The sequence below is a fragment of the Paenibacillus sp. PastM-3 genome (genome assembly GCF_029893965.1).
In the GTDB taxonomy this organism is placed as follows: Bacteria; Bacillota; Bacilli; order Paenibacillales; family Paenibacillaceae; genus Paenibacillus_AQ.
The window spans coordinates 57672-115342 of sequence record NZ_JARXXP010000016.1 but is presented as its reverse complement, the minus strand read 5'-3'; the positions used below and the strand labels follow the sequence as shown (position 1 = coordinate 115342).

Genomic DNA, 57671 nt, shown 5'->3' with positions numbered 1-57671 from the left:
AGCTCGATCCTGCACTGTATGATACATCTGCAAGTACCGCGAGGAATTTGAACCTGAAATTCAATAATACGATAAATGAAGCCTATCGGGTGAAGTTCTTCACCAGCATTACAGATACAAGTAAATCCAGTTTTACTAACACAGCTACCCTAAATGGCAACGGGGCCTCCCAAAGCGGAACGTCTTCAGCCGTTGGAGTCAGTTACGGGAAATCGCTGGAGAAGACTGCTGGCAGCTATAATGCAACAACGGAAACGATTAGCTGGCAAATTAAGTTTAATTATGATGAAAAAACAATTACCGCGGATAAAGCTGTGCTAACCGACTATTTTAACATAAGCCAGGACTATGTTCCCGCATCGCTGAAAATTTTCAAAGTGAATCTGGATCAAAATGGAAGTGGCACAGATGATGGCCAGTTGACTGCGGGCACAGATTATACTGTGACTACACTGCCGGATACGGCGACTACAGCTGGCTTTAAAATCCAGTTCAACAATGACATCCAGTCAGCATACCGGATTGTCTACGATACCAAGGTAGCGGAGCGGGTATATTCCGGTGAAAGTATTGTAAATAAAGTTACATACAACGGCCAGACTGTTCAAGCTTCTGCTTCTACTACCCAACGGATTTTGAACAAACAGTCACCTTCAGGTGTGAATTATTTAAACAAAACAGTGAACTGGACGATTAAGGTTAATGAAGACAACAGAACGATGACAAATCTGTTGCTGACAGACAAATTTGATAATGCAGGCTTGAAGCTGATCGGAAAACCGGTTATTTCTCCTGCCCTGGTTGAAAACGTTGATTATACAATCACTAATTTAGGTTCTGGAGATTTCAGTGTAAATGATGGCTTCCAAATCAAATTTTTGAAGCCCATTACGGAGGCATATACGATCACATACAGCACTGAATTTGATTATTACAAACTAAAAACAGCCTCCAGCTACTTCAGGAATACTGCTTCCATTGTGTGGGATGAAAAAACAACAACGGGTACACAAACGTCAGCTCAAACGTTCACTCCACGAACCGAAGTCATCAAAAATGGCCTCAAATCGGGCAGTTATGATGCAACAAGCAAGACTATCACCTGGAAGGTTGGCGCGAACTATAACAAAAGAGCGCTGGCCGCTGGTGCAGAGCTGGTAGATACGCTGCCGGCAAGCCAGCAGATGGCGGGCGGAGATGCCAGCTCGGTCAAAGTATATGAGCTTACTTATAAGTCTAACGGTAATCCGGTACAGGGAAGCCTTGTGAATGCTGCAGAGTATGAAGCGGGCGTAACCAGTGATGGACGTAAGCTTAAGGTTAAATTCAAGAACGATATCGACTATGCCTTCTATGTAGTTTTCCAGACAGCGTTCATAGCCGGAGATATTAATCTGGATAAGGTTACCAATACTGCAATTTTGAATGATGCACAGTCCAACGCGGTGTCGGAAACCTTAACTTCTCCAGAGGTAAGTGTTCCGAACGGCGGCCAATATGTGACTAAGACCGGAACCAGAGACTCCTCGGATCAGACCATTATAAACTGGACCATGACCATTAACGCGAATCAGTCTGTAGTAGGCGATGCTCAGGTTGTGGATACTCCGAGTACAAATCAGGTGCTGCTGCCAGCCAGCTTCCAGCTTTTTAAAACAACGGTGAACTCAAGCGGTGCAGTAACAGCAACATCTGCTAAACTGGCCGAGGGAACAGACTATACACTTGAATTCCTGACTGACTCCAGCGGTAAGGACATCTTTAAGCTGGCTTTTAAGAATACGATATCCGAACCATACGTGCTTAAGTACCAGACTGTTATTACGGCTGTAGGAACTGTAGCGGTAACTAACGCAGTTTCTTTCACCGGAACGGGCTCAAAATCAGTAAGCAAGCCTTTTTCATACAGCAACAGCTTTACTATCGTTGATACCGGCGGTACGGGCAGCGGGGTAAAAGGGTCGCTCAAGGTACTAAAGACCAATGCGGATCAATCGTTACTTCTGCCTGGTGCTGAATTTTCCCTGGGCCGGATCGTAGGTAGTGAACTGAAGGAAACAAAGTATGCGACCAGCGATTCCGGCGGTAACCTGGAGTTCAAGGATTTGCGTGCGGGAAAATATATATTGAAGGAAACCAAGGCGCCAGCTGGCTATGCGGTTGATACTACAGAGCGTACGGTGACTATCAATTCCTCCACACCAGTTCTGTTGACAGTGACCAATGATTTCAACGGCTCGCTCAAGGTAACCAAGGTGGCGAAAGAAAATACGGCTACTAAACTTGCAGGAGCAGTCTTTGAGCTATATAACTCAGCCAATACACTGGTCGGTTCCGGGACTACGAATGCAAGCGGTGAATTGATTTTCATCAAGTTAATGGGTGGAAGCTACACTCTTAAGGAGACGAAGGCTCCGGACGGATATGTAATTACTGCCGGCAGTACTGCTGTAACCATAGATCCGGCACAACAAAAAACTTTAACCGTTACTAATGATAAAATAGTGCTCGGCTCGCTTAAGCTGACCAAGGTAGACTCGGCTGACTCTTCTAAAAAGCTTGCTGGAGCTGAATTCAAGCTCTATGACGCCAGCAAAGCTTTGGTAGCAACGGCTACTACAGACGCGAACGGGGTTGTGGAGTTTAAGGATCTGAAGCTTGGCGCCTATACTTTCAAGGAAACGGTGGCTCCGTCCGGCTACGTGCTGGATTCGGCTGAACGCAGCGTTAATATTACTTCGGCCGTGCAAATTGTGCAGCAAATTACCAATAATGAACTTTTAGGCTCGATTAAGCTGACCAAAGTAGATGAAGACAACACGGCGAAGATGCTGGCAGGAGCAGAGTTCAAGCTGTACAACGCCAGCGATGTTGTGGTTGCAACAGCTACAACAGACGCGAACGGCGTCGTTGAGTTTAAGGATCTTAAGCTTGGCGCCTACACCTTCAAGGAGACGGTGTCTCCGGTTGGGTACGTGCTGAATAGCACCGAGCGCAGCGCGAACCTGACTGTGGCTGCACCAAATGTGCAGCAGCAGATTACCAACAAAGAGATTCTGGGCTCATTGAAGCTGACCAAAGTAGATGAAGACAACAAGGCTAAGAAGCTGGCAGGAGCGGAGTTCAAGCTGTACAATGCCAGCGATGTTGTGGTCGCAACAGCTACAACAGACGCGAACGGCGTCGTTGAGTTTAAGGATTTGAAGCTTGGAACCTACACCTTCAAGGAAACGGTAGCTCCGGTCGGTTACGTGCTGAATAGCACCGAACGCAGCGCGAACCTGACTGTTGCTGCACCAAATGTGCAGCAGCAGATTACGAATAAGGAAATTCTGGGCTCGCTGAAGCTGACGAAGGTCGATCAGGATGATACGGCGAAGAAGCTGTCAGGAGCGGAATTCAAGCTGTACAATGCCAGCGATGTTGTGGTCGCAACAGCTACTACAGACGCGAACGGCGTGGTTGAGTTTAAGGATTTGAAGCTTGGAGCGTACACCTTCAAGGAGACGGTGGCTCCAGTTGGCTACGTGCTGAATAGCATCGAACGCAGCGCGAACCTGACTGTGGCTGCACCAAATGTGCAGCAGCAGATTACGAATAAGGAAATTCTGGGCTCGCTGAAGCTGACGAAGGTCGATCAGGATGATACGGCGAAAAAGCTGTCAGGAGCGGAATTCAAGCTGTACAATGCCAGCGATGTTGTGGTTGCAACAGCTACAACAGACGCGAACGGCGTCGTTGAGTTTAAGAATCTGAAGCTTGGAGCGTACACCTTCAAGGAGACGGTAGCCCCGGTTGGCTACGTGCTGAATGGAACCGAACGCAGCGCTAACCTGACTGTAGCATTGCCGAATGTGCAGCAGCAGATTACCAACAAAGAGATTCTGGGCTCGCTGAAGCTGACGAAGGTCGATCAGGACGATACGGCGAAGAAGCTGTCAGGAGCAGAGTTCAAGCTGTACAACGCCAGCGATGTTGTGATCGCAACAGCTACAACAGACGCGAACGGCGTCGTGGAGTTTAAGAATCTGAAGCTTGGAACCTACACGTTCAAGGAAACGGTAGCCCCGGTTGGCTACGTGCTGAATAGCACCGAGCGCAGCGCGAACCTGACTGTGGCTGCACCAAATGTGCAGCAGCAGATTACCAACAAAGAGATTCTGGGCTCGCTGAAGCTGACGAAGGTCGATCAGGATGATACGGCGAAGAAGCTGTCAGGAGCAGAGTTCAAGCTGTACAACGCCAGCGATGTTGTGGTCGCAACAGCTACTACGGACGCGAACGGTGTTGTGGAGTTTAAGGACTTGAAGCTGGGAGCATACACCTTCAAGGAAACGGTAGCTCCGGTTGGGTACGTGCTGAATGGAACCGAACGCAGCGCGAACCTGACTGTAGCGTTGCCGAACGTGCAGCAGCAGATTACCAATAAGGAGATCCTTGGCTCGCTGAAGCTGACGAAGGTCGATCAGGATGATACGGCGAAGAAGCTGGCAGGAGCAGAATTCAAGCTGTACAACGCCAGCGATGTTGTGGTCGCAACAGCTACTACGGACGCGAACGGTGTTGTGGAGTTTAAGGACTTGAAGCTGGGAGCATACACCTTCAAGGAAACGGTAGCTCCGGTTGGGTACGTGCTGAATGGAACCGAACGCAGCGCGAACCTGACTGTAGCGTTGCCGAACGTGCAGCAGCAGATTACGAACAAGGCAGTACCTGCAACACCTGCACCGACAGCTGCACCAACAGCAACGCCAACAGCAACGCCCACACCGGCACCTGCCACATCATATCCGGGTACTCCAGCATCGACACCAACCGCTTCTACGGTACCGGGGTCTGTCGTTACACCAGGACCTTCAGCAACGCCAGCACCAGGTGTAACGGCAACACCAGGCCTGACAACACCAGGACCAACTGTGAGTCCGGCAACGCCTGCCGTGAGCAGTGCCCCAACACCGCAAGCTACAACAGCTACTACCATTGCGGATATCCCGATTGATGGAGAGATTCCGCTGGGCGGCATTCCGAGCATCAGTGAGGAGCCGTCACATGGTACGGTTGTGGTTACACCGGATGGAAAATGGACTTATACCCCTGATCCCGGCTTTACCGGGAAGGATAAGTTCACCGTCACTGTAACGGATGAGGACGGCAATGAGCAGGAGATTATCATCGAAGTTGATATTGATGAAGTTCCGCTCGGTTCGGTACCTGATAATGACACTGGTACAGATAATAGTACTAACTCGGATAATGAGAATAACGGTCTGCCCGGCAATCTTCCCAAAACAGGCGAAGAGAGTCCGCTTCCGCTGTATCTGACAGGCGGAGGACTTATGGTTCTCGGTATCTTCCTGGCCGTGAGATTCAGAACGCGCAAGAAACAGGAATAATTTTCAAACGATAAATAACATTCATAGCAACGAAACAATCCACCTGATGAACTGCTTTGGGTGGGTTGTTTTTTTTCTTATATTCAAGAATGTTTACGGACTTTTGCAGGGGATTCTACGGTAAACTAGGTATGAGTAATCTTTTTTGAAAAAATACGTTACGGCCTGCAGGGGAACCGGATTGCCCGGCGTCTAACGTTATGAAGAAGGAGGGGAGAACGACTTGGAAGAGGCGGAATGGATTTCAGCCGTGCTTAACGGCCAGAGCCAGGCTTTTGGACATCTGGTGACGCGTTATCAGGGCATGGTATACCGAGTGTGCATCAAAATAACGGGAGAAGCCGAGTCGGCCAAGGATATGGCTCAGGAAGTCTTCATCAAAGCCTACAAGGCGCTCCCCTCCTTCAGGGGACAGTCTTCATTCTCTACCTGGCTGTACCGGATTGCATACAGAACCTGTCTGGACTGGAAACGGGCCAATGACAGGGAATGGCGCCACCGCAGTACGGCGGATTATACAGAGAATGACTGGATTACCTCACATACGCCGGAGCAGGCGGCACTGAGCAAGGAAGCCTCAGAGGAGCTGGATCAGAATCTGAACAGCCTCACGGAACCGTACCGGTCGGTCGTGCAGCTGTATTATTTTCAGCACCACTCCTATCAGGAAATTGCCGAACAGAAGGGCGTCTCGGTTAAAACAGTAGAATCACAGCTCTACAGAGCCAGACAGATGATGCGAAAAAGCGGGGAGGAATGGCGATGAATTGTGCAACAGTCAAAGAATGGATGCCGCATTATATTGAAGGCACACTGTCTCCGGAGATGGAGCTGAATATCCGTCTGCACATCGAAGCTTGTCCCGGCTGCTCATCATGGCTGGAGGAGGCCCGTGGGCTGGCCGAACTGTGGAGTGAGATGGAAGCCGGACTAGATACGCCGGAGTCATGGGATTTTCCCGATATAACGAATGACGTAATGGAGCATATTGGGCAGCTTGAAGCAGGCCGCCGTGAGCGCGCTGTCAGGGCGACCGCAGCCCGGCGCCGGACTGCACCAGGCACATCATGGATGCACTATGGAGTTGCAGTGGGCCTTACGTTTCTGCTGCTGCAGTTCGGGGTATTTGAGAATCTGGCCTACGGAATCACCGAGATCAACGGGCAGATGTCGACATCCGTTACAGCATGGTTTAATGCCCAAGGCGGCCATAAATAGAAGCATAATCAGCTTTGGCTTACGAAAAGAGTTGTAAAAGAAGACAAGGCGAAGAAGGAATGCTCACCAAACTTTTAGGAGGATATAGCATGATTAAGAAAAAACGCTGGCTTACCTTTTTCCTGGCGCTTGTACCGGGCTTGGGACATTTATATCTGGGATTTAAAAAGCTTGGACTGCAGTATATGATCGGAGCCTCGGCGTGTATCATTTTTATTCCGTCCATGCCGACGGTGTTCCCGTTCGCACTTGCTGCTCTCTGGTTCTATCAATTATTTGATGCCCTGCAAAAAGCGGCCTGGATGAAGCTGACGATCGCCGAGCATGAGCGGATGATGTTCCACCCGGACAGTTATGGAGCCCCGTGGAGCATGGGTTTGCCTCCGGTATCGGAGTATCCGCAGGATGATGTAAATCCTGTATGGCTGGGCATCGGCTGTGTCGCGGCAGGCTTCCTGCTGCTGGTGGCTACCGCTTTTCCGTGGCTCTGGCGTATTCTTACCGATATGAATATCGGGTCCATTCTGCTGTCGCTGGCCCTGATCGGATACGGCTTCAGAATGCTCAAAAAAAATTCAAAAGTATAGGAAATGGGGATTTGATCCATGGGGAGATGGAAAATCGGCAGCTTCTCTGCCGCAATCGGCTGCATCGCAGTGGGTGTATTAATCGTTTTGGCTCAATATGATGTGGTTTCATACGATACCCTGGGTTATTTGTGGCCGGCATTACTTATTCTGTTCGGACTGGAAATGCTGATCCGGCTGTTCATCCGCTCAGATGTCAAAACCCGTGTCAGCGGCTGGGCCATTCTGCTGATTATCGTGCTGGTGCTGGCAAGCGGCGGGCAGACCGTACTGGCTGGCGGAACACTCGGCGGAATTTTCGGCCGGACGCAGCTGGCTCCGCTGAGTGGAACAGTCGAGGTACAGCCCAAGATTGAGCGTGTGAAGATTGAACTGCCCAGCGGAAAGGTTATGATTCAAGGAACAGACGGGAACACCCTTGAGTATGAGGGCAAGCTCGAGCTTCCGGGCAAAAACGAAAGCGAAGCAGCGGACGCTATGGAGAAGAAGTGGAAGGTATCCGAAGATGGGGATACGCTTATTCTGAAGCTGGATCTGGAGACGAACTGGCTGTCAAACATTCACTTCGGCGTCTATACCAAGGAACCGTATTTGAATATCAGCCTTCCGCAGAATCTGGCGGTCCTGGTGGAGACCAGCGACGGGGCAGTTGAAGCTGCCAATCTTACGGCAGGCATTGAGGTCGATACCAGCAACGGTACGCTGGATATTCATGATATCACCGGCGGAGTTGATGCCCACACCAGTAATGGGACCATTTCCGTTCAGAATGTGCAGGGGGAAACCGAGCTTTCCAGCTCCAATGGTGCAATCACGCTTACCAATATTGACGGTTCAGTGTCGGCAGAGAGCAGCAACGGCAGAATCACCGTTAACTCTGCGGTTACTGGCGATTGGGAGCTGGACTCCACTAACGGCAAAATAACCGTCAGCCTGCCGGCGGCAACAGACGCTGAGATCGATGCGGAGACGAGCAACGGCGGATTGAAGGGAAATGTTAACTGGAACCGGGAGGATGATAATCATGGCACAGCAGTGCTGGGTGCCGGAAAACATGAGGTTTCCCTGTCAACCAGTAACGGTGCCATTACTGTAGATACAGCCGAGTAGCAAAAGGAGCAGCCTCCCGGACATTGTCCGGTGGTGCTGCTCCTTTTGCTGATCTGTATAAGGTTAAGAGAGTACTAATAGTCAGGTATGTTACCAGGCATACGCCTTCGGTGCAGCTCCGCCTGGACCCGGGAAAATTTCGTCCAGCCGCTTCAGCACGCTCTCATCCAGTACAACCTCAAGGCAGCGCAGTGCGCTTTCGAACTGCTCCAGTGTGCGCGGGCCAATAATAGGCGCTGTTACAGCAGGATTAGCCAGCAGCCAGGCCAGAGCGATATTGTCCTGCGGCTCCCCGAGCTCACGGCTTAACTCAGCAAAGGCTTCAAGCTGGCTCTTATGCTGTTCTATACGTTCGGCATTGCCGCCGCTGCGGCTGCCCTCAATCTTCATAAGGGCGTTCCGGCCTAGCAATCCCCCGTCGAGCGGGCTCCATGGGATAACGCCAAGACCGAGATTCTGCGCTGCCGGAAGCACCTCAAGCTCGGGCAGGCGGCAGGTCAGGCTGTATTTATGCTGCTCGGATACCAGGCCGAGGAAGCCGCGTGCCTTCGCCTCAGATTGGGCAATGGCAATGTCCCACCCCGCGAAATTGCTGGAGCCGACGTAGCCGACTTTGCCCTGGTTCACCGCAAGCTCAAATGCGCCCCATAGCTCGTCCCAGGACACGCTGCGGTCAACATGGTGCATCTGGTACAGCTCAATGTGATCGGTCTGCAGGCGCTGCAGGGAGCCTTCCAGGTGGCGGCGGATTATATATGAGGAGAGACCGCTTTCATCGTTAGGACCGTCAAGCTTGTCGCTCATGGCACCGTACACCTTGGTAGCAAGCACTACTTTCTCGCGGCGTCCGCCGCCCTGCTTGAACCAGCGTCCAATAATGGTCTCTGTAAGCCCGGAGTTTTCGCCCCAGCCGTAAATGTTGGCGGTATCGAAGAAATTCACTCCTGCATCAAGCGCAGCGTCCATAATGCGGAAGGCTTCCTTCTCGTCCGTAATCGGGCCGAAATTCATCGTGCCCAGACAGAGACGGCTGACCTTCAAACCGGATTTTCCAAGCTTAGTATACTGCATTTCACATTCACTCCTTTTATGAAATAGACCAGTGCTTTATGGAAAACAACAGCATGTTTATTGTATCCAACCCGGGAATGAAGAGCAAATAGTCAGGAGTTAACGATTTCCGATCTGGACAATTTTATGAAATTCTCAACCATTTCATTCCTTACATTGTGCTGCTTGTACAAATATTCCGCCTCTTCAAGATGTTGAAGCGCTAAGTCCTTATTGTAGTGTGTAATTTCCCTTGCATAATAAATATGATTCATATAGTCGCCAGGATCATCCTGCATCGAGCTTCCGAGCAGCTTTACGTTCCGCAACGCCTTTCGTTCTTTGTTTACCAGCTTAGGGTCATAACCATCGTGATATAGGCGTATCGGTAAAGAAATCCTTTTTCCTGCTACACCTTTTAAGGTAAGCTGTTCATGAATTCTTCGTTCAAAACGGATATCTCCGCCGCGAAAGAGCCGGGCAACCCCTTCTTTAAATACACCGATCACTTCATTGTCCGCAATGTTGATGTACTCAATATCAATAACAATATTCTTAGTGCCATCAGCAGCTGCCTCTCTGCAAAAGCCGCTTAAGTTCCTGGCATCCTCAGGATGCAGGTATTCATCGCCGTCAATAATGAGCTTCCATTCGTATTGCGTTTTAGAGAGCGAATAATTACGTGCCGCTGAAAAGTCATCTACCCATTCAAAATTATAAATGTGGATATTATTTTTATGCTGCAAGTCAAATTCTCTGATTAACTCAATTGTATTATCAGTCGAGCCTGTATCTACAATAATGATTTCATCAACAGCGTCAACAATGCTGGCCAGGCACCGGATGATGCTTCTTGATTCATTTTTTATAATCATAGCGGCTGATATCTTCATGATTTCCCTCCGTATTTTCCTTTGTAATACTTTATTGTATTGCCTGTAATGATGATAGCAAAAAAAATCTGCCATGGGAAAGTGGAACGGTATAATTCAGTGCCGCATCGCTTCATAGGTGCTTCCTATCAAGGTCATTGCTTTTATGTATTTGGCACAGCTTGGACCATTATGTTACAACAATATACAGAAGAACTATGCCTGCGTACAGCAGAGCAGATCATTTAAGGAGTGACGGAAATGAGCGAGGTTAAAAAGATCGCCGTAATCGCCGGGGACGGAATCGGACCTGAGGTTGTGGCTGAAGCGGAAAAAGTATTGAGAAAAGCGGAAGAGGTATTTGGCTATGCTTTTGAAACAGAGCATGCCCTGTTTGGCGGAATCGCCATTGACGAGCGTGGAACTCCGCTTCCGGAAGATACGCTGGAAATCTGCCGCAGTGCAGATGCTGTGCTGCTGGGAGCTGTCGGTGGACCGAAGTGGGACAACAACCCGAAAGAGCTGCGGCCGGAAACCGGACTTCTCGGCATCCGCAAAGCGCTGGGACTGTTCTCCAATCTGCGTCCTGCCAATGTGTTTGACTGCCTGAAGGATGCATCCACCCTGAAGCCGGAAGTGCTGGAAGGCACAGACCTGATGGTTGTGCGTGAGCTGACCGGAGGTATTTACTTTGGCGACAAGCTGCGCCGGCAGGGGGAACACGGTGAAGAAGCAGTAGATACTTGCGTATACAATGTAACGGAAGTGGAGCGCATCGTGCGCCAGGCGTTTGAAATTGCGGGCAAACGCCGCAACAAGCTGGCCAGCGTGGACAAAGCAAACGTACTGGAAACTTCCCGCCTGTGGCGTGAGGTTGTTAACCGGATCGCTCCTGAATATCCGCAGGTGGAGCTGGAGCACGTACTGGTTGACAACTGTGCAATGCAGCTGCTGCGCCGTCCGTCAAGCTTCGACGTCATTGTGACCGAGAACATGTTCGGGGATATTCTGAGTGACGAGGCAGCAATGCTGACCGGATCCATCGGCATGCTGGCTTCGGCCTCACTGGGCGAGGGCAGCTACGGCTTGTATGAGCCTGTACACGGCTCTGCGCCTGACATCGCAGGTCAAGGCCTGGCTAACCCGATTGCGACCATCCTGTCGCTGGCTCTGATGTTCCGTATGACCTTCGGCTATGAGGATGCAGCTGCGGCTATTGAAGCCGCTGTGGCAGAGGTGCTTGATGCCGGACACCGTACCAGCGATATTGCTGTAGATAAGAGCAAGGCGATCAGCACTACCGAAATGGGCGATCTGATAGTTGCGGCAATTCGCAAAGCGTAAATCTGCTGCTATATTCCTTCTTTGACGCAGAAAGACAATAAACTTCACAGAATGGTGCTTATTTATAATTATTATAAAAAAGTAATGAGTGTAATATTGACTTTGATTTAGTGCGATGATACCATTTGGTCTATAGCAACAACTAAGTGGCCAATTCATTCAATCAGTAAAGCATATTGCCTCATTCCCTCGGCAGGGGATCATGCTAGTGGTTGTTTTTCTTACATAATTAAAGGAGGAAATTAAGCAATGGCAGAACGTTTGGTAGGTAAACCGGCACCGGACTTCACAATGGAAACAGTAACTGGCGACGGTAAAGATTTTGGTAAAGTTAGCTTGTCCGACTACCGCGGCAAATGGCTAGTATTCTTCTTTTATCCGCTTGATTTCACATTTGTATGTCCGACTGAAATTACAGCACTCAGTGATGCAGCAGCAGATTTCGCTGATCTGGATACCGAAATTCTCGGCGTGAGCGTTGACTCTGTTCACAGCCACAAAGCATGGATCACTACACCTCGCGATATGAACGGCCTTGGGCAGATAAACTTCCCGCTGGCTTCGGATATCACAAAGAAGGTGGCCAGTGATTACGGCGTCCTGATCGAAGAAGAAGGCGTGGCTCTCCGCGGGCTGTTCATCATCGATCCGGACGGCGAACTGAAATACCAGGTAGTCAATCACAACGATGTGGGCCGAAGCGTGGAAGAGACACTCCGTGTACTGCAGGCTCTGCAATCCGGCGGTCTGTGCGCCATGAACTGGAAACCGGGCGACAAGAACCTGTAAGGTGTCTGCTCTTTGAAAGACTAATTATAACCTCTTTGCCGGAAGCTTTTTCCGTCAAGGGGGTTTTTTGCAACAAAATGTCTGTAACTTCCAGAATTATTGTTTGAAAATAGGCGCTGAGGTTAATATAATGCCTGTAGGAGAGGAATCTCCGGTATTATTTTGTAATACAATAATAAGAAATCAATGGAACTTACCCAAGGAGGGTGAACAATAATGAGCTTTTGCTGTGGAGCGAGTATGGTCGGAACGAAGGGAACCCTTAAACATTATCGCACGCAAGTCCATAATGTTCCCCTGCTGTTTTGCCCGGTATGCCACCGGGTAGAGGTACATTACAAAGTCGAGAATGAGTACGAGATTCTTGCGGAATATGCTCATGGCGATGGCGTTACTGACGTTGATTTTCAGGATTATGTAATGGAAGACGAGGAAGCGATCTTTGAGAATGTCATTAATATGGAGAGCGAAGATCCGCTGGCCATTATCCGCAGCCAGATCGATATGGCGCTTGACCTCCTGGCTGTTGCTAAGCAGATCGGGGACAGCAAATGGGAGCGGGAGCTTAAAAAACGTCTGGCTGTAATGAGCCAGCGGCGTCTGCGGCTGCAGCAGAAGGCCTGATTCGGGCTCTAATCCGGCTGATATTTGTCTACCCGGATTTGCAGCATTCTCCATTTCGTTTGGCCGGTTACGGCTCTATAGCCAAAGAGGCCCCGCATAAGCGGGGCCTCTTTGGCATGGATTTATAAATAAAACCGGGTTTTCCGCTGTTAAGCGAGAGTCGCGATAAAATTACTATGCCTTAAGAATCATTTTAACAAGTTTTTTGCCATTCGACAGTTTCTCTGATTGCGTTGTCTTCTTCTCTTGGATATGATTGGAATATAGTTGAAACGGTTGGATAATATAATACGATTTCCGAATGTTCTGGCGGCTTCGTCATATACTCATTTACATAGTAACTTGATGTCGCTTAAGCGTCTATGCCAAATGCAGTAAAAGGGGGAACTTCGTATCGTGATAAGCCAATTTCAGGAAAGCCTGCTTTTGCCAAGAACGTTTCAATCCATGATGATGAACTCTACATATGAGGATGTGCTGGAGCACATTGACAGTGGAATTATGCTGTTTGATGAAGATGGGGTTTTGACCTTTCTAAATAAACAAATGTACGGCATACTTGAGCTGCCGCGCCATTCCCTTCTGGGCTGCACAATGACTCACCTGCTGGCGAATATTCAGCTGAACCGCTTTAAGAAAAAGCAGGTACTGCGCGGATACCGGGAAATGGTGCAGAGGGGTAAGCCGAATTATGAATTTGTCGATGAATATGGCCGCTACTGGCGTGTAACTCTGCATACCGGTGAACAGATGAAGGGAAGCTACCTGTATACGTTTAAGGAAATTTCAGATTATAAGCTGATCGAGCAGACCGCTTATCAGAATGATAGTCTTGCTATGCTGGGCAAATTATCCGCCTCTATTGCACATGAGATCCGGAATCCGCTGACGGCAATCCGCGGGTTTATCCAACTCCTTCATCCCCATCTGCATCAACTGGGCAAGGAGGAATATGCCAAGATTATTCTCGCAGAAATTGACCGGGCCAATGACATTATTCATGAGTTTCTGACATCATCCAAACCCTCTGCCCCGCAGGTAACCCTGATTCCTGTATCGGCATTGCTTAAAGAGGTGGTACTGCTTACGGAGAGCGAGGCCTTGATGAAGGGCTGCCAGATTGATCTCCATCCGTTTCATGATAATATGATCATATCCGGAGATGCCAAGCAAATGAAACAGGTAGTGCTGAATATGATAAGAAATGCAATGGAAGCGATTACAGAGCGAGCGGGTGATTGTATAGGCAAAATTGAGGTCGGGGCCCGCAGAGAAGGTGCAGAGGTCCGCATTTTCATCTCTGATAATGGGAAAGGGATGGATATTTGTACGCTTGACCGGCTGTTTAACCCCTTTTTCACTACCAAGGAGAATGGGACAGGACTCGGGCTGTCCGTCAGTGACCGGATTATTAAGAACCACGGAGGCTGCATTTCGGTCAGCAGCAGAATCAATGTGGGCACACGGTTTGTCATCTCCCTGCCCCTTATACAATAGAAGGGCTGTTATCTGAGCGGGCCATGCATTATAATATAATGATCTTTAAGAGGCTGATTCCTGTATTGCACGGCTGGTGCGGGAAGTCAGCCTTATCTGCGTGACCAGGGTCCGCAGGCTTCATGAATGGCGGGAGGAAAGACCATGAATATTGAATGGAATAACGGAGACCTGTCTGCCGGGTCAGAAGGTGAAGTGTTATGTATTATAGTATCCGAGGCAGAGCTGGATGGCGGCAGCCTTGCGGCAGAAAGGAAAAAGGGTATAGAGCTTGTGGCCAAAACAGGGCTTTTTGCGGGCAAGCTGAATCAGACTTATATACTTCCGTTAGCGGATCAATCCAAATACTCTGCAGTTATTTTGGCCGGAAGCGGAAAGGAGCTTCCCGGTGCGGGTGAGCTCAGAGTGCTTGCGGCACATATCTCCCGGGTGGCTGTCCGGATGAAGGCTGCAGTGCTTACCATTGAGATACCTGAATATCTGCTGGCTCAGGGGATAACGGCGGCACAGGCACTAACAGAAGGGCTGTTGCTGGGCGGATACCGCAGGAAGCATTACAAGCAGGAGCAGGCTTCCTATAAGGGGCCGTCAACAGTTAAGATACAGCCGCAGCTCCCTGCAGAAAATGCGCTGGAACAAAGCTGGCGTAGGGGAATACAGCGGGGGTCGGCTTTTGCGGATGCAACCAATCTGGCCCGTGAGCTGACTAATCTCCCCGGTAATCTGCTGACCCCCTCCAGGCTTGCGGCAGCTGCCATTGAAATAGCTGAGCGTCATGGACTACCGGCAGAGGTGCTGGATGAACGGGAGATTGAGCAGAAGGGGATGGGGGGGCTATTTGCTGTCGGCAAGGGCAGTGTACATCCCCCGCGGATGATTGTCATCCGTTATCAGGGAGCCAGTGAATGGAGTAATGTTACAGGTATTATAGGCAAAGGAATCACCTTTGATACCGGCGGTATTTCGCTCAAGCGGGCACCGGGGATGGAGGATATGATCAGCGATATGGGCGGTGCAGCGACTGTGCTCGGTGTCATTGAAGCGCTCGGCAGATTGCGGCCGCAGATCAATGTAGTCATGGTCATTCCTGCCGCCGAGAATATGCCTTCTGCAGGAGCATTCAAACCGGGTGATGTCATTCCTACGCTGAGCGGAAAGACGGTAGAGGTACTGAACACAGATGCCGAGGGCAGGGTGGTCCTCGGTGATGCATTGACCTATGCCCGGGAATGGGGAGCAGAACGGCTCATTGACGTAGCTACGCTTACAGGGGTTGTTCTGTCTATCCTGGGGGATATTGCTACCGGTGCTGTTACTAACGACGAACAGTTTTTGCAGGAGCTGCTGGATGCCTCCAAGAGATCAGGGGAGCAGATCTGGCAGCTTCCGGTATACCCCGAGTTCCGCGAGATGCTGAGAAGCGAGGTGGCAGACATCCGCAATGCTGCCGGCCGATTCGGCGGGGCTTCTACAGCAGGGCTGTTTATCGGCGAGTTTGCCGAAGGGAGTCCGTGGATTCATCTGGATATAGCCGGTACGGCATTTCTGTCCAAGGAGCGGGGCGTCAATCCCAAGGGAGCCACGGGAGTCATGGTCCGGACGCTGCTGGAATATCTCCTGGGGCTTAGCGGGGAATCCGGTCCGGGCCTGCCTGGGCGCAGGTAGGGAGGGCATGGAAACAATTGGCCAACAAAAAGCCGTAAAGTCCGGAGAACGGACTTTACGGCTTATTAGCATTAGCTGTGATTGACGAATTCCTGCGTGCGGGCTGAGTTGGTTCAGCCGTTACGTTTAGCCTTAACCTGATTAGTGAAGGACTGGATGCCATTCATTAACTTGTTCCGGGTGTCTTTGTTTCTAAGCAAATATACTGCTCCCAAAGCTGCGGTAGTAAATAACGTTTTTTTCGTATTCATAGTTATTCCTCCTTAGGTAGTGGTCTAGCTGCAATTGCTTATAACAAACATACCCCGATACCAAAGTGTTTAAACCTGCTGTATGAAGTTGGCAGCCCTACAGTTTGCCGTCAGCCGCCCCTGAGCTGCAGGAGAAAGGCGAATCCAGCGAGGCTGCCGAGCAGCTCTTGCTTTTGTCACAGCCCGCACAGGCCCCTTGCTTGCCTTTCTGCACATGACGGTAGATCATCCAACCGGAATAACCGAAAACAGCAGCTACAATCACAATATTGACTATCATTATTTATTCCCCGCTTTCTCCATGACCATCCCAGATCTTTACGACCATCCGAGTAACCGTCCGCCTTGAAAAATAATGAGCGACACCAGATACGCCAGCGCCAGTGAATAGCCCATAGAAAAGAAAGTCCACTTCCAGGACGCTGTCTCCTTCTTGATTACACCTACAGTAGCCAGGCAAGGGATATACAGCAGAATAAAGGCCATGAAGCTGATGGAGCTAAGCGGTGTAAACACTTGTGCAATTTGATTTTCCAGCCCGGCGTTATCCGGAGTGTGGTAAATGATATTCATCGTGGACACAACCACCTCTTTGGCCAGGAAGCCTGGAACCAGCGTCGATCCGGCCTGCCAGGTTCCGAAGCCGAGCGGCTGCAGGACTGGTGCTATCAGCCCGCCGAATTTGGCCAGGAAGCTGTGATCCATATCCACATTGAAGCCGGTTGGACCTGCATAGGACATCAGCCAGATAATGACTGAGCCTGCAAGAATGATCGTTCCCGCTTTGCGCAGGAACCCTTTTCCTTTCTCCCAGGTGCTGCGGCCGAGTGTCTTCAGCTGCGGCATGCGGTAAGGGGGCAGTTCAATGATAAATACGGAGGACTCATTCTTGAATAAGTGCTTCGAAAACAGCTTGCACAATATCAGAGCAAAGACAACGCCCATCACATACATTGCCAGGACTGCAGTAGCTTGCTGGGCCGGGAAGAATACAGCTGCAAACAGGAGATAAACCGGCAGCCGGGCAGAGCAGGACATCAGCGGCATGAGCAGGGTTGTCAGCATCCGGTCTTTAGGCTGTTCGATGCTGCGCGCAGCCATTATCGCCGGAACGTTGCAGCCGAAGCCAATAATAAAGGGAATAAAGGCCTTTCCGTTCAGCCCCATCCGTTCCATAGTACTGTCCATGAGCAGACACACACGGGCCATGTATCCCGAGTCTTCCAGGAAGGAAATCATCAGGAACAGGATAAAGATCTGCGGAACAAATACAATTACACCGCCCACACCGCCGATAATACCGTCCACAATCAGCGCATGGGTGAATTCTGAAGCCCCGATACTCTGGAGCAGAGAGTTGGCACCGTCACTGAACGGGCCGGCTATGAAGCCGTCAACAATATCGGAGAGGGGGCCGCCAACCCAGTCAAAGGTGGCTTTGAACATGGCATACATAAATACAAGGAACAAAGGCAGTCCAAAATAACGGTGAGTAAGAATGGAGTCCAGTCTTTCCGTCAGCGTATGCGGTTTCTGGGCAGTTGTATCCATTGCTTCAAGGCATAAGGAATGAATATATTCCTTGCGGGTTGAACGGATCCATTGAGGCAACGTCAGGGCCAGCTTACGGCTTTGCAGCTCGCTCTGCACAGCATCGCAGATGCCAAGCAGGCGTCCGGTATCAAGGCGTTTGCGCAGCAGCTCCAGGACTACCGGGTTCTGCTCCATCAGCTGAAGAGCAATCCAGCGGTGGTTCGGTAAGCCGGCGGTCTGCTGCAGCTCATGCTCGATAGCCTGGATGGCCTGCTCAACAAGTTCCCCGTAATCAAGCCGGAAGCTTACCGGCGGAATGCTGGAGGTTTCCTTCAGGACAGTAAGCACCTCACCGCTGCCTTTGCCGGTTCTGGCGATGAGCGGAAGGACTGGAATGCCCAGCTGCTTCTGCAGGATTTCAGGGCTGACCTGAATACCGCGCGCTTTGGCAACGTCAATCATATTGAGGCCCAGCACAGTAGGCTTTCCATACTCAAGGAGCTGCAGGGTGAGGAGCAGATTGCGCTCCAGCTGTGAAGCGTCAACGATGTTAACCAAGGCTTCCGGAGATTCTTCGATTAGATACTGCGCAGCCACGCCCTCATCGCGGGAGAGCGGATGAAGGGAGTAAATCCCGGGCAGATCGATCAGCTTGCCGGCCCCGTTCTTCAGGCTGCCGACTTTTTTCTCGACGGTTACACCCGCCCAGTTCCCGACATATTCGTAAGAGGAGGTCAGCGTGTTAAAAAGCGATGTTTTCCCGGTATTAGGGTTGCCTACAAGAGCAACTGAGCTCATGATACGTTCACCTCAATCCGGGAAGCTTCCTTCCGGCGAATGGCAAACAGCTGCCCGTTACACTCCAGTGTGATAGGGCCCATGAAGGGGCCTTTACCTTTCAGGGAAATCATAACGCCTTCCGACACCCCAAGATCTGCAAGACGCCGCCGCAGAATAGGATTCATACCTTCAATTCTATAAATGGAACCTGACGAGCCCGGTTGTAAGCGAAGTAAAGAGCAGGATGTAGAGGCCATTAATAATCCCTCCAAAAGAGACTGATAATCAATCTCATTAATTTCTTGTAATGTAGCATTTTGTCCGGGTTCTGTCCATGATTTTAATCACGGCCGTTCGGATTGAAAACAGATATGGAAGATAGCAGAATAATCTTTACATTCTATTCTTCATTAAAGTATGATTGTACGATAATGATTGCATAGTAAGCTTATGCTGGCGGAAATAATGAAGGATACGCTGAAGGGAGAACAAATTGTGAAGAATAATCATAGTAAAATTGTCGATTGTACCATCCGTGACGGAGGACTTGTTAATAACTGGGATTTTAGCGTCGAGTTTGTACAGAAATTGTATGCCGGTCTGAACGAGGCTGGAGTTGAATATATGGAAATCGGCTATAAAAATTCCCCTAAGCTGCTAAAGGGGGCGGAAAGCGCCGGACCTTGGCGGTTCCTGAATGATGATTTTCTGCGCAAGGTTATCCCTCAGAAGGGCAATACCAAACTGTCTGCGCTGGTTGATATCGGCCGGGTCGATGAAAATGATATTCTGCCGCGCAGCGAGAGCATGCTGGATCTGATCCGTGTGGCCTGCTACAGCAAGGATGTGGACAAGGCGCTGCAGCTGGTACAGATTTTCCATGACCGCGGATATGAAACAACCATTAATATTATGGCGTTGTCCAATGTAATGGAGAATGAGCTCCTGGAAGCCTTTGATATGATCCGCGACAGCGTTGTAGACGTGGTATACATTGTAGATTCATACGGCAGCCTGGATCATAATGACATCAAATACCTGGTGGACAAGTTCAAAACCCACCTTCCGAACAAACGGCTGGGCGTGCATACTCATAACAACCTGCAGCTGGCCTTCTCCAATACTCTTGTTGCCTCAGAGCTCGGAGTAGAACTGCTGGATGCCTCCTGTTACGGAATGGGGCGTGCTGCGGGCAACTGCCCGACCGAACTGCTGGTTACCCACCTGAAGAACACGAAATATACGCTGCGCCCGGTGCTTGATATTATTGAGCAGCTGATGATTCCGCTCCGCGAAAAGGAAGAGTGGGGATATATCATTCCGTACATGATTACGGGTACCCTGGACGAGCATCCGCGGTCGGCGATGGCACTGCGGTCATCGGAAGACAAGGATAAGGCTGTTGACTTTTATGATAAGCTGACAACACCTGAGGTTACTTTCGGGGATAAATAGCTTTTATCTGGGCAGAAGCACTGACCTCTCATCGGGGGCAGTGCTTTTTCTTTTATATTGTATGGGAGGATGTAACTTTACAGGACTTCAAAGCCGATATTTATAGAAGGGCTTGAATACATTATCCATACTAATCATAGATGTCATTTCAGACGCGAGGGACTTATGAGACAAGAAGAGAAAAAGACAATTCAGGCAGCAGTTTTAGGGGCGGTGCTGTTCCTTCTGATTCAGATTTTCCGTACACCGCTTAGCCAGATTGAGAACCAGGATGTAATGCTGGCGCTCTATCTTATAATCGGCTGCTGCAATATAGCATTCGGTTTTGCGATTTTTGCCCAAGGCAGCCTGTTTTTCTCCGATACACTATCCAAATCCAGACTGTACATCTCCGCTTTGTTTTTAGGGGTGTGCATCTTTGATTTTTTACACACATTGAGCTTTGTAGGCATACCGGCAATCTCCTCAATTATTAGTCCGGACCAGTCCCTCTGGCTGCTTACCATCTCGCGTCTGGCCAGCGCCTTCGGCATCCTGTTTATATTCAGCAAGGAAGACGAGCCGGTATCCGTAAGAGGCAAGAAAAAAGTACTTACTGTGTCCCTTGTCGTTATCGCTCTCTCACTGCTAGTGCTGGTATTCAGTGATGTCCTTACACCGGGATTACAGGCTTACTCCTGGCTTGGTACGGTCAAGCATCTGGTAGATATGGCGGTTCTGCTTATCTATCTGCTTAGCGTGGGAATGATCGTATATCCGGGCAGAATTGAAAAATCCGCTTCAATGCTCATTATTATCCGTGCTTTAATCTTTTTTGCACTGGCCCAGGTATTTTTCATGAATCTGCTCAGCGTGGGGGAGATGGATAATCTCTTTGGTATGCTTAGCAGCGGGATCGCCTATTATCTGATGCTGACCGGGGTTTACCGGCTGACGATTGAAGAACCGTTTCATGAGAATCAGCAGGCTGAAGCAAGAATTAACTATCTGGCTTATCATGATGATCTGACAGGCCTGCCCAACCGGCGGCAGCTGATGCAGCGTGTGGAAGAAATGATGGCCCGCACTGAAAAAGCCAAAGGTCACAGCGGTTTCTCGGCGGTAGTGATCATGAACATCAACCATTTCAAAAACATTAATGACTCTCTGGGGCATTATGCCGGTGATCTTCTGCTGAAGCTCGTAGCCCAGCGGATTCTGAATGAGGTAAAGACACATGAGGAGCTGTTCAGTATGGGAGCGGATGAGTTTGCGTTCCTGATGACAGAACGGACAGGGGTTGAAAGCTGCCTGGTCCGCGCGTCCAAGCTGCTGCAGCTGTTTGAAACACCCGTGCAGCTCGAGTCCGGAGAGTACCATATTTCGTTAAGCCTGGGGATGAGCATTTATCCCGGAGACGGAAATACAGCAGAGCAGCTGATTCAGAATGCGGATACGGCAGTGCATAATGCCAAAGAGCAGAATGTGGAAATCCGGCGTTATATCCCGTCCATGCAGATGAAGGCCAAAGAACGGCTGAAGCTGGAAAATGATCTGCGCCGGGCGCTGGAGCGGAATGAATTCTATCTTGTCTATCAGCCTCAGGTACAGCTTGAAACAGAAGAAATTGTCGGTATGGAGGCACTGCTGCGCTGGGAGCATCCCAAACGGGGGATTGTCTCACCCGTCGAGTTTATCCCGATTGCCGAAGAGAGCGGCCTGATCGTTCCGATCGGCGATTGGGTGCTGCGAACAGCCTGCCAGCAGAACAAGGAATGGCAACTGGCGGGCTACAGGCACATCTGCGTCTCGATTAACCTGTCCATGCGCCAATTTCTGCAGCCGAACCTCGCCGGCAAAATAGACGCCCTTCTGCAGGAGATCGGACTTGATCCGTGTTATGTCGATCTGGAGATCACGGAGAGCATGACCCTGGACAAGGAGACTGCTTTCGACCAGCTTAACCGCCTGAAGCGGCTGGGTGTTTTCATCAGCATTGATGACTTCGGCACAGGGTACAGCTCGCTGCATTATCTGAAGAATATGCCGATAGACCGGCTGAAGATTGACCGTTCCTTTGTCTCTGATGTAATGGAGGACAGCAACAATGCGGCTATTGTTTCTACGATTACGTCAATGGCCCATCACCTGAAGCTGAAGGTTACGGCGGAAGGCGTGGAGAACAAGGAACAGCTGCACTTTTTGCGCCAGCAGCATTGTCATGAAGCCCAGGGTTATCTGTTCAGCAAGCCGATCAAAGCGGCTGAATTTGAAGCGGTCTTCCTGAAGCCTCTGCTCGGTATATCGGTACAAATGTAAAATACAATAGCCATAGGGTTGCGTTTTGTTCTGTGGGATGATACAATACTCTTTGTCTTCATTGTATTTACGCGGGTGTAGTTCAATGGTAGAACTTTAGCCTTCCAAGCTAATAGCGTGGGTTCGATTCCCATCACCCGCTTATATCTGATTTACCTCTGAAACCCTTGTTGCGCAAGGGTTTTTTCTGTGCGTATTTATAATATGGGGAATATTACCTTTATAATCGTCCGGTGCTAAACGCTCTAGGGCGATTATTCATTTCATAAGAATGCACTTAGCTTCATTCTAACAGCTTGGCATCGAAAAAAGACCTTCTAGCTTACGACACTCAAGGACAGGAAGAACCAAAAAAATACATAAAAATACCTTTATTTTAAATTTTGCAAGCCTATTGATCTATTTATTTCCAAATAAGATTATAGTATCCTTTATTTGCGAGGCTGGAACAAGCAAAGGTGGGGCTCGTACCAAGCGATCTTACAAGTAGTGATACTGTTACTCAGACAATATCGCCAGGATATTAAGCTTGGATGGATTATTATCCTATTTTGAATAACTCTTATGGTATGCTCAATGAAAAAGTTTATGCTAATGCTCAGGGTACCAGTGTATTAGTAAGTGATACAAACACTTACGCTGATATTTACGTAGCAAGAGTAAGGAGCGGTGGGCTTCCTGATGGTGTTTACACTGTAAAACAAAGTACATCTGCACCAAGCTATTAATATAAGATAAGGTGGGGGAAGCTTTTGAGCAAAAAAGGTGTAGGGGTAATACTTCTGATGCTTGGAGTTATATCCTATATAATTAGAGAATCTTTGCACTATTTAGCCGCTGTGTCGCTTTCTTTTAAGCTTAGTGGGATTTCAAATACCATGATAGCTGAAACCCTTTCCTTAATCCCGCCACCATATGCGATGACTGTTCCAATTGTTCTAATAATTATTGGAATTATATATTTAGTCTGGTCTGAAATTGAAAAAAAATAAATATATCATTCTTGGGCCGCTGAGAAGCGGCTCTTTTTACGTTATGAACGAGGTATAAGCAGTTTCAGATCAAAAATTATCTGAAAGTGATCAGGTTCCTAAATTACGGAAATGTAAACTCACCCAGTCAATCCTAAGCCCGCAGGCATATCTTAAGCTGTACCCACTTGCAAAGGAGGGAAAAATCCATGAGCGAGAACGTTGCTGGTTATGGCGGAGGCTACGGCGGAATGACTTCTGCGACTGCAATTCTGGTCCTGTTTATTCTGCTGGTTATCATCTCCAAGGCTTTTATACTGTAGTTCTGTAAAATAAGAAGCCAGGGTTCCCCGCGTTTTGCGGAGACCCTGGCTTTTATTGTTGTGTTTAACCGGAATTAGACGGTTTTGAGGAACTCGACAATGGTCAGCAGGCCTTTATCAAAATTCTCCAGGTTGAAGTGCTCATCCGGAGCATGCAGGTTCTCGTCATCCAGGCCAAAGCCCATCAGCACTACCGGTGCCTTAAGGATGCGGGAGAAGCTCTCCATGATCGGGATCGAACCGCCATCTTTAGTGAAGAGGGCGCGTGTACCGTAGACTTTGCCAAAAGCATCCGCAGCCGTCTGCAGAATCGGATCAGACGGATCAATATTGAAGGCGCGCGCTTTTTCCATCTGTTTCACTTTTACGGTGGCACCCTTCTGGATGTTCGCCTTCAGGTGCGCTTCCACAGCATCAAGGATATGCTGCGGATCCTGGTCGCCGACGAGACGGCAGGTGATTTTGGCATGGGCTTCCTTTGGAATAACAGTCTTGCTGCCTTCGCCCTGGAATCCGCCGTAGACGCCGTTAAGCTCAAGAGTCGGACGGGCGCCTACACGCTCAACGAAGCTGTAACCTTCTTCGCCGTAAAGCTGCTCAAGACCGAGGGATTCTCTGATCTTCTCTTCGTTCACGCCCTGCTTGGCGAATTCCTCGCGCAGCAGCGCAGACAGCTCAGGCACGCCCTGATAGAAGCCTTCCACAGCTACGCGGCCCTGGTCATCATGCAGGGAGCTGAGCAGGGATACAAGAGCATGCAGCGCATTGGGTACCCCGCCGCCGTACGACCCTGAATGCAGGTCCGTGGAAGCCGTGTGAACAGTAACCTCCATGGAGCAAAGACCGCGCAGTCCGGTGCAGATCGCCGGACGTCCCCGTTCCAGCAGGGCTGTATCGGAGACCAGAACGGCATCAGCCGCCAGCTTGTCCTGATTGGCTTCCAGGAACGGAGGCAGATGGATGCTGCCGATTTCTTCTTCGCCTTCAATGCAGAGCTTTATGTTAACAGGCAGTGTGCCTTCCTGCTTGAGAATGGCTTCAATGGCCTTGATGTGCATGAAGACCTGGCCCTTATCATCGGTTGCTCCGCGTGCATACAGCTTGCCGTCACGGATTTCCGGCTCAAACGGAGGAGTGGTCCACAGATTCAGCGGATCAACCGGCTGCACATCATAGTGGCCATATACGAGAATAGTCGGTTTTCCTGGAGCGTGCAGGTAATCGGCATAAACGACAGGATGACCTGCTGTAGGATGGATTTCGATGTTTTCCAATCCGGTGCGTTTCAGGGTTTCAGTCAGCCAGAGGGCGGCGGATTGAACGTCCTCCTTGTGTACAGAAAGGGCAGAAATACTTGGAATGGACAGCCATTGCTTCAGCTCGGCCAGCTGGGCTTCACGCTCAGCCTGAAAATATTGTTCATAGGACATAAGGGATATGTACCTCCTTGGAGTTTCGCTGCGCATAACCGTCAGGTAAAGCTCAAAACCTCAACCGGGCCGTTAATTGACCAGCGGCTGGTTTGGCAGTGTAATGCCTCCATTATACTGGAGAAGCTTCCGGAATCAAAGCAGACTTGCAGTTATTGATTACGCCCCATAACCGTGCTAGACTTAACTGACTTATGAGCAGACAGGAGCGGAAGTGACAGTGCCAGTGAACATGGAACCAGGCAAGGAGCAGGAAGAACAATTGAACCGGCAGGAAGCAGATCCTGCTTATATTTATACGTATGCATGCTCGGGGGATGAGCAGGATTTATGCGGAATGGAGCTGCGCTGCCTGTTCGGCAAGGACATCCCGCCGGGGATTTTCGGGAGCGGAATCAGGGTAGAGCCCAGCCGCAGCCCGTTCATCAAGGAAATGATCGAGGTTATGTACACAGGCGACAGCCTGCCGGAGATTTATGACCAGACGGAGCAGGTTGAACTGAACGGAAAGACGTTCAAGGTCATTTTTGTGAAGACCAATGATCTGCCGCCCGAGCGCAAAATAGAATACAATGAACGCAGGGTGATCGAGCGGGAAATCGGCCTGCGTATCGAAGGGGAAGCGGATGTGAATCATCCGGAGCTGGTATACGGCATCGTGACTTTGGGCGGCCGCTGGTATTTCGGAGCCTACCACAAGAACAACGCGACATGGTTCCGCCAGATCAGGAAGCCGCGCAGCTATTCCATTGCCCTCAGCACACGTGTAGCCCGCGCCGCAGTCAACATGGCTGTACCCGATCCGGCCGGTATCCGGGCCATTGATCCCTGCTGCGGTATCGGAACGGTCATGATCGAAGCGCTGTCCATGGGAATCGATATTGTCGGCCGTGACATCAATCCGTTCATTGCCCAGGGGGCGCGGACCAATATTGCCCACTTCGGCTTCGATGCCCCGGTCACCTTAGGGGATATTGCAGACATCACGGAGCATTACGATGCAGCGATTGTGGACATGCCTTATAATCTGTACTCCAGTATTACACCGGAGGAGCAGTTTGATATTCTCGTCAACGCCCGCAGAATCGCTGACCGGGTTGTGATTGTAGCGATAGAGGCGATGGATGAGATGATCAGCAAGGCCGGATTTGAGATTATCGACCGCTGCGTGGCCCGCAAGGGCGCCTTTTCCCGCCATTTGATGCTGTGTGTGTAAAGCGGCCCGCCATATTATTTTATCCTTGGAGTGGAGGTACGAGCTGTGGAAGAAAAATGGTTAACATGGGCCAAAGAAATCCAGGCCATTGCCCAGACCGGGCTTACATATGCGAAGGATATCTATGATATTGAACGTTATCAGGCACTGCGTGAGCTGAGTGTAGATATACTGGCGAACTATACTTATGAGAGCAAGGAGAAGATCCGGCTCGCTTTTGCCGGGGACGAGGGTTATTGCACGCCAAAGGTGGATATCCGCGGGGTTATTTTTCAGGACAATAAGATTCTGCTGGTCCGCGAAAAGCTGGACGGGAACTGGGCGTTACCCGGAGGCTGGGGGGATATCGGGCTGTCGCCGAGTGAAGTAGCGGTTAAGGAGATTGCTGAAGAGTCTGGGTATCAGGCGGAGGCGGTGCGGCTGCTGGCGGTGCTGGACAAGAAGTTTCATGAGCATCCGCCGGAGCCGTATCATGTCTACAAGTTTTTTATTCTGTGCCGGATTACGGGCGGGGAAGCAGCCGAAGGCGTAGAGACGGACGGAGTAGGCTTTTTTGCGGAAAATGAACTTCCGGAGCTGTCCCAGGAACGTAACACAGAGAGGCAGATTAGAACGCTCTTTGAATTCCTCAAAAATCCCCAAAAACCAGTCATATTGGACTAATCTGCTGCATATAATAAATATACACCGGCTTTTATAAGTTTTATTAGACAAAAATTGGTTAATATTAATTATGAAAGCATTTACAAATTAAACCGCTGAGCCTTTATATCTAAAATATATTGCGGAAATCCTAACTTTTTAGGCCAGGCGGTCTACATTTTTTCCTCTACTGTGACGATAAGATATTTTAGGAGGGGATCGTAATGGAACAAGAAGAGTTAAGACTTCCGCTTACACAGGAGAGCACAGCACGTCCTGCCGAAGGCAATATTGCTGCCGGGCTTGTATGGGGCGTCCTGATCAGCATTCCCTTATGGATCTCGGTATTCGGCTGGATCATGGGGATATGGCGGTAAACACATCGTTGGATAATAGCTGCACTAAATATACTTATAAGGTTTAAAAGGCGGTTTCTTTATGACAAAGAAGCGGCCTTTTTGGTTTGGGCAGATTACTGCTGCATGACTGTTATAAAAAAGGCTGGCCCCCTGGAAAAGGAGGACCAGCCTTATTGTAACGGGCAAATGTTGCTTAGGAACATTACTGCTCCGCTTCATTCATCCAGGCTGCGTATAGTTCATCCAGCTCCGCCTGGGCCGTGTCGCGGGTGAGCTGCAGCTCTGCCAGCTTTACTGCGTCACTGGCGATGCCGGGCTTGAGCATTTCGGCGTCAATTAGGCCAAGCCGTTCCTCGGCCGCGGCGATTTCCTGCTCCCAGGCTGCAGCTGTGCGCTGTTTACGGGAGGAGGCTGTGCCGTTTGCCGGGGAGGGAGCCTTATGCTGTAGCCCGCCCTTGCCGGCAGGCAGACCTCCGTTACCCGCAGGTACACCGGAAGCGGCAGCAGCCTGTTCCGCCTGAGCCTGCTTCTCCTTGTAGTACTCATAGTTGCCGTTAAAAGCGTGGAAGCGGCCATACTCGATCGCCCACAGCTTGCCGAAGCAGCGGTTAATGAAGTACCGGTCATGGGATACCGCCAGCACCGTGCCCGGGAATTCCTCCAAGGCTTCTTCCAGCGCTTCGCGGGAATCGATATCCAGATGGTTGGTCGGCTCATCCAGGATGAGCAGGTTCGGCCGGCGGTGCATCAGCACCGCGAAGCGCAGCCGCGTCCATTCTCCGCCGGACAGATTGGCAATGGTCTTGAACACATCGCTGCCGTAGAAGAGGAAGCGGGCAAGCTGCCCGCGGGCCTCGCCCTCTTCCATTCCCGCTTCCTCGCGGAAGTAGCGGAGCACGGACAGCTTGCCGTCCTCGGGCACAGCCTCCTGGGCGAGATAACCGACAGCCGCCCGGGAGCCGAGCGTGCAGCTTCCGCTGTCCGGCGTCTCCTGGCCGAGAATCATCCGCAGAAGCGTGCTCTTGCCGGCGCCGTTGCCGCCGATCAGCGCGGCTGTTTCACCGTATCTCAGAATGTCGCTGGCGCCGGTAAAGAGGGTGCGGCTGCCGTAGCTTTTGCTGATCCGGTCGAGGATGACAGCCTGGTTGCCGGTCCGGTCCTCCTGCTGCAGCTGCAGATCCATTGCTTTGCGCTCCAGAATCGGACGCTTGATCTTGACCATCCGGTCAAGCGCCTTCTGCATGGAAGCAGCCCGGCGGTGGAAGGAAGGGTTAGGCGGATTGGAACGGTTGCCCCACTCAATCAGCCGCTTGATGCTCTCCTGCATCTGCTTGATCTTCTTCTGCTGCTCCTGGTAATCGGCGAACTGCTGAAGCAGCCGGGCTTCCTTCTCCACCTGATAGCCGCTGTAATTGGTGTGGTAGGTGATGGCTTCGCCATCCTCGATCTCGACAACCTTTTTGACTACGGCATCCAGGAAATAGCGGTCATGAGAGATTGCCAGCACGGTGCCTTCATAGGCCAGAAGATATTGCTCCAGCCATTCGATCGCCCCCATATCCAGATGGTTGGTCGGCTCATCGAGCAGCAGCACATCCGGACGGCGGAGCAGCAGCTCGGCCAGGCCGACCTTGGTTTTCTCGCCGCCTGAGAGAGAAGCGAACTCGCGGTCGAATTGGGAGGCGTCGATGCCGAGCCCTGAGGCGACACGCTGGATGGAGGCATCGATTTCATATCCGCCGGCCGCCTCGAATTTCTCCTGCAGGACGCCGTATTCCTTGAGCAGCCTGTTCCAGGCGGCTTCATCCGTCCCGGCGTCGAGTCCGGACATCTGCTGCTCCAGCTCCCGGAGGCGGCTCTGCCAGGCAAGAGGCTCAGCGAAGCTGCGCTGGAGCACGGTATAGACGGTGTCCCGGGTCTCGGCCTCCTGAATCTGTGCGAGCAGGCCGACGATACTGCCCCGGCGGATGGAGATCTGGCCCTGATCCGGGTGTTCTTCTCCGCTCAGCAGGCGGAACAGGGTGGTTTTGCCGCAGCCGTTGCGGCCGATCAGGCCGATTTTTTCCCCCTGGCGGATATCGAAGGTGATGCCCTTCAGAACAAGCTGGGCGCCGTGGTATTTCTGGACATTTTGGCATGAGATAATCATAGGTATTCTCCTTTATATAATGCCTGCAGCCGTATTCTCAAGGGTAGAGGCCCGAAAATGGACACAAAAAGACCGCGAGGAAATTTCCCCGCGGCCCTGAACATTCTCCGGTAGTATAGCTTATCCGTTGAAGTGTGGCTGGAAAGGCATTTCACAATGTTGTAGTGTTATTGAGTTCTTGTAAATGGACAGACTTCTCCCGTTGTTGGCATTTACATGAACGATGCCAGACATGATAGTAATCAGCCGGCTATTAACACTATTAGTCACATTGTGATCCATTTCCCCACACCTCCTTTTCACAAATTTAAGGTTAGTTTAACCAATATCGCCGGAAGATGCAAGAGAAAAAAGCCGGATCACTGCAATCATATATCTTTGGCGGCACAAGTAGGATGTAAAAGGGCGCGGCGGCGCCCGGAAACTTTTCTGAGGAAAGAGGCGGGGATATGACGATTTTTGACGGGCTATTGGGGAATGCCACCCAGGTGGAGCTAGCTGATGTACAGCGCGAATATGCACGGATTCTAGCTCCGGGTGAGCGGATCGAACGGGCGTACAAACTGATCCGGGATATGTTTATTTTTACCGATAAGCGGCTGATTCTCGTCGATAAACAAGGTGTGACCGGCAAGAAGATACAATATCATTCGATCCCCTATAAAAGCATCTCCCATTACTCCGTGGAAACGGCGGGTCATTTTGACCTGGATGCGGAGCTGTGTCTGTATGTATCGGGCAGTAGCCTGCCGCTGAAGAAGACGTTCAATAAATCGGTCAATATTTATGAGGTGCAGGCGGTGCTGTCGCAGTATATTCTGAAATAATGTTTCGGCGGCATATCAGATGGTATAAGGGAGCACGAACGCTCCATAGGCAAAAGCGGCAACAATCACCAGCGCGGGATGCAGCTTCAGCCACTTCATGGCGGCAAAAGCAAGAGCGGCGATGATCAGTGTCTGCCAGATCCCGATGGCTTCCGCCGGACTCTGTGCCATTTTAACCGTGAGGACAGTCATCATAACTGCGATAACCGGCTGCACAAGCAGCGTCATGCCTTTAACGACAGGCGACTGCTTGTATTTCTGCATGATCCGGAGCAGGATGATCAAGGCTGCAGCCGAAGGAAGGACTGTAGCCAGCAGCGCAAGGACAAGACCTGCCCAGCCTAACACATCGTAACCTACGTAAGCGGCAATTTTAGTAGCAATCGGGCCGGGTAACGCGTTGCCGAGCGCCAGCATGTTGGAAAACTGCTCATCGGTTAACCAGCCGAAATGCGGGACAATTTCCTCATACATCAGCGGGATGGAGGAGGGTCCGCCGCCGTAGCCCAGCAGATTTGCCATAAAAAAGCCGTAAATCAGCTCAAGCCATTCCATTTAAGCATTTCCTCCCTTGCTGTGCTTTTTGGCGAGTATCCGGTAGTGAACGGCTCCATATCCCAGAAAAAGCACGATTACGATGGCCGGATGCACATGCAGCACCTCTAGCAGCACCAGGGCCAGCAGCAGAAAAGCAGCCCCGATCCATTTTCCCAGCCCCTTAAACGCCTTTTGGGCAAATTCATAAGCCATCATCCCGAGCATAACTGCGATTACAGGCGAAACTGCGGCAATCATACCCGCCACTGTCTGGGAGCCGCTTAAGTAATTGACGGCAGAGAGCAGGGCGATCATCGCAATGCAGCTGGGTAAAATGTGGGCGAGCACGGAGAGGAATGCGCCCCGGACTCCCTTCAGCTTGTACCCGAGATAGGCTGCCATTTTGGTGGCGATCGGGCCGGGAAGTGCGTTGGCGATGGCCAGGGTCTCCCCGAATTCGTCGTCGCTCAGCCAGTTGTACCGGGTTACGGCATCATGCCGGATCAGCGGAATGACAGAAGGCCCTCCGCCGTAGCCGAGTATGCCTGTTCTGCACATGGCAACGGCGAGCTGTACATAATCATTTTTGTCTTTTTTCACAGGACCCCTCCTAAAAGATGTATGCAGGACAGCCGGACTTCAGCAGGATAGTACATTTATGCAGCAGCTGAAACGGAACATGGTTTTGGAACATTCTATACCAGCCGGTGCCGGTCAACTACCGGAAAAACGCGGTTTGCCCGAATCTTTGTGCACCGCATACAAAAAGAGGTGTCCTGAATTTGAGTTTGTTCTTAGTGCATTGACAGGGGAATTTGCCGTACGGTTAAATGACGGTAACTTTAAACGAACTTCAGAGGGGGATGGCGCATGACGAAACAGCCGGTGACCGGTACAAAAACAATGGTGGTCAGCCCCCATTATCTGGCTTCCGCCGCAGGCGCGGAAATCCTGCACAGGGGCGGCAATGCTTTTGATGCGGCGGTGGCGGTCAGCGCGGCGCTGGCCGTGGTGTACCCGCACATGACGGGGCTGGGCGGCGATGCTTTTTGGCTCACGTACAGCGCGGGCGAAGGGCGCGTACGTGCCTATAACGGCAGCGGACGGTCCGGCTACGGCGTCCGCCGGGACCTGTATGCCGGGGAAGCCGCGATTCCCCGGCGCGGGGTGCGCAGCGCCATTACGGTGCCCGGAATGGCGGACAGCTGGGCAGCGGTCCAGGGCGAATACGGCCGCCTGGCCTTCGCAGAGGTGCTGGAGCCGGCGATCAGCTACGCCTCCGCGGGGTTTCCGCTGTCGCCGGACCAGCATGGCGGCAGCGTGCTTGCCGGAGCCGCGCTGAGCCCGGAAGCGGCGGCGGTGTATCTGCCCGGCGGGGCGGTGCCGGCCGCCGGGTCCAGGTTTGTGCAGCCGCAGCTTGCGGGGACGCTGCGGGCCCTGGCGTCGGGCGGGCGCGACGCCTTCTATAAGGGGCAGATTGCGCAGGACATAGGCGATTATATGCGGGCTGCGGGCGGGTATCTTACCTGTGATGATTTTGCCGATCATCAGGGGGAGTGGGCTGAGCCTGTCTCGACCGGGTATCACGGCTATAGCATCTATCAGGCGCCGCCGAACTCGCAGGGCTTTGCAGCCCTGATGGCGCTCAATATATTGGAGCGCTTTGATTTTAGCGGCATCGAGCATGGCTCCTATGAATATTACCATCTGCTGGTGGAGGCGCTGAAGCTGAGCTTCCGTGACCGGGACCGGGTGCTGACGGATCCGCTTCACCATCCGGTTCCGCTGGACCGGCTGCTGGACAAAGGATATGCACAGCAGCTTGCAGCCTCCATCTCCATGAGCCGTGCGGCAGCGATTGGAAGTGAACCGGTCGGACGGGATACGGCTTACGCCGCTGTAGTGGACGGTGACGGCAATGCCGTGTCGTTCATTCAAAGCCTCTATTTTGAATTTGGTTCAGGGGTTGTTGCCGGGGATACCGGCATTCTGCTGCAGAACCGGGGCTCCTTCTTCTCGCTGGACCCAAGGCATATCAATACGCTGGAGCCGCATAAGCGCACTTTCCACACGCTTATGCCTGCTATGGCTTGCCGGGACGGCAAACCAGCCTATCTGTACGGGACGCAGGGCGGGGAAGGGCAGCCGCAGACGCAGACGCTGCTGCTGACGAGGCTACTGCATTACGGCATGAATCCGCTGGAGGCGGTGAGTGCCCCGAGGTTCGTGTGGGGCAGAACCTGGGGAGAGCCGACCCAGGAGCTGAAGGTGGAACAGCGCGCCGGGCAGCAGGTGCTGGATGCGCTGGCCGGTGCCGGGCATCTGGTGCGGCCTGCGGCAGCTTTTGACGGCATCATGGGCCATGCCCATGTTATTGGAATAGACAGCGGAGGTCTCCGCAGCGGCGGAACGGATCCGCGGTGTGACGGGGCGGCTATCGGGTGGTAGCCTGCAGGAAGGGAGCGGGAGAGATGATACTGGATAATAATTATGGTGCATTTATTGCTCCGGAGCTGGAAGTCTCCGGCTTGCGGCAGGGGGAATTGAAGGGGCTCAGGTTCGCAGTAAAGGATGTGTTCGCAGTAGCCGGCCATAGCTCTTCTGCCGGAAATCCCGCCTGGCTGCGCAGCCATGGGCCATCAAGAGCGCATGCGGCAACTGTTGCTAAGCTGCTGGAGGCGGGGGCATCCTTATGCGGCGCAGCTCATACCGATGAGCTGATGTACAGCCTGGGTGGCGAAAACGTTCATTACGGCACGCCGGTCAACCCGCGCGGCGCCGGACGGATTCCCGGCGGTTCCTCCAGCGGGTCAGCGGTAGCGGTGGCCTCCGGCGCCGTAGATTTTGCGCTTGGAACGGATACCGGCGGATCGGTCCGTGTCCCTTCTGCTTACTGCGGCGTGTACGGCTTCCGTCCTACCCATGGAGCCGTGGCGATGGAGGGCGTTATTCCGCTGGCCCCGGGATTTGATACGGTGGGCTGGATGGCGGACAGCCCGGAGCTGCTGGAGTGTGTGGGAAGGGTGCTGCTTGGTGCGGGAGAGGGGGCATCTGAGCAGGCGGATGTAACGAGCGCCGGCGGAGTAAGTCTGTCTCTGTCTGGTACCAGATCCGGTTCTGGTTCAGGTACTGCTCCGGCCGAAAGCAGAATGAGCAGGCTGTATCTCCCTGCGGACTGCTGGGCGCTGGCTGAGCCCTCAAGTGCAACCTGTCTGAGGCGGGAACTCAGCCGGCTGCAGGCCGCTGCGGATGAGACAGTAGAAAACGTTGTTTCGGCCGAAGGCATGAAAACCTGGATGGATCTGTTCAGGGAGCTGCAGGCGGCAGAGATCTGGACAACTCATGGTGAATGGATCAGTCAGGAGCAGCCGGAGTTCGGGCCGGATATCGCAGCCCGGTTCTCTTGGGCGGCAAGCATCGCCGGGCAAGACCATAGCCGGGCGGCCGCGCTGCGCACTGAAATTGCCGGCCGGCTGCGGATGCTGCTCGGGGAGGACCGCTGCCTGGTCATCCCGACCGTCCCCGGACCAGCTCCGCTGCTGGGCGGAGACCTGCAGCAGCTGGAACGCAACCGCAGCGGCGCTATGATGCTAAGCTGCATAGCCGGGCTTGCCGGCCTGCCTCAGATCACCCTGCCGGTGGAGGGGCCTGATGCTCTCCCGCTGGGACTGTCCGTCATCGGCGGCCACGGGCAGGATCTCCGCCTGCTCTCTTGGGTGCTGGGAGCCTGGCGTCAAGGTGAATGACACAGGCAACGCGGCGGTCATAGTCTGGTATAATCAGAAAGACTGATTAGTTGGTGAATATAACTGTACTTTCTGCAGTTATCTGCTGTGAATTTAGCGGGGAACAGAAGATGGCTGTAGAGGGTGCAACTCAATTAGTACAGTTCTGTTGAATTTTTGTTCTATGTGAATGATTTCGCATGGTGTCCCCACTGGCCGCTGACTGAGCTAAGTGGAAAATAGTCATCTAATTCTCTGCTAAATGACCGAAACGGAAGATTAGTTGGAAAAACGTTACTTAAATTTGTAGTTTTCACTCCAAGTGGGGATTATGGGCTGAGATAAGTGCCGATATTCCAACTAAAGCTTGGAAAAATAGAAAAAGGGTATAATTAAGCAGCTAAAATCCATTTAATTATTGGCGATGCTCAAAAAATAGTAAGTGTAGCACAGATACGCCAGACAATTATGTATAGTTTAGTCTACCCACGCAACCCACGCAACCCACGCAACCCACGCAACCCAACCAAAGAGCTAAATACTTATACCCAGCACCATCAGCTAGCACTAAACAATCTATCCCTCATGTATTCAAGCAAACAATCGGCTAAGCTCCAACAACCATCCAACCTGCAAATAATCCAGGAGCATCCAGTTACCTAAGCAAACGAGCGCCAAAAACCACCAAGCGCCTAACTACCATCCGTTCCGAACTCAAGTAAAACAATTACTAGGTTGTCCAATCCCCGACCCAATCCGGTTACCTGCCGGGCGGGGGCAGCTCCTTTCGGAGGATGTCTTAACAAATACAATAACTATTTTCACAACAAGGTTATCAATTGTTCTTATCGCCATGGAGCCTCTCCGCCAGTCGCCTAAATCTCCCCGACCCGCACCAAATCTTTAAAATTATGTGAAATACGTTACTATACTTAACATTCGATGATGATATTTTCACTTTTCTCTTTCCAATAGGGGTTATTTTATCTATAATGTTACATAAAGTAACATAAAGAACGATGGTTAAATAAACGTATTTACTTAAGGAGGGGTGGCATGCATCTTACCGTCGAAGAAGCGTTGTCCATTTATCCTTTATCCGAAGCCAAGCTTATTGCAGGAGCCAGGGGCAAGCACAGAATTGTGAAGTCAATCAATGTTATGGATGCACCGGACATCTCGGACTGGATAAAAGAGGGCGAAATGCTCTTAACGACCGCCTATCTGATCAAAGACAGCCTGGAGGATGCCTCTGCGCTGCTGCAGACGCTGAACCGGAGGGGCTCGTCGGCGCTAGGCATCAAGCTGGGCCGTTTCTGGGATACCGTGCCTGAGGAGCTGATTGCCGAGGCGGAGACGCTGAACTTTCCGCTGATTGAGCTACCGTTCCAGTTTACGTTCTCCGATCAGATGAACGGGCTGTTCCGCGCCGAGCTGTCGCGCAGCACCAGCATGCTCCAGGAGATTATGGAGAAGCAGCGCAAGCTGATGCGCTTCGCGCTGCGTTCGGGACGCAGCGGTCCGCTGTTTGAATCCGTCTCTGAGGTGATCGGTTATAAGCTTGCGGTTGTAAGCAGCAGGGGGGACGTAGTCTACAACAACTCGGAATATGCAAGCCGTCAGCTGCTGGAAGGCTGGCCTTGGCAGAACCGCAGCCAGCGCTTCCGGATCGGGGACAGAACCGGTCTGCGGTTTCCGTTGATGCAGGGGGAGAAGTGCTCAGGCTATCTTTTATATTGTCATATTGACCCGCTTCTGCTGCCTGTGGAAGAGAGCCTGTTTATCCAGGGGGCTGAACTGATTTCATTTCATATACATTCGGGTTATGAGGATTATTTCGAGCTGGCTGAGCACAGGGAGTTCAGCGGGCTGCTGCGCCGCTGCCTGAGCGGCGGGCTGTCCTGCAGTGAGCTGTCCCAGGCTGCACTGAGGCTGGGGGTGAAGCTGCTGCATTCACCTTTTCAAGTGCTGCTGACAGAAACGGCAGCAGGCGGGGAAGAACGGCAGCGGGAGCTGCTCCGGCTGAAGGAAGAATATGCTGAGCATCCTGCCCTGCGGGAATTAAATGCCATTCATGTTCTGATGGATGAGGGATTGGTATCGCTGTTTCCGGCAAACGGGCTGAGTGCCGGGCAGTTCCGTGAGCTGATTTATGAGTGCTTTGATAACCTGAAGCTTGATACAGGATATTATCCGCGGGCTGCTGCCAGCGCGGTCAAAGTGAAGCCGGAGGGACTGAAAGAAGCTTTTGCCGAGGTCAGGGAATGTATGGCCATGTCCCAGCACTGGGGGGCATTCGGGAATGTAGTGCATTACCGGCAGCTTGAGCTGAATCTTCTGCTCGGCCAGATTCCGGAAGAGTCAATGAAGAAATACATCACCGGCAATCTTCGCGGACTGCTCAGCCGGGAGCCGGAGTACGTCAAGGAGATGCTCCATACGCTGGAGGTTTATCTGGAGAATGACGGTCATGTCAACGAAACAGCCAAAAAGCTGTTCATCCACCGCAATACGGCCACTTACCGGATTGAAAAGCTCAGTGAGCTGCTGGATGTCGATTTTAAAAAAATCAATGATCTGATGAGGCTTAAGCTGGTGTTTGTTTTTCGTAAAATGCTGGAACGTGAATAATGCTGCAGACGTTTTTGCCGGACGCAATGATAAGCGGCCTCTTGGAAATGCTGTACAACCAAGCTGAATCCAAAATAAGGCAGGCGCCGGGCGCCGCCGAAAGGAGCGGTAACAATGAGAGTAGCCGGTATTTACCTGGCGGCAGGGCATGGCAGACGGGCGGGAGTACCCAAGGCATCGCCCAAGCTGCCTCCAGAGCTTACGCCGGAAAGCGTAGTGGTCAGTGAGCTTGAACGCTGCACCCTTGATCCGCTGGTCGTGGTTGTGCGGGCAGATGACAATCTGGTATGGCTGCCGCCTGCCGCTGAGCAGAGCTCAAGGCGGACTGAAACCTGCCTGACCGCTCATCTGGGACTGTCGTTTTCCCTGCGCTGCGGACTGAATGCTATTCTGCCGCTGCAGCCTGATGCTGTAGTGGTGGCGCTTGCCGGTCAGACTTCTGTTACAGCCTCGCTTGTAAACCGGCTGAAGGACATGTATATGCGAAATCCGGAGCTTGATTATGTGGCCGGGACCCATGAGGGGCTGCCGCTGCCGCCGGCTCTGTTTTCCAGAGAAATGTTCTCGGTATTGCAGGGATTAGAGGGGGGAGAAGGAACTGCGGGGCTTTTCCGGTCCTCCGAGTACAAGGGAGCTGTTCTGCAGACTGATTCTGCAGGTTCCTTTTCAGATGCTGATCCGCGGTTTGGTGTTTATGATGCACATAAAGCTTGGAGTATTCGCGGAGAAAGCTGACACCAAAAGACGGATTGCCCGTTAAATGTAAGTAAATATCACATATTTTAAGTATAATTCGCTTCAGTTTAGTGCATTAAGCACAAAAACCTGTAAAGTTCTTATTATATAGCACAAACGTATGTTATGTAAATTTACGTGAACGCTCTGTCTCAGTATAGTAGAGATACATTAATGGTTTCAGCCATTAAGAGAGATATCCTGGAGGAGGAGAATTATGAAAAAAAGGGGTCAGGGATTTACGGTAAGCTTAATGCTAATGTTCCTGCTTGCAGTAGTGCTGGCAGGCTGCGGAGGCAACAACAATGCTTCAACTAACGCGGCTGCAACGGAGGCACCGGCTGCGGCGAATGCAGGGACTGCAACAGAGGCACCGGCAACAACAGAGCCGGCGGCAGAGAAGCCGACAGTTGCTTTTGTCTACATCGGGCCTCCGGGCGACGGCGGTTACACGTATCAGCATGACCAGGGCCGTTTGTACATGGAAAAAGAGCTCGGCATCAAAGCGGACTTCGTTGAAAATGTTCCGGAAAGTGCCGATGCAGAGCGCATTATTACTGAACTGGCACAATCCCACGACATCGTATTCACCACAAGCTTCGGATACATGGACTTCACCCTTAATGTAGCGGGCAAATTCCCCAACGTGAAATTCCTCCATGCTTCCGGCTACAAGACAGCTGAGAATATGGGCACGTATTTCGGCAAGAACTATCAGGCAAGTTATCTCACAGGTATCGCTGCCGGAAAAATGACTACCAAAAATCATCTCGGTTATGTAGGAGCTTTTCCGATCAGCGAAGTTATTTATAATCTGAATGCTTTTACACTCGGTGCACAGAGCGTCAACCCCGATATCAAGGTTGATGTAGTATGGACTAACACATGGTATGACCCGGCAACAGAACGCCAGGCGGCAATCAGTCTGCTGGATAAAGGCGCCGATGTCCTGCTGGCCTATCAGGATTCCCCGGCTACCCTCCAGGCAGCTGCTGAACGCGGAGCTTATGCAGGCGGTAACGACTCGGATATGAGCAAGTATGCGCCGGATAACTACCTGACCAACCCGGTCTGGAACTGGGGCCCTTATTACGTGAAGGCAGTCCAGTCGGTAATGGACGGAACGTGGAAGAGCGAGCAGTATTCCGGGGATATGGCGGACGGCATGGTTGAGCTGGCACCGTTCGGCAACAAGGTTCCTGATGATGTGAAGGCACTGGTGGAGGATGCAAAGGCCAAGATCATCAGCGGCGAACTGGATGTATTCACCGGCCCGATCTCTGATAACCAGGGCAACGTCAAGGTTCAGGAAGGCCAGAAGCTTACGCTTGAAGAAGTTCTGGGGATGAACTGGCTTGTCAAAGGCGTAGAGGGCACAATCCCGCAATAACGGCTTAACTTTAATTTCATACTTCATGTTCCTATGGGTGGGGCGGGTTCCGGATGAATGGAACCTTCCCCACCCGTACTACAACTATAAGGAAGGAGCATCCCATTATGCAGGACCATTCGGTTGAGATGCGCGGGATTGTGAAGAGATTCGGTTCTGTAACGGCAAGCGATCAAGTCGATTTTTCGGCAAACGCGGGTGAGGTTCACGCGCTGCTTGGTGAGAACGGAGCAGGTAAGAGCACAGTCATGAGCATGCTGTCAGGTGTATACCGGGCGGATGAAGGCGAAATTCTGATTCACGGCAAGCCTGCCAGAATCCGCTCCCCTAAGGATGCGGCGCTTTTGGGGGTCGGGATGGTGTTTCAGAATTTCAGACTTGTGCAGACGCTCACGGCAGCGGAAAATATCGTGCTTGGCGAAAAGTCGTCTTTCTGGCGGGGAAGCAAGTGGATCAGGCAGAAGCACGAGGAGATTGAAGCGCTGGGAGAACAGTTCGGGCTGAAGTTTCCGGTTAACCGGCCAATCTGGCAGCTGTCCGTCGGTGAACAGCAGCGTGTGGAGATCGTCAAGACGCTCTACAGGGGGGCGGATATCATCATTCTGGATGAGCCGACTTCCGTGCTTACACCGGGGGAAGCGGAGCAGCTGTTTGAAACGCTGCGGGTAATGAAGCAGGCGGGCAAGACGGTTATTATGACTACTCACAAGATGAAGGAAGTTATGGCTTCCTCTGACCGGATCTCCGTCATGCGCAAAGGCAAAATGATTGCCACGCTGGCTACGGCACAGACAGATGAACTGGAGCTGGCCCGCCTGATGGTAGGCAGGGAAGTGACGATCAGCCGCCAGGAACGGGAAGCCACTCAGGGGGATCCGCTGCTTGTGGTCAACCGTCTGGAGGTCTCGGCCGATCACGGCCGCAAGGCGCTTGACGGCTTGTCGCTCACTGTGCGCGAGGGCGAAATTGTTGGCGTTGCAGGGGTAGCGGGCAACGGGCAAAAGGAACTCGCAGAGGTCCTTACGGGTCTTAGAACCTGGAGGAACGGAGAGATTATTTTTGACGGCAGCCGGGTAAAAACAGCATCGGTCCGCGGCGCCATTGATGCGGGGATTTCCCATGTGCCGGAGAATCGTATGAAGAGCGGTCTGGCCGGACGGCTGGGGTCAGTTGATAATCTGCTCTTCAAATCCTACCGGACGGAGGAACACTCCAAATTTGGTATTCTGAAGGCGGCGAAGAACCGTCTGTGGTCACAGGAGCTGGTGCAGCGTTTTGACGTCAAGACGCCCGAACTGGATACTCCGGTGCAGCAGTTATCCGGCGGGAATCAGCAGAAACTGCTGTTCGCCCGTGAGGTCAGCCATAAGCCAAAGCTGATGGTTGCCGTTCACCCTACACAAGGACTTGATGTGGGAGCTACTGCGGGTGTACATGAGCTGCTGATGGAGCTGCGGAGCTCCGGCAGCGGCGTGCTGCTGATTTCAGAGGATCTCGATGAGCTTCTGCAGTTGTCAGACCGGATTCTGGTTATATACAACGGCGCAATTATCGGCGAAAGCGATCATGAGCATGCCGACAGGGAACAGATTGGTCTGATGATGGCCGGAATCCGGCACAGGGAGGGCAGTGCGGTATGAGTCCAAAAAATACAGGCAATACGGCGGCGGTTCTGGAGCCGCTTCCGGCCAAGTCCGGCAAACGTTTCGGGCTGCGGCTGGAATATGATTCAAGCCGTACCCGTTCCCCGTGGTGGTCTCCGGTTCTATCCGTAATTCTGGCGCTGCTGCTGTGTGCGGTTTTTATCGCTGCAAACGGGATGAACCCGGTGACAGTCTATGAGAAAATGTTCCGCGGTGCCTTTGGCACCTCCTACGGCTTCACGGAGACGATGGTAAAAGCAATTCCGCTGCTGCTGTGCGGCCTCGGTATCGCTGTAGCCTACCGGATTTCCGTATGGAATATCGGAGCAGAGGGGCAGCTTACCGTCGGCGCGATGGCTGCAACGGCGGTAACGATTTATTTTCCTGACCTGCCGTCCTTCTGGGCCATTACGCTGATGCTGATTTTCGGTACGGCTGCGGGTGCGCTCTGGGGCCTGATGACAGCCGTCCCGCGCACGCACTTCGGAGTTAATGAGCTGATTACCTCGCTGATGCTGAATTATGTAGCGCTTCTGGCACTCGACTATGTGGTGTTTGGTCCGTGGAAAGATCCTGCGGGCTTCAATTTCCCGGGATCGCCGATGTTTACGGCAGCACAGTCGCTGCCGGTTCTGGGAACGACAAGATTGCATATCGGTCTGATCTTTGGACTGGTCGCTGTATTTATCTACTTCCTGATGGTCAAATTTACCCGCTGGGGATATGAGTTGCGGCTGATCGGAGCCAATCCGACTGCTGCACGTTATGCAGGTATTCATATCAAGAAGCATATTATCATCGTGATGCTGATCAGCGGAGGGCTGGCGGGCATTGCCGGCATGGCTGAGGTCTCCGGGGTAACCCACAAGCTGATGCAGGGCATCTCGCCCGGCTACGGCTACACCGCAATCATCGTCGCCTGGCTTGCCAAGCTGAATCCGCTCGGCCTGATTGTTACTTCCGTCCTGTTCGGCGGTCTGATTGTCGGCGGCTACAGCGTGCAAACCATCGGATTGCCTTCGTCTATTTCAGAAATGCTGCAGGGCTCGATCCTGTTCTTCCTGATTGCCGGCGATATGATTCACCGTTTCCGCATACGCCGGAGCGCATAGATGGCGCTTGGAGAGAAGGGAGTTAGACTATGGATTTCACTACACAGTTATTGATAGCAGCCATTTCCGCGGGAACCCCGCTGCTACTGGCTACGCTTGGCGGTATCCTGAATGAGCGGGCGGGCATCATCCAGCTGGGTGCGGAAGGGCTGATGCTGATGGGGGCGGTGACCACCTGCATCGTCTACATCCGCAGCGGCAATCTGCTGCTGGCCTTACTCGCAGCTATTGCCGTGACAGCGGTGCTTGGCATGGTGCATTCGTTCCTATGCGTGACGCTGAGGGCAAACCAGACAATGTCGGGGCTGGCGATGACGCTGTTCGGCAGCGGACTCAGCGCCTATCTCGGCAAGTCCATCAGCGGCCTGCCCCTGCCGGGGACTTCACCCAAGCTTAATCTGACCTGGCTTCAGGGAATCCCGGTGATCGGGGATATTTTTGGACGGCTGGATTATTTGACCTGGTTCAGCCTGCTGCTGGTGCTGGTGCTGCATCTGCTGATTCATCATACCTCCTGGGGGCTGCATCTGCGGGCCGTCGGGGATAATCCGGCGACAGCGGATGTAATGGGCATCCGGGTGCAGCTGATCCGCTACAGCTATGTTACTGCCGGTGCTGCACTGATTGGGCTTGCCGGGGCAGACATGGTGCTGGCCTATGCGCCGACCTGGAATGAAGGCTTGACGGCCGGCCGCGGCTGGATTGCCGTCGGACTCGTCATCTTTGCCAGATGGAATCCGCTGCGTGCGCTTTTCTGCGCCTACTTCTTCGGTGCGCTGGACTCACTCGGATTTCGCATCCAGCTGCTTGGCAGCGGGATTCCGTCCTACTTCCTTAAAATGATTCCTTATGTCGTAACCATCCTGGTACTGATGTATCTCGGTTACCGTAACCGCAACAAGCCTTCGGGCACTCCGGAGTCACTGGGGACACCTTACATCCGCGAACAGCGGTTCTAACCAAAGAAGCTATGCCTGATTATCTGGTATAATCACTAAAAATCCATTTATTGTAGTTCGAACTTCTGAGCGGTTGAATACAGTAAATGGACTTTTTTTACCCTTGAAGTGATGTGAGAAATATCATTGCACAGTTAATAAGACTATAGAAAGCGGGGCGGAATTATGAGTGCAGAGACAGATACCTTAACATTGGAGCAAATTAACGGCATGAGCCGGGAACAGTTTGTAGCGGCGCTAGGCGGGATTTTTGAACATTCACCTTGGGTGGCAGAGGGGACTTATCAGCAGATTCCGTTTCATTCTGTCGATGAGCTGCACCATGCAATGCTGCAGACAGCGCGAAGCGCGCCTGACAGTCAGGTTACAGAGCTGCTGAGATCCCACCCGGATCTCGCCACCAGGCTGCAGGTTACCCCGTACTCGGCGGCGGAGCAGCAGGGGGCTGGCCTTGACCGGCTGACACCGGAAGAATTCGAACTGCTTACAGGATTAAATGCGGCATACACAGAGAAGTTCGGCTTTCCGTTTATTCTGGCGGTCCGCGGCAAAAACAAAGATGACATTATTGCAGCCATTTCGAAGCGGGTGCATCATCCGCTGGAACAGGAGCGGGAGCAGGCCCTGTATGAAATCGGCCGGATTACCGGCTTCCGGCTGCATGATCTGCTGCCGCAGTCTGAAGGGTCCGCACCATGAGCGGGCGGCTGACCACCCATGTGCTGGACCTGGCAAGGGGCGGTCCCGCAGCCGGGATGGCGCTCCAGCTCTGGAAGCTTGACGGCGGTGCGGGAGAGCTGCTGCGCGAAGCGGTGACGAACAGCGACGGGCGGCTGGATGCTCCGCTGCTGACCGGCGCGGGGCTTACCCCCGGCAGCTATGAACTGCTGTTTATGGCCGGGGATTATTTCCGCGGCACTGCACAGGCAGCCGGCGCAGGAGAAGCGGGAGCGGACTCCGGGGTGCTTTTTCTCGAACAGATTCCGCTCAGATTTAATATCACGAACACTGCAGAGCATTATCATGTTCCGCTGCTAGTAGCACCTGGAGGGTACAGTACGTACCGGGGGAGCTGACACAATAAATAGACCGATGGCGGAGGTGGCCGGACCATGAAAGAATCATATGAGCTTATCATCAGGAACGGGGATGTAGTGCTGCCCGGAGAAGTAGTCAAGCTGGATGTTGCAGTAAAGGACGGGAAAATAGCTGCACTTGGCCGGGATCTGCCGGTTCTTCCGGACACCCGGGTCATTGATGCGCAGGGACTGTATGTGCTGCCCGGCATGATCGATATGCATGTCCACTTTAATGAACCTTCCTTTGGACACTGGGAAGGCTTCCGCAGCGGCTCGGCGGCGCTGGCCGCCGGGGGCTGCACCTGCTATGCGGATATGCCGCTTAACGGCAATCCGCCCACGGTAAATCTGGCTGCGCTGCAGCGCAAGGCTGAAGCGGCAGCAGGGAATTCTGCCGTCGATTATGTCCTGTGGGGCGGACTGGTCCCCGGCAATCTGGAGGATCTGGAGGGGCTGGCTGCAGCCGGAGTTACCGGCTTCAAGGCATTCATCTCCAATCCCGGCGGTGAAGGGGAAGGCCGGTTCCGCGAGGTCGATGATGATACCCTGTATCAGGGGATGCAGCGGATTGCCGCCTTCGGCGGCATCCTGGCGCTGCATGCGGAGAGCGAGGCCATCACGGCAGCGCTGTCTGCTGATGCTGTACGGAGCGGCCGGACCGGCGCGCGGGATTTCGCCGCTGCCCGTCCGGCAGAGGCCGAGCTTGAGGCGGTGGCGAGAGCGCTGCTGTACAGTGAGCGCACAGGCTGCCGGCTGCACTTTGTGCATATAAGCACGGCGGCGGCTATTGATATGATTCATGAAGCAAAGCTCCGCGGGCTTGATGTATCGGCAGAGACGTGCCCGCATTACCTGGTTCTGAATGAGAACAGTTTGGAGGAGCTGGGGGCACTGGCCAAATGCGCACCCCCGCTGCGCAGCCCGGAGGAGCAGGAGAAGCTGTGGCAGGTGCTGGCAGACGGACGGATTGAGCTGATCGCCTCCGATCACTCCCCGTGTCCGCCGGAGCTGAAGCTTGATCCCGGCCTGAGCTTCTTCGAAGCCTGGGGCGGAATCTCCGGGGCGCAGAGCAGCCTGGAGCTGATGTTCCATGAAGGGGTGAACCTGCGGGGCCTGCCGGTTACACAGATTGCGGCACTGCTGGCCGAGCAGCCGGCCCGGCGGTTCGGGCTGGATCACCGCAAGGGCTCGATCAAGCCGGGGCTGGATGCCGATCTGGTCCTGCTGGACCCGGACCATTCTTACACCCTGAAGGCGGATGAACTCCTGTACTGCCATAAACACAGCCCTTACGCCGGCATGACCTTGTCCTGTAAAGTGAAGGCAACCCTTAGCCGTGGAGCTGTAGTGTACACAGCAGAAGACGGGCTGCTGATTGAAGACGGCGGTGTATGGCTGCGGGTCAACGAAGGGCGGTTTTTCTGATGAACGTGCCAATACTTGGGGCTCCAGCCCATCAGATGACGGAGCTGCTGGAGGAGCTTGCCACCTTCAGCGCTCCGGGGCCGGGCGTATCCCGGCTGCTCTACACCCCGGAATGGCTGCAGGCGCAGCGTTTTCTGCAGGAGAGAATGGCGGCGCTTGGCATGGAGGTCAGGACGGACGGCGTGGGGAATGTCTATGGAAGGTTTACAGGCTCGCAGCCGGCTGCAAAAGTTATCTTAACGGGCTCGCATATCGATACCGTGCTGAACGGCGGAAAATATGACGGTGCCTACGGGATTGCTGCTGCTGTTACTGCGCTCCACTACTTGAGGCAGAACTTCGGCCAGCCGCTGCGGACAGTGGAGGCCGTTGCCTTTTGTGAGGAGGAGGGCAGCCGCTTTCCGCTCGCCTATTGGGGCTCGGGTAATGTTACCGGGCTGTATGACGGAAGTGAAGCGCAGCGATGTGCTGACTCTGCAGGAGTGACGATCGCTTCAGCTATGGCGGGCTGCGGATTAGGGCGCAGGCCGGAAGACTGCGGGTCTGCAGCTGTGACTGACTATGCGGCAGGGGGAGCTCCTCTCAGAGAGGATATCGGCACATTTATTGAACTGCATATCGAGCAGGGAATTGTGCTGGAGCAGGCAGGCTTGGAGATCGGGATCGTTGAGGCGATCGTCGGACAGCGGCGGTATAGTGTAAAAGTTGCCGGCAGCACGAACCATGCCGGCACTACCCCGATGGGACTGCGCCGCGATGCGCTTGCAGGCGCTGCGGAGATGCTTCTGGCAATGGAACAGGCGGCGGCGGCTGCAGGTGATCCGCTGGTAGCCACCTGCGGGAAGCTGGAAGCAGCGCCGGGCACACCCAATGTAATTCCCGGCGAGGTGGAGTTTACACTCGATATAAGGCATAGTGAAGCTGATGCGCTGGAGCATTTTTGTTCCACGCTGCTGGCTGCGTTCGAAGGGATTGCCGGGAAGCGGGGGCTTACCCTGCAGGTTACGGCTACACTGGCTACATCTCCTGCACCCATGGATACGGGATTAAATCAACAACTTGAACATATAGCAGGTCAGCAGGGAAGAAGTTTCCGCAGTATGGTAAGCGGAGCAGGCCATGATGCCCAGCTCTTTGCTTCCATTTGCCCCACGGCCATGATCTTTGTGCCGAGCCGGGCGGGCATCAGCCACGCTCCGGAGGAGTATACTTCACCGGATGAGCTGGCTGCCGGGCTGAATCTGCTTACTGCCGTATTATATGAGCTTGCCTATAAAGAAAGCTGAACATCAGAGGGAGAGGTTTGCATGAAGCGGTACGAAGATTTGGCGCCGTCCTTGCGGTGTATTATGACTCCAGGGCCGGTAGAGGTTGATCCGCGGGTGCTGCGGGCAATGTCTTTTCCGGTGCTGGGCCAGTTTGATCCCGAGTTTACGGATATTATGAATGAAACGATGGAAATGCTGCGCGGACTGTTTAAGACGGGCAATAAATGGGCTTTTCCGGTTGACGGTACTTCCCGTTCCGGCATTGAAGCTGTGATGGTCAGTCTGATTGCGCCGGGCGACCGGGTGCTTATTCCGATCTTTGGCCGGTTCGGCCATCTGCTGCATGAGATTGCGGAACGCTGCGGAGCTGAGGTGTATACGATAGAGAAAGAATGGGGCAGCGTGTTTGCTCCGGAGGAAGTGATCTCTGCGATCCGCAGCTTCAAGCCGGATGTAGTGGCCATTGTCCACGGTGAAACGTCTACAGGACGGATGCAGCCGCTGGCCGAGATCGGGCGGGCCTGCCGGGAGCAGGATGTACTGCTGATTGTGGATGCTGTGGCAACCATCGGCGGTGTTCCTGTTGAGACGGATGAATGGATGCTCGATGCCGTTATCGGCGGGACGCAGAAATGCCTGTCGATTCCCTCGGGAATGGCTCCGGTTACGTATAATGAACGGGCGGAAGCCAAGCTGCTGAAGCGCAAGCAGGTCGAACGCGGGCTTAGAACAGACAAGTTTGAGGCAGGAGTACTGCCGCCCGTACGCAGTAATTATTTTGATCTGGGAATGCTTCAGGATTACTGGAGTCCCCAGCGGCTGAACCACCATACGGAGATGACGTCGATGCTCTATGCGCTCCGTGAAGGACTGCGGCTGGTGCTTGAGGAAGGTCTTGAGGCGCGGCATGCGAGGCATGCTCTGCATGAACAGGCGCTGGTTGCCGGACTTGCTGCAATGGGGCTTACACTATACGGCGATCCGGATTGCAAGCTGACGGTGGTGGCCTGCGTGCTGATTCCGGAGGGGGTAGACGGAGAGTCGGTGCGTACGATGCTGCTTGATCACTTCGGCATTGAGATCGCCAGCTCGTTCGGTCCGCTCAAAGGGAAAATATGGCGTATCGGTACGATGGGCTTCAGCTGCCGTGAAAATAATGTGCTGCGCGTGCTCGGGGCGCTTGAAGCAACCCTTTTGCGGCATGGCCATGCTCTATCTCCCGGCCTGAGTGTCCAGGCGGCACTTGACGTATATGAACAAAAAGGTAGATAATCGTCTGAACGGCAACTGGAGAAATGGTGTTTAGAGAAGCTTGCGGACGGCCCGCTGTCCCGGCTTTACCCAGGAAACGGCTTGCGCCCCGCGAGGGGCGGCAGAGCCGTTTTTATTAAAATACGGAGGGAGTGGAAGTCATGTCATTCAAAAGAAAGCCTTTGGCGGATTGTGTGCCTGAGCTGGTGGCTACGGCCCGCGGTGATCAGAAGGCATCCCTGGTTATAACGGGAGGGAAGCTGGTTAATGTGGTTTCCGGAGAAATACTGGAAGGGATGTCTGTTGCGGTGCAAGGGGGACGTATCGCATATGTAGGTAAGGATGTTTCGCATACCATTGGAGAACATACACAGATTATTGATGCGGCCGGCAAATATATCGCACCTGGATTGCTTGACGGACACTGCCATATCGAAAGTACACAGCTGACCGTTACGGAGTTCGCCCGGGCGGTGCTGCCGATGGGAACGACAGGCGGATTTTTTGATGCCCATGAAATTGCCAATGTATTCGGGCTGAAGGGCATTAAGCTGATGCTGGATGAAATGCGCGGCACGCCGCTGGCAGCCTACATGCAGGTGGCCTCTTGTGTACCATCGGCAGGTGCAGAATTCGAAACCACCGGTGCCTCGCTGGGACCGGCTGAGGTAGCTGAAGCTTTTACATGGGGTGAGGATGTGATTGCTCTTGGTGAAGTGATGAATTTCCCGGGCGTTGTATACGGGGATGACAAGATGATCGGTGAAATCCAGGCGACGCTGCGTGCCGGACGGTATGTTGACGGGCATTTCACCTGGCCCTCCAGTGACTGGAGGCTTCCGGTCTATGCCGCTGCAGGTGTAACAGGTGATCATGAATGTGTAACGGCAGAGGATGTCATTGAACGTGTGCGGCTGGGCATGTACGCCAAAATGCGCCGCGGGTCCGCCTGGCATGATGTGGCGAAGACGATCACCGCGCACACGGAGCACGGGCTGGACCCGCGCCGGATGATGCTGGTTACCGATGACCGGAGCTCGGAGTCGCTGCGCGATGAAGGGCATATGGATTTTGTCGTGCGCCATGCGATTGCCCAGGGAGTGAAGCCGGTAACGGCCTTCCAGATGGCGACGATTAATACCGCTGAACGCTTCGGGGTGGCCCGTGACATCGGTTCGATCACGCCTGGCTCCTGTGCCGATATTATTTTGCTGGACGGCAATCTGGCTGATGTGCATGTAGTAACGACTATCGCAGCAGGTGTGGTGGTCGCTGAGAACGGGATTATGACGGCTGAACTGCCGGTCTATACCTATCCTGAGGAAGTGCGTGCTTCGGTTCATCTGCAACAGCTTCCGGTGCCGGAGGATTTCATCATTCATGCTCCGGTGGAGTCCGGCAGTCTGGCTACCCGTGTTATCAAGGTGATCGAGAACCATGTGGAGACGGAAGAGCTGATCGTTCAGCTGCCTGTGGAGAACGGGGAGCTGCAGGTCGGCAGCGGCCTCTGCAAAATCGCTGTGTTCGAGCGGCACAAAGGAACCGGCAACAAATCCGTCGGGGTAGTTGAAGGCATCGGCTTCCATGAGCCGGCGGCGATAGCAATGACGGTTGCCCATGACAGCCACAACGTGCTGGTGATCGGTAATAGCGATGTCCTGATGGCAAAAGCGGCAGCTGCTGTTGCCGAAGCCCAGGGCGGCGTAGCTGTCATTACGGAGTCAGATACCACTTTATTCCCGCTGGCGATCGCCGGATTGATGTCGGCAGAGCCGTTTGAAGTGGCCGCAGCCCAGTCCGCAGCAATCAGTACAGCGTTATATGACTCAGGCTGCACGCTGAACTATGCCTTTATGACATTGTCCCTGCTGGCGCTTGCCGTTATCCCGACCCTGCGGATTTCCGACAAGGGGCTGGTGCGGATTTCGCCGGAAGAGGGCATTCAGCTGGTACCTTTATTCTGCTGACCGGCCTCCTGTAGCAATAAATCCATAGTATAGAAAATAGAAAATGCCTTCAGCCGGTTTCCGGTCTGGAGGCATTTTTTTATAGCTCGAATCTAGTTGGATTTTTGCCACTTCATTTCCGAGTTCTGCAGTTTTTGTGACCATTAGGTGGAAAAACGCCAACTATTTTGGGTCATTTACCGCGCTGGAAGCAATTTTGGCGAAATTAGGTGGCGTTTCTCCACTTAGTTTTCAGATAACGGGGTTCCGCGGAGAATTAGGTGTTGATTTTCCACTTAAATAGGCTGTATGGTGATTTTTTTTCGGTTTAGCCGTGGACTGAGAGGTATGGGACCTGGACGCTGTTATCTTCAGATTCCCGCCTAACGAAACTCACCATACAAACATTCAATAAACGCATAAGTCTCCATCCAGTCCAAGCTGGCTGAATTACAGAGCAGAATTACACTGAATTGCTGTTCATAGAATCTTACAATAATACTCCGGAAGCCTGCGTCTCCGCCTGTATGCCAAATGGTTTTGGCGCCGCAGCGTTCCTGAATCATCCAGCCGTAGCTGTAGCCGCCCCAGAATTCTGTCAACGGCCTGCCTGAGGAATCCAGACCAGGAGTGAAAATAGCGTGTTTAGCCTCCTCTCCCAGCAGCTGATTACCATAAAGAGCATCATCCCACTTTTTCAGATCCTCTAAGGAAGAGAAGACATTAGCCGCGCCGGTGGCAAACGTGTCTGCGTAATTACATTTCCAGTTCTGTCCGTTCTGTTCATATCCGTAAGCGCGGTTAGGGACAACGGGCTGCTCTTCATTAAAAACCGTGGAGTTCTCCATCCCGATGACCCCAAATATATATTTCTTCAGATAGTCCCGCAAAGACAAGCCTGTTATCCGTTCTATAATCAGCGCCAGCAGTACATAGTTGGAGTTGGAATATTCAAACGCACTGCCCGGAGTGAAGCGGAGCTGCTCCTGCTGTGCAAGTAACCTGAGAATCTCGTCGTTGTCAGAGTGCAGCGCATTCTGGCGCGCTTTTTGCCACAAAAGATCATTGTAGTCTTTTAATCCTGCCGAATGGTGGGCCAGCTCATAGATGCTCACTTCATTCGCGTAATGCCGGAGCTCTTATTACAATTCTTCCTCAGTGAGGGGCGATTTCCCTGCCAAAAAAAGCTTATATAGTTACAGTTCTGTCATAAAAGCAATAATATTAACCGATCCATCACAATTTGAAACATTTTTTTGTCGAATTTAATGAAAAACATTAACAATCCTGTAGAAATGGACGATAATACTTTTAAATTAATTATAATTGTTTTCTAATTGCCAATTACCGGACAAGCCACAGGAAGTTTAAATATATGGAACGGGGTGTATGAGATGATCAGATTAGGAACACAGGACATTGTGAATATCACAATGAAGCAAATTGCCGGCATCTTCAAAATGGAGCCTCTTGAGCTTAGATTTGTTAACGATTTTCAGGGTGAGCAATATCTGCTGACCAATGATAAGCTGCATCTCAGCAACCAGCAATACTGGGCTAAGGTGATGGATTGTGTGTTCGAGAATCACGTCAGACCGGTCCTGATGTGCGAGGTGCTGTATTTCCTCCGCAACGAATTTATGGAAAGTGACATTAAGCTCAGATTTTCTTATGATTTTGCGGAAGGGGCGGGGGGCGCTGCGACTGCATCAGCAGAGGTAAGCTTCAATGATACTCCTGACCTGCAGCCGGCCGAGATTGCCGAGCTGATTGACTTCGCCTTATCCCTGCAGGATAAAGTGTGGTTTGAGGAACTGACTGCCAAATTCAAACAATTGACTGCGTAAGCGTCAAGAATGCCCACATAACGAAAAACCGCTGCGCCGTGCTGTATTGACGGAGGCAGCGGTTTTTTTACATTAGAGGGTTAAATGTTGCTGCCGATGTAAAGGTGTTTGGCGAGGGCTCCGGGATCAGCTGCGGTTCACGGGCTTCGGCGGATGAACTTCTGCCGGCAGCCAGCCCCGGGCATTGTCATGGACCAGTCCGGCCAGAAAATCCAGCCATTCCGCACTGTCGTTCAGGCAGGGTACAGCCAGGTAATTCTCTGCGGTCCCTCCGCCTGAAACATAAAAATCCCGTCCCTCGACAGCCAGCTCATAGAGTGTTTCCAGACAGTCGGTCACCAGGCCAGGTGAGAAAATCATCGGCCTGCGGACTCCCCGCCCGGCCAGGCTCTTTAGCACTTCCTCAGTAGAGGGGCCGACCCATTCCTCCCAGCCGAACCGTGACTGGAAGCTGATCTGCCAGCTTCCCGGTTCCCAATTCATGGCTTCTGCCAGCAGCCGGGCGGTTTCATGGCACTGCCCCGGATAAGGATCGCCCGTCTCCGCATATCGGCGGGGAATGCCTTGAAAGGAGAGCACGGCGAAATCGGGCTTAGCGGTCAATGCCTGTAAGTGACGGAGCAGGTGCTGCTTCATGGCGGAGATGTATCCTGGTGTATCATAGTATGTATCAATAAAACGCAAGGCGGGTACGAAGCGTTTGGTTACCGGGCCTGAGGCGCTTTTTCTCCCGAGAGCAGAGGGGAGCCGTCCTTTTGCCAGACAGCACTATAGAGCGCTGCGGACTTGCGTGGACGTACACGCAGAATAATCCCGCGCAGCAGAGGCTGCCACAGCATAGGCGGATAATCAATGATCCGGCGGTCCGACAGGAATCTGCGCAGATAAGGGCGGACAGCCTTGGCGGTTGGCGCATCAGGTGTTCCGATTTGGGCGAGAATGACTCCGATAAGAGGCTGGTTCATTGCCGGGAATGCTCCTTTCCTAAACATGACATCGTTTTAAAATATCATATATTTTGTAAGCTGAACAATACGTAAAATCACAGTATTCTCATAAGACGGAGTAAATGGGAGAAATTGAGAGTTATTTAAAATATTTTTTTCCTATTAAACAAAAATAGTGATGTTTCTTATAGGGTGTGTGATTTTATATACAGAGAAAAGAAGCCGGGATTTGTTACCATCAAGCCAGAAATTACCTCGCTGAGGTTTTGAAATTTTATGTGAATTAATTCACCTTTTATGTGATTTTTTTCACCTTATGTATCAGTAATAGTAAAAAAGAAAAAGCAGCTTCTCGAGAGAGAGGTAGCGGGTCATGCACGAACGGGAGAGGGGGGATGTTTTCTTATGAAGAAACAGGTTGTTCTTCGTAAGAAAGGACAGGAGAAGACCGGCAGGAGGATTGTTTTGAAGAGCTATATACTACTGGGGATTTGGTAAAGGAGAGTACGCATTGAAAAAACTATTTTCTTTGACTATCAGCGCAGCCCTGCTGCTTGCGCCATTTGCTTACACTATTAACGCACCAGCTCTGAAGCTGACTGTTGATGCCGTTTCGGCCGCTTCCGAGGAAGCGCCGGCAGCTACAGCCAAACCAGCCGCTAAACCAACAGCCAAGCCAACACCTAAGGCAACAGCCAAACCAACGGCTAAGCCGACGCCGAAAGCAACAGCGAAGCCAACTGCAAAGCCTGCTGCAACACCAAAAGCAACAGCCAAGCCGGCGGCAACTGCTAAGCCCGCAGCTACTGCGAAGCCTGCAGCAACTGCTAAAGCAACAGCCAAACCGGTTGCAACTGCGAAGCCCGTAACTGTTAAAGAAAACGTATATAAAGACGGAGTCTATGTTGCTTACGGCAATGCATACTCCAAAGGCACTGAAGGTGCTAAGGTTACCATTAAGGACGGAAAGATTGCTGATATCGAGCTGATGAGAACCAGCCCTAAGCTAATCGACCGCAATGTCCGCGACAACTACAGCGGCGTATGGGTAGCATACGGCCTGATGAAGGATAAGCTGCTCGGTAAAACAAGAGACGGCGCAGCAGCAGTTGACGCCGTATCCGGCGCTACCCGTTCCAGCAATGGCTGGAAGCTGTCTGTTGACAGAGCGTTTGAAAGAGCGCTTATAGTAAAGCCTTCCGATGCCACCTATTTTGCAGGCGAACACATGGGTATCGACCCTGAAGGCAAATACGCTGTATTTGCAACCTTTGATGAGAACAGCCTTACTGCTGTTAAGCTGTACCCTCTGACTGCCGCTGGTGATTTTGTAGACGAAAAGAACTACACTGCAGAGCAGACTGCTGCAATCGCCGCAATCACTCCTGCACTGCTGGCTAAAGGTTCCTCTGCACAGGCGGTTCCAGGCTTCGAAGTGGAATCCAGAGCTGCGATCAACGCATTCTTGGATGCAGAGCAGAACGCCGTAATCGACAACACATCCGCTTATATTGACGGATTCTACTCCTCCTACGGTACTGCAAGAAGCGTAGGTGTAGAAAGAGCCGATATTATTATCCGCAACGGCAAGCTTGTAGATGTGAAGCTGTACAGACTTGGCACCAACCTGATTGACAGAGGCGCAACTGCTTATGCTGAAGTGGTAAAAGCAAATGCCCCGATGACTGCCAAACTGCTGGCAAACGGATCTTATATCGCTAATTATGATGAGAAGGTTGACGGTATTTCCGGCGCTACCGAAAGCAGCCACGGCTGGAACCAGGCTGTAGAAAGAGCATTCGAAAAAGCGTTGAAGGTTCCGACTGAAGGACAATATTTCGACGGTAAATTTGCAGGTGTGGATAACCAGTCCAAAATCTTGCTGCTGGCTGATATTGAAGCTGATGAAGTAACAGGTCTGACACTGAGCCTGTTTGGCACAGACGGCAAGCTGATTGCTGACGCCAAACTGACTGCAGAACAAAAAACACTGGTTGACCAGCTGAAAGCGGGCCTGCTCGATAAGGGTGTAGCACTTGCCGATGTTACAGGCCAGGAAGCGCTGACCGCAGCAGCAAGAGCAGCACTGGCTGACGCTCTGGCTAATGCTTCTAAAGTACAAGGCGAGTACAAAGACGGCACATTCACCGCATACGGTGACGCTTATGATAAAGGTACGAACAAAGCGGACGTTACCCTGCGTAACGGCAAAATCGTAAACGTAGTTCTGTCCCGCGTAGGCATGAACATGGTAGACCTGGGCAAGGCCGCTTATGCAGAAGTACAAAAAGCGATCCCGCAGCTGACTGCAAGCTTCCTTGCTGCCGGTACCAGAGAAGGTGTACAAGAGGTTGATGCCGTATCCGGCGCCACCAGCAGCAGCAACGCACTGAAAGCAGCAGTAGACAGAGCATACGGTAAAGCTGAAGTTGAAGAAGCGCACAAAGCAGCTTACTTCAATGGTATTTTCATCGGTGCGAGCACTGATAAGTCCGTAAATGTTATGGTTACTGTGAAAAATAATGTTCCTGTAGCAATGCTTGTATACTATCTGGATATTAATGGCAAAGTGAAGACTCCGGAATATCTGTCAGCCGCCCAGCTTGCGGTGAAGAGTGAAATTGAGTCCACTTCGACCGGTAACAGCCTGCACAAGTATGGTTACAAAGCAGCGGCATTCGGGGCTAACGATGCGGAGAAGGCTATCTCGGCCAAAGCCGTTGAAGCTATCAAAGCCGCTCTGGAAGCTGCAGGTAAGTAGTATTATTGAGTTTTAGCGAGGGGTTGTCCTACGCCGTGCAAATGGCGGGGGGCAGCCCCTTTTAGTGTATTATTCGGTTATATTATAGTAGACTTATTATAACTGCGGCATATTTCATATGGAAATTCGTATAGTATTTAAAGGGATTTCGCAGTCAATGTACAAAGTTTACTATACACAGCAGGTGTGTGTGCCTGTTAGTAACGGGAGGCTCCAACATGACACTTATCAAACAACTATCTCCACAGGATGAATTTACCGGCTTTTATCTCCTTAGAGAGCTGGCAATCAAACAAACCAACGGTACTCCTCCAAAGGATTATTTCGATATTGTACTCGGTGACTCCAGCGGGCAGCTGTCCGCCAAATTTTGGGATGTAAGCACAGCGGATAAAGAAACCTTTTTTCCGATGTCGCTGGTGAAGGTGCGCGGGATTGCCCACACTTACCGTGAAAAGCTGCAGATCAAGATTACCAAAATGCGGCTTGCTGAGGAATCAGATGGTGTATCGCTGACTGAGTTTATCCGTTCGGCCCCGATCCGTCCGGTGGACCTGCTGCATACGATCAAAGGGGCGATGTCCAGTATCCGTGATGCAGAAATCTCAGCGCTCGTTGCTTTTTGTGTCGGTAAGGTTGAGGAAAAGCTGATGCATTATCCGGCGGCCAAAACCCATCATCATGCCTATTATGCCGGACTTGCCTATCATATGGTGCGGATGCTGGAAATCGGAGATTTCCTGTGCAAGCAGCGACCGTTTTTGAACCCGGATCTTATGCGGGCCGGCATTATTCTGCATGATATCGCCAAACCGGAAGAGATGATTTCAAGCTTCGGAATCGTCTCGGATTACAGTGTGCAGGGCAAGCTGATCGGCCATATCTCGATGGCTTCAAACTGGATTACTGAGGCGGCGATCCGCACAGGGATTGATTTGGAGTCGGAAAAGGTGCTTGCGCTTCAGCATCTTGTCTTGTCACATCACAACTTGGGCGAATGGGGCAGCCCGGTTCAGCCGCAGACAGCCGAGGCAGTCGCCCTGCATCATATTGATGCGATGGATGCCAAGCTGCAGATGGTGGAGGACGCGCTCGATACCACGCCGGAAACCGAGGAATGGACTCCATTTATCAGAGGGCTGGAGAATAAGGCAGTATACCGGCTGAAGCTGTAAACAGCCGGAATAACTGGAAATAGCCCCGGCGTGCAGCCGAATCAAAAAGCAGGTTCACCCGGTTTGGGGGAACCTGCTTTTTGTTGTGAGGATAGGACAAGGGCAAAAGTGCCTCTGATTCCGCTCGTGTGAGGCGGAATGAGCGAATGAGAGGTAAAAGTGCCTCTGATTCCGCTCGTGTGAGGCGGAATGGGCGGATGAAGGGCAAAAATGCCTTTGATTTCGCTCGTGTGAGGCGGAATGGGCGGATGAACGGCAAAAATGCCTTTGATTTCGCTCGTGTGAGGCGGAATGGGCAAATCAAAGGCAAAAATGCCTTTGATTCTGCTCGCGGAAGGAGGCATGAATAAAAGAAGAGACATAGTAGGCCGAACAGCCACAATAAGGGGAAAAATCCCACTAATGGTGTGTGGAGAGGCGGAACAGCCACAATAAGGGGAAAAATCCCACTAATGGCGTGTGGAGAGAGGCGGAACAGCCACAATAAGGGGAAAAATCCCACTAATGGCGTGTGGAGAGAGGCGGAACAGCCACAATAAGGGGAAAAATCCCACTAATGGCGTGTGGAGAGAGGCGGATCGGCCACAATAAGGGGAAAAATCCCGTTAACGCCACGTGTAGGGAGGCGCAAAGGTTTTACTAGTATTCAAGCACATGGAGGCGGGCCGCCTAAATAGCAGCGGCCCGCCGGACAGGCATATCTTCCTCAAAAGTAAGGCTTAACAGACGGAGAAGATGGCGGTAAGGCAGGTGCCTTGGCCGGCTGCCTTTTTCGCGGCGCCTTTTTGGGCGGCGATTTGAACGGGGTGTAGCCGCCTGCGAACATTTTTCCGGCGGTATAGCCCTGGTTGTCTGCC

At 52.2% G+C, this 57671-nt stretch carries 51 protein-coding genes and 1 tRNA gene (2 of these 52 cut by a window edge); 38 read left to right on the top strand and 14 right to left on the bottom strand.

The window, feature by feature from the left end; all coding sequences use genetic code 11:
- The 5 genes from M2108_RS20855 to M2108_RS20835 all read left to right on the top strand — a co-directional run.
- A protein-coding gene (locus tag M2108_RS20855; RefSeq protein WP_277471409.1) for a SpaA isopeptide-forming pilin-related protein crosses the window boundary here: on the top strand, nucleotides 1-5393 show its 3' portion. Its footprint begins 766 nt before the window's first position; 5393 of the gene's 6159 nt are visible here — the last part of the coding sequence; its start codon lies beyond the left edge, outside the window; the stop codon is at nucleotides 5391-5393.
- A gap of 223 nt (nucleotides 5394-5616) precedes the next feature.
- Complete coding sequence (locus M2108_RS20850) at nucleotides 5617-6159, top strand: RNA polymerase sigma factor (RefSeq protein ID WP_277471408.1); 543 nt, start codon at nucleotides 5617-5619, stop codon at nucleotides 6157-6159.
- Nucleotides 6156-6611, top strand: coding sequence for a zf-HC2 domain-containing protein (locus M2108_RS20845; RefSeq protein WP_277471407.1), 456 nt, complete (start codon nucleotides 6156-6158; stop codon nucleotides 6609-6611). Before M2108_RS20850 ends, M2108_RS20845 begins: the two co-directional genes overlap by 4 nt.
- A gap of 89 nt (nucleotides 6612-6700) precedes the next feature.
- The gene (locus M2108_RS20840) at nucleotides 6701-7198 is read left to right on the top strand and encodes a hypothetical protein (protein WP_068721121.1); all 498 of its coding nucleotides are present in this window, start codon (nucleotides 6701-6703) and stop codon (nucleotides 7196-7198) included.
- Between the two features lie 18 nt (nucleotides 7199-7216).
- On the top strand, nucleotides 7217-8308 hold the full coding sequence (locus M2108_RS20835; RefSeq protein ID WP_277471406.1) for a DUF4097 family beta strand repeat-containing protein: 1092 nt from the start codon (nucleotides 7217-7219) through the stop codon (nucleotides 8306-8308).
- A gap of 90 nt (nucleotides 8309-8398) precedes the next feature.
- Here M2108_RS20835 and M2108_RS20830 read toward each other — a convergent pair whose 3' ends face one another.
- Together M2108_RS20830 and M2108_RS20825 are read right to left on the bottom strand one after the other, a co-directional pair.
- Nucleotides 8399-9379, bottom strand: a complete 981-nt coding sequence (locus tag M2108_RS20830) for an aldo/keto reductase (protein WP_277471405.1) — start codon at nucleotides 9377-9379, stop codon at nucleotides 8399-8401.
- Between the two features lie 92 nt (nucleotides 9380-9471).
- On the bottom strand, nucleotides 9472-10251 hold the full coding sequence (locus M2108_RS20825; protein ID WP_277471404.1) for a glycosyltransferase family 2 protein: 780 nt from the start codon (nucleotides 10249-10251) through the stop codon (nucleotides 9472-9474).
- Between the two features lie 240 nt (nucleotides 10252-10491).
- Between M2108_RS20825 and leuB the strand changes: the two genes are divergently transcribed.
- The 5 genes from leuB (at nucleotide 10492) to M2108_RS20800 (ending at nucleotide 16149) form a co-directional block, all read left to right on the top strand.
- Complete coding sequence (gene leuB, locus M2108_RS20820) at nucleotides 10492-11574, top strand: 3-isopropylmalate dehydrogenase (RefSeq protein WP_277471403.1); 1083 nt, start codon at nucleotides 10492-10494, stop codon at nucleotides 11572-11574.
- A 249-nt stretch (nucleotides 11575-11823) separates the two neighbouring features.
- Entirely contained in the window at nucleotides 11824-12363 is a 540-nt protein-coding gene (locus M2108_RS20815; protein ID WP_277471402.1) for a peroxiredoxin, read from the top strand.
- A 216-nt stretch (nucleotides 12364-12579) separates the two neighbouring features.
- A complete protein-coding gene (locus M2108_RS20810) occupies nucleotides 12580-12987 on the top strand; it encodes a hypothetical protein (RefSeq protein ID WP_068721132.1) in 408 nt (135 codons plus the stop codon).
- A gap of 396 nt (nucleotides 12988-13383) precedes the next feature.
- Complete coding sequence (locus M2108_RS20805) at nucleotides 13384-14484, top strand: ATP-binding protein (protein ID WP_277471401.1); 1101 nt, start codon at nucleotides 13384-13386, stop codon at nucleotides 14482-14484.
- A 144-nt stretch (nucleotides 14485-14628) separates the two neighbouring features.
- The gene (locus M2108_RS20800; RefSeq protein ID WP_277471400.1) at nucleotides 14629-16149 is read left to right on the top strand and encodes a leucyl aminopeptidase; all 1521 of its coding nucleotides are present in this window, start codon (nucleotides 14629-14631) and stop codon (nucleotides 16147-16149) included.
- 113 nt (nucleotides 16150-16262) lie between these two features.
- Here M2108_RS20800 and M2108_RS20795 read toward each other — a convergent pair whose 3' ends face one another.
- From M2108_RS20795 to M2108_RS20780, 4 genes are all read right to left on the bottom strand, one after another.
- On the bottom strand, nucleotides 16263-16400 hold the full coding sequence (locus M2108_RS20795) for a hypothetical protein (protein WP_167360763.1): 138 nt from the start codon (nucleotides 16398-16400) through the stop codon (nucleotides 16263-16265).
- 97 nt (nucleotides 16401-16497) lie between these two features.
- The gene (locus M2108_RS20790) at nucleotides 16498-16680 is read right to left on the bottom strand and encodes a FeoB-associated Cys-rich membrane protein (protein ID WP_068721137.1); all 183 of its coding nucleotides are present in this window, start codon (nucleotides 16678-16680) and stop codon (nucleotides 16498-16500) included.
- 38 nt (nucleotides 16681-16718) lie between these two features.
- Nucleotides 16719-18731 carry a ferrous iron transport protein B gene (gene feoB, locus M2108_RS20785; RefSeq protein ID WP_277471399.1) on the bottom strand — a complete coding sequence of 671 codons (2013 nt, stop codon included), beginning with the start codon at nucleotides 18729-18731 and terminating at the stop codon, nucleotides 16719-16721.
- Nucleotides 18728-18898 carry a FeoA family protein gene (locus M2108_RS20780; protein ID WP_481856935.1) on the bottom strand — a complete coding sequence of 57 codons (171 nt, stop codon included), beginning with the start codon at nucleotides 18896-18898 and terminating at the stop codon, nucleotides 18728-18730. The genes feoB and M2108_RS20780 overlap by 4 nt, the downstream gene beginning before the upstream one ends.
- Nucleotides 18899-19208: 310 nt before the next feature.
- On the opposite strand from M2108_RS20780, the gene M2108_RS20775 reads away from it, so the two are divergent.
- From M2108_RS20775 to M2108_RS20750, 6 genes are all read left to right on the top strand, one after another.
- Complete coding sequence (locus M2108_RS20775; protein WP_277471446.1) at nucleotides 19209-20168, top strand: aldolase catalytic domain-containing protein; 960 nt, start codon at nucleotides 19209-19211, stop codon at nucleotides 20166-20168.
- A 165-nt stretch (nucleotides 20169-20333) separates the two neighbouring features.
- A complete protein-coding gene (locus M2108_RS20770) occupies nucleotides 20334-22466 on the top strand; it encodes a putative bifunctional diguanylate cyclase/phosphodiesterase (protein ID WP_277471397.1) in 2133 nt (710 codons plus the stop codon).
- Nucleotides 22467-22537: 71 nt separating this feature from the next.
- Nucleotides 22538-22608 (top strand) — tRNA-Gly (locus tag M2108_RS20765).
- A 391-nt stretch (nucleotides 22609-22999) separates the two neighbouring features.
- Nucleotides 23000-23194: a hypothetical protein gene (locus tag M2108_RS20760; protein ID WP_277471395.1), complete on the top strand. Its 195-nt coding sequence runs from the start codon at nucleotides 23000-23002 to the stop codon at nucleotides 23192-23194.
- Between the two features lie 24 nt (nucleotides 23195-23218).
- Nucleotides 23219-23458 (top strand): hypothetical protein, encoded by a 240-nt coding sequence (locus M2108_RS20755; RefSeq protein WP_277471394.1) that lies wholly within the window; start codon nucleotides 23219-23221, stop codon nucleotides 23456-23458.
- A gap of 188 nt (nucleotides 23459-23646) precedes the next feature.
- Nucleotides 23647-23760 carry a YjcZ family sporulation protein gene (locus M2108_RS20750; protein WP_277471393.1) on the top strand — a complete coding sequence of 38 codons (114 nt, stop codon included), beginning with the start codon at nucleotides 23647-23649 and terminating at the stop codon, nucleotides 23758-23760.
- Between the two features lie 74 nt (nucleotides 23761-23834).
- Here the strand turns inward: M2108_RS20750 and M2108_RS20745 are convergent, their stop codons facing one another.
- Nucleotides 23835-25190, bottom strand: a complete 1356-nt coding sequence (locus M2108_RS20745; RefSeq protein ID WP_277471392.1) for a dipeptidase — start codon at nucleotides 25188-25190, stop codon at nucleotides 23835-23837.
- A gap of 262 nt (nucleotides 25191-25452) precedes the next feature.
- Between M2108_RS20745 and M2108_RS20740 the strand changes: the two genes are divergently transcribed.
- The 3 genes from M2108_RS20740 (at nucleotide 25453) to M2108_RS20730 (ending at nucleotide 27425) form a co-directional block, all read left to right on the top strand.
- Complete coding sequence (locus M2108_RS20740; protein ID WP_481856936.1) at nucleotides 25453-26406, top strand: TRM11 family SAM-dependent methyltransferase; 954 nt, start codon at nucleotides 25453-25455, stop codon at nucleotides 26404-26406.
- Nucleotides 26407-26451: 45 nt separating this feature from the next.
- Nucleotides 26452-27069, top strand: coding sequence for an NUDIX hydrolase (locus M2108_RS20735; protein WP_277471390.1), 618 nt, complete (start codon nucleotides 26452-26454; stop codon nucleotides 27067-27069).
- A 203-nt stretch (nucleotides 27070-27272) separates the two neighbouring features.
- Entirely contained in the window at nucleotides 27273-27425 is a 153-nt protein-coding gene (locus tag M2108_RS20730) for a hypothetical protein (protein WP_277471389.1), read from the top strand.
- Nucleotides 27426-27609: 184 nt separating this feature from the next.
- Here M2108_RS20730 and abc-f read toward each other — a convergent pair whose 3' ends face one another.
- The gene (gene abc-f, locus M2108_RS20725; protein WP_277471388.1) at nucleotides 27610-29556 is read right to left on the bottom strand and encodes a ribosomal protection-like ABC-F family protein; all 1947 of its coding nucleotides are present in this window, start codon (nucleotides 29554-29556) and stop codon (nucleotides 27610-27612) included.
- Nucleotides 29557-30005: 449 nt separating this feature from the next.
- On the opposite strand from abc-f, the gene M2108_RS20720 reads away from it, so the two are divergent.
- On the top strand, nucleotides 30006-30383 hold the full coding sequence (locus M2108_RS20720; protein WP_277471387.1) for a PH domain-containing protein: 378 nt from the start codon (nucleotides 30006-30008) through the stop codon (nucleotides 30381-30383).
- Nucleotides 30384-30398: 15 nt separating this feature from the next.
- Here the strand turns inward: M2108_RS20720 and chrA are convergent, their stop codons facing one another.
- The gene (gene chrA / locus M2108_RS20715) at nucleotides 30399-30938 is read right to left on the bottom strand and encodes a chromate efflux transporter ChrA (RefSeq protein ID WP_277471386.1); all 540 of its coding nucleotides are present in this window, start codon (nucleotides 30936-30938) and stop codon (nucleotides 30399-30401) included.
- On the bottom strand, nucleotides 30939-31520 hold the full coding sequence (gene chrB, locus M2108_RS20710) for a chromate efflux transporter ChrB (RefSeq protein ID WP_277471385.1): 582 nt from the start codon (nucleotides 31518-31520) through the stop codon (nucleotides 30939-30941). It lies immediately after the preceding gene.
- A 270-nt stretch (nucleotides 31521-31790) separates the two neighbouring features.
- On the opposite strand from chrB, the gene ggt reads away from it, so the two are divergent.
- The 14 genes from ggt (at nucleotide 31791) to M2108_RS20640 (ending at nucleotide 50105) form a co-directional block, all read left to right on the top strand.
- Complete coding sequence (gene ggt / locus M2108_RS20705; protein ID WP_277471383.1) at nucleotides 31791-33368, top strand: gamma-glutamyltransferase; 1578 nt, start codon at nucleotides 31791-31793, stop codon at nucleotides 33366-33368.
- A gap of 23 nt (nucleotides 33369-33391) precedes the next feature.
- Entirely contained in the window at nucleotides 33392-34666 is a 1275-nt protein-coding gene (locus M2108_RS20700; RefSeq protein ID WP_277471381.1) for an amidase family protein, read from the top strand.
- A gap of 1035 nt (nucleotides 34667-35701) precedes the next feature.
- Nucleotides 35702-37276, top strand: coding sequence for a PucR family transcriptional regulator (locus tag M2108_RS20695; RefSeq protein ID WP_277471380.1), 1575 nt, complete (start codon nucleotides 35702-35704; stop codon nucleotides 37274-37276).
- Nucleotides 37277-37390: 114 nt separating this feature from the next.
- Nucleotides 37391-38011: an NTP transferase domain-containing protein gene (locus M2108_RS20690; protein WP_277471379.1), complete on the top strand. Its 621-nt coding sequence runs from the start codon at nucleotides 37391-37393 to the stop codon at nucleotides 38009-38011.
- A gap of 217 nt (nucleotides 38012-38228) precedes the next feature.
- Nucleotides 38229-39401 (top strand): BMP family ABC transporter substrate-binding protein, encoded by a 1173-nt coding sequence (locus M2108_RS20685; RefSeq protein WP_277471378.1) that lies wholly within the window; start codon nucleotides 38229-38231, stop codon nucleotides 39399-39401.
- Between the two features lie 107 nt (nucleotides 39402-39508).
- A complete protein-coding gene (locus M2108_RS20680) occupies nucleotides 39509-41041 on the top strand; it encodes an ABC transporter ATP-binding protein (RefSeq protein ID WP_277471377.1) in 1533 nt (510 codons plus the stop codon).
- Nucleotides 41038-42156: an ABC transporter permease gene (locus tag M2108_RS20675; RefSeq protein WP_277471376.1), complete on the top strand. Its 1119-nt coding sequence runs from the start codon at nucleotides 41038-41040 to the stop codon at nucleotides 42154-42156. The genes M2108_RS20680 and M2108_RS20675 overlap by 4 nt, the downstream gene beginning before the upstream one ends.
- A 29-nt stretch (nucleotides 42157-42185) precedes the next feature.
- Entirely contained in the window at nucleotides 42186-43115 is a 930-nt protein-coding gene (locus M2108_RS20670; RefSeq protein WP_277471375.1) for an ABC transporter permease, read from the top strand.
- A gap of 165 nt (nucleotides 43116-43280) precedes the next feature.
- Entirely contained in the window at nucleotides 43281-43814 is a 534-nt protein-coding gene (uraD, locus tag M2108_RS20665; RefSeq protein ID WP_277471374.1) for a 2-oxo-4-hydroxy-4-carboxy-5-ureidoimidazoline decarboxylase, read from the top strand.
- Entirely contained in the window at nucleotides 43811-44191 is a 381-nt protein-coding gene (gene uraH / locus M2108_RS20660) for a hydroxyisourate hydrolase (RefSeq protein WP_277471373.1), read from the top strand. The genes uraD and uraH overlap by 4 nt, the downstream gene beginning before the upstream one ends.
- A 36-nt stretch (nucleotides 44192-44227) precedes the next feature.
- On the top strand, nucleotides 44228-45619 hold the full coding sequence (allB, locus tag M2108_RS20655; RefSeq protein WP_277471372.1) for an allantoinase AllB: 1392 nt from the start codon (nucleotides 44228-44230) through the stop codon (nucleotides 45617-45619).
- The gene (locus tag M2108_RS20650) at nucleotides 45619-46905 is read left to right on the top strand and encodes a Zn-dependent hydrolase (protein WP_277471371.1); all 1287 of its coding nucleotides are present in this window, start codon (nucleotides 45619-45621) and stop codon (nucleotides 46903-46905) included. The genes allB and M2108_RS20650 overlap by 1 nt, the downstream gene beginning before the upstream one ends.
- A 21-nt stretch (nucleotides 46906-46926) precedes the next feature.
- Entirely contained in the window at nucleotides 46927-48159 is a 1233-nt protein-coding gene (locus M2108_RS20645) for a pyridoxal-phosphate-dependent aminotransferase family protein (RefSeq protein WP_277471370.1), read from the top strand.
- Nucleotides 48160-48299: 140 nt separating this feature from the next.
- Nucleotides 48300-50105 carry an adenine deaminase gene (locus M2108_RS20640; protein ID WP_481856934.1) on the top strand — a complete coding sequence of 602 codons (1806 nt, stop codon included), beginning with the start codon at nucleotides 48300-48302 and terminating at the stop codon, nucleotides 50103-50105.
- 362 nt (nucleotides 50106-50467) lie between these two features.
- Here the strand turns inward: M2108_RS20640 and M2108_RS20635 are convergent, their stop codons facing one another.
- Nucleotides 50468-51199 (bottom strand): serine hydrolase domain-containing protein, encoded by a 732-nt coding sequence (locus M2108_RS20635; RefSeq protein ID WP_277471368.1) that lies wholly within the window; start codon nucleotides 51197-51199, stop codon nucleotides 50468-50470.
- A gap of 279 nt (nucleotides 51200-51478) precedes the next feature.
- On the opposite strand from M2108_RS20635, the gene M2108_RS20630 reads away from it, so the two are divergent.
- Complete coding sequence (locus tag M2108_RS20630) at nucleotides 51479-51931, top strand: hypothetical protein (RefSeq protein WP_277471367.1); 453 nt, start codon at nucleotides 51479-51481, stop codon at nucleotides 51929-51931.
- 126 nt (nucleotides 51932-52057) lie between these two features.
- Here the strand turns inward: M2108_RS20630 and hemH are convergent, their stop codons facing one another.
- Nucleotides 52058-52693, bottom strand: a complete 636-nt coding sequence (hemH, locus tag M2108_RS20625) for a ferrochelatase (RefSeq protein WP_277471445.1) — start codon at nucleotides 52691-52693, stop codon at nucleotides 52058-52060.
- Nucleotides 52636-52896, bottom strand: coding sequence for a ferrochelatase (locus M2108_RS20620; RefSeq protein WP_277471366.1), 261 nt, complete (start codon nucleotides 52894-52896; stop codon nucleotides 52636-52638). The genes hemH and M2108_RS20620 overlap by 58 nt, the downstream gene beginning before the upstream one ends.
- 493 nt (nucleotides 52897-53389) lie before the next feature.
- Between M2108_RS20620 and M2108_RS20615 the strand changes: the two genes are divergently transcribed.
- From M2108_RS20615 to M2108_RS20605, 3 genes are all read left to right on the top strand, one after another.
- A complete protein-coding gene (locus M2108_RS20615) occupies nucleotides 53390-55639 on the top strand; it encodes an FMN-binding protein (RefSeq protein ID WP_277471365.1) in 2250 nt (749 codons plus the stop codon).
- Between the two features lie 218 nt (nucleotides 55640-55857).
- Nucleotides 55858-56814 (top strand): 3'-5' exoribonuclease YhaM family protein, encoded by a 957-nt coding sequence (locus M2108_RS20610; protein WP_277471364.1) that lies wholly within the window; start codon nucleotides 55858-55860, stop codon nucleotides 56812-56814.
- A 197-nt stretch (nucleotides 56815-57011) separates the two neighbouring features.
- Nucleotides 57012-57164: a hypothetical protein gene (locus M2108_RS20605; RefSeq protein WP_277471363.1), complete on the top strand. Its 153-nt coding sequence runs from the start codon at nucleotides 57012-57014 to the stop codon at nucleotides 57162-57164.
- A gap of 356 nt (nucleotides 57165-57520) precedes the next feature.
- Here the strand turns inward: M2108_RS20605 and M2108_RS20600 are convergent, their stop codons facing one another.
- On the bottom strand, nucleotides 57521-57671 hold the final stretch of the coding sequence (locus tag M2108_RS20600) for a 3'-5' exonuclease (protein ID WP_277471362.1). It continues 512 nt past the right edge of the window; 151 of the gene's 663 nt are visible here — the last part of the coding sequence; its start codon lies off the right edge, out of view; it ends in the stop codon at nucleotides 57521-57523.

What these genes read in the sequence shown, in the direction of transcription:
- M2108_RS20800 (WP_277471400.1), top strand. Translation starts at nt 14,629, where the DNA reads ATGAATATTGAATGGAATAACGGAGACCTGTCTGCCGGGTCAGAAGGT.
- M2108_RS20780 (WP_481856935.1), bottom strand. Translation starts at nt 18,898, where the DNA reads ATGAATCCTATTCTGCGGCGGCGTCTTGCAGATCTTGGGGTGTCGGAA.
- abc-f (WP_277471388.1), bottom strand. Translation starts at nt 29,556, where the DNA reads ATGATTATCTCATGCCAAAATGTCCAGAAATACCACGGCGCCCAGCTT.
- chrA (WP_277471386.1), bottom strand. Translation starts at nt 30,938, where the DNA reads ATGGAATGGCTTGAGCTGATTTACGGCTTTTTTATGGCAAATCTGCTG.
- M2108_RS20770 (WP_277471397.1), top strand. Translation starts at nt 20,334, where the DNA reads ATGAGACAAGAAGAGAAAAAGACAATTCAGGCAGCAGTTTTAGGGGCG.
- uraD (WP_277471374.1), top strand. Translation starts at nt 43,281, where the DNA reads ATGAGTGCAGAGACAGATACCTTAACATTGGAGCAAATTAACGGCATG.
- M2108_RS20645 (WP_277471370.1), top strand. Translation starts at nt 46,927, where the DNA reads ATGAAGCGGTACGAAGATTTGGCGCCGTCCTTGCGGTGTATTATGACT.
- M2108_RS20675 (WP_277471376.1), top strand. Translation starts at nt 41,038, where the DNA reads ATGAGTCCAAAAAATACAGGCAATACGGCGGCGGTTCTGGAGCCGCTT.
- allB (WP_277471372.1), top strand. Translation starts at nt 44,228, where the DNA reads ATGAAAGAATCATATGAGCTTATCATCAGGAACGGGGATGTAGTGCTG.
- leuB (WP_277471403.1), top strand. Translation starts at nt 10,492, where the DNA reads ATGAGCGAGGTTAAAAAGATCGCCGTAATCGCCGGGGACGGAATCGGA.
- M2108_RS20685 (WP_277471378.1), top strand. Translation starts at nt 38,229, where the DNA reads ATGAAAAAAAGGGGTCAGGGATTTACGGTAAGCTTAATGCTAATGTTC.
- M2108_RS20620 (WP_277471366.1), bottom strand. Translation starts at nt 52,896, where the DNA reads ATGAACCAGCCTCTTATCGGAGTCATTCTCGCCCAAATCGGAACACCT.
- M2108_RS20825 (WP_277471404.1), bottom strand. Translation starts at nt 10,251, where the DNA reads ATGAAGATATCAGCCGCTATGATTATAAAAAATGAATCAAGAAGCATC.
- M2108_RS20690 (WP_277471379.1), top strand. Translation starts at nt 37,391, where the DNA reads ATGAGAGTAGCCGGTATTTACCTGGCGGCAGGGCATGGCAGACGGGCG.
- M2108_RS20830 (WP_277471405.1), bottom strand. Translation starts at nt 9,379, where the DNA reads ATGCAGTATACTAAGCTTGGAAAATCCGGTTTGAAGGTCAGCCGTCTC.
- M2108_RS20610 (WP_277471364.1), top strand. Translation starts at nt 55,858, where the DNA reads ATGACACTTATCAAACAACTATCTCCACAGGATGAATTTACCGGCTTT.
- feoB (WP_277471399.1), bottom strand. Translation starts at nt 18,731, where the DNA reads ATGAGCTCAGTTGCTCTTGTAGGCAACCCTAATACCGGGAAAACATCG.
- M2108_RS20700 (WP_277471381.1), top strand. Translation starts at nt 33,392, where the DNA reads ATGATACTGGATAATAATTATGGTGCATTTATTGCTCCGGAGCTGGAA.
- M2108_RS20680 (WP_277471377.1), top strand. Translation starts at nt 39,509, where the DNA reads ATGCAGGACCATTCGGTTGAGATGCGCGGGATTGTGAAGAGATTCGGT.
- M2108_RS20650 (WP_277471371.1), top strand. Translation starts at nt 45,619, where the DNA reads ATGAACGTGCCAATACTTGGGGCTCCAGCCCATCAGATGACGGAGCTG.
- M2108_RS20845 (WP_277471407.1), top strand. Translation starts at nt 6,156, where the DNA reads ATGAATTGTGCAACAGTCAAAGAATGGATGCCGCATTATATTGAAGGC.
- M2108_RS20810 (WP_068721132.1), top strand. Translation starts at nt 12,580, where the DNA reads ATGAGCTTTTGCTGTGGAGCGAGTATGGTCGGAACGAAGGGAACCCTT.
- ggt (WP_277471383.1), top strand. Translation starts at nt 31,791, where the DNA reads ATGACGAAACAGCCGGTGACCGGTACAAAAACAATGGTGGTCAGCCCC.
- M2108_RS20815 (WP_277471402.1), top strand. Translation starts at nt 11,824, where the DNA reads ATGGCAGAACGTTTGGTAGGTAAACCGGCACCGGACTTCACAATGGAA.
- M2108_RS20605 (WP_277471363.1), top strand. Translation starts at nt 57,012, where the DNA reads ATGAAGGGCAAAAATGCCTTTGATTTCGCTCGTGTGAGGCGGAATGGG.
- M2108_RS20745 (WP_277471392.1), bottom strand. Translation starts at nt 25,190, where the DNA reads ATGTCCTATGAACAATATTTTCAGGCTGAGCGTGAAGCCCAGCTGGCC.
- M2108_RS20840 (WP_068721121.1), top strand. Translation starts at nt 6,701, where the DNA reads ATGATTAAGAAAAAACGCTGGCTTACCTTTTTCCTGGCGCTTGTACCG.
- M2108_RS20695 (WP_277471380.1), top strand. Translation starts at nt 35,702, where the DNA reads ATGCATCTTACCGTCGAAGAAGCGTTGTCCATTTATCCTTTATCCGAA.
- M2108_RS20835 (WP_277471406.1), top strand. Translation starts at nt 7,217, where the DNA reads ATGGGGAGATGGAAAATCGGCAGCTTCTCTGCCGCAATCGGCTGCATC.
- M2108_RS20760 (WP_277471395.1), top strand. Translation starts at nt 23,000, where the DNA reads ATGGATTATTATCCTATTTTGAATAACTCTTATGGTATGCTCAATGAA.
- M2108_RS20630 (WP_277471367.1), top strand. Translation starts at nt 51,479, where the DNA reads ATGATCAGATTAGGAACACAGGACATTGTGAATATCACAATGAAGCAA.
- M2108_RS20730 (WP_277471389.1), top strand. Translation starts at nt 27,273, where the DNA reads ATGGAACAAGAAGAGTTAAGACTTCCGCTTACACAGGAGAGCACAGCA.
- M2108_RS20795 (WP_167360763.1), bottom strand. Translation starts at nt 16,400, where the DNA reads ATGAATACGAAAAAAACGTTATTTACTACCGCAGCTTTGGGAGCAGTA.
- M2108_RS20750 (WP_277471393.1), top strand. Translation starts at nt 23,647, where the DNA reads ATGAGCGAGAACGTTGCTGGTTATGGCGGAGGCTACGGCGGAATGACT.
- M2108_RS20790 (WP_068721137.1), bottom strand. Translation starts at nt 16,680, where the DNA reads ATGATAGTCAATATTGTGATTGTAGCTGCTGTTTTCGGTTATTCCGGT.
- M2108_RS20640 (WP_481856934.1), top strand. Translation starts at nt 48,300, where the DNA reads ATGTCATTCAAAAGAAAGCCTTTGGCGGATTGTGTGCCTGAGCTGGTG.
- M2108_RS20670 (WP_277471375.1), top strand. Translation starts at nt 42,186, where the DNA reads ATGGATTTCACTACACAGTTATTGATAGCAGCCATTTCCGCGGGAACC.
- M2108_RS20720 (WP_277471387.1), top strand. Translation starts at nt 30,006, where the DNA reads ATGACGATTTTTGACGGGCTATTGGGGAATGCCACCCAGGTGGAGCTA.
- uraH (WP_277471373.1), top strand. Translation starts at nt 43,811, where the DNA reads ATGAGCGGGCGGCTGACCACCCATGTGCTGGACCTGGCAAGGGGCGGT.